This window comes from Aporhodopirellula sallentina SM41 (genome assembly GCF_000346505.1).
Taxonomy (GTDB): domain Bacteria; phylum Planctomycetota; class Planctomycetia; order Pirellulales; family Pirellulaceae; genus Rhodopirellula; species Rhodopirellula sallentina.
In genome coordinates this window covers 1-57671 of the sequence record NZ_ANOH01000050.1, presented here as the reverse complement: position 1 = coordinate 57671, position 57671 = coordinate 1, and the positions used below count along the sequence as shown (strand labels likewise).

Sequence of the window (57671 nt, the reverse complement as noted above, 5' to 3'; positions counted from 1 at the left end):
AAGCGTGAAGGCCTGAGCGTGAAGGCCAGGTTGGGGGCTCGGGAAAGCCCCGTGCGTTTGCCACGTCGCCGCCCTGTGGCGACGACGTCAACTTGCCGTACTCGCGAAGGCTTACGAGTAGAAGTTGTAAGCCTTGTTATTCGGGTCGAAGTCGTCGTCGGTCAGTCCAACGTTCACCTTCAGGTTGAGGTAGTTGTATTCCTCGATGACCTGGCCGGGTTGCCCTTCGCGTGTTGGCCAGTTGTAGGCGATGTAGCGAATCGGCATGTTGAGTTGGTCGTCCATGAAGACCTGAGCTTGGTAGAACTCGGCGTCGGGACGTTGGGTCGGTTGGGTGACTTCGAGCACGGTGCAGACACGGTCTTTAAGTTTCGCGCCTCGGCGGAACTCGCACGTCACGTCTTCGTAGCGGAGTGCTTTCTCGCCGCGCTCGATGAGTTTGACGATCATCTTTTCGACACCGATCTCGGTCAGCGGGTATCGTTGTCCTCGCATCGCGAGCATGCCGTCGACGGGCAGGCTCACGGTGGGCAGGAACCGGCCTTTGAAGCCTCCCTCGTGTGCCGTGAGTTTTCCGTCGTTTCGGTTTTCAACGTAAATGACTTCACGTCCTTTAACCGACGACGGTTTGAGGAAGTTGATGTAGACGCTGAACGGCTGGACGATCTGTCCGCCGGAGACCTTTCGGTTGCGGACTTTGATCGCCATGTATTCATGCTCACCGATCGTACCGTCGATCTGTTCGCGTTTGACCAAGATCGCTGTGTAATCGCGAACTTGACTGCGCGAGATTTCGAGCGATTGGCGGGCCATCTCGAGGCCGCGTTTGAGCGCCGCTTTGCCGGGGACTTCCCGCGGGACTTCGGCTTTGGGGACCGACATCGCGTTTGCGACGCGGTGGACTGGGTTGGCCCATTGAGGGTTGCCCGGTGATTGTGCAGCGACCCGAGTGTTCATCGCGGTAGACATGAAGCCACCGGTGAGTAATCCCGTGGTCAATCCTAAAAACTGGCGACGTGGCGTTTTCATATTCTTATCCGTTCAGCGAAGTCCGTTTGCTGTTGATCCGGTCCGATGGACCGACGCACTTTCCAGGGAGGTGCGTGTGCTTTGTTAAGACATCGACTGCTGCGAATCGTTGCGCCAGCGAGCGGGATGCCTGCCCGCCCGACCCGTGTAACTGACACAAGCCGCATGTCAGTGAGATTCGCGATGGAGTGATGCTGCCGTGAAACTAGCAGAGTGTTGCTTTCGGCGACCAGCCAGATTGTGAAATTTGACTTGCCACTGACCGAGTCCTTACCCTAATGAGGTACCGCCCGACCTTTCCGGTCAGGCAAGCGGTGAGGACCGTTTGTGTTCCGAGTTCCACTTAAACACGAGAGAAAAGATGAAAAACCGAATGGTGGCTGGACTGGCCGTGTTGTTGATCACCTCCGCGTCGGTATTCGCCGCGAATGCTCATCTCAACAAAGAGGTGGATTTGGAAGGCGTCAAATGTGTGGTGGCTGATCGCGACGCCCAGGCCGGCAAAACGGCTGAATACAAGGACGGAAGCGTCTATTTCTGCTGTGGCGGGTGTGCAGGGAAGTTCGCCAAAACGCCCGAAAAATTCGCTATCGCCGCCAATCGGCAGTTGGTGCAGACCGGGCAGTACACTCAAACGGGGTGCCCGTTCAGTGGCGGTTCCGTTGACGAATCGACCGTGATGAAAGTCGACGGAGCCAAGGTCGGATTCTGCTGTGGCAAGTGCAAGGCTCGGGTTGAGTCCGCCGAGGGCAAAGATGCCGCGAAGATGGTCTTTGGCGAGAAAGCGTTCGCTAAGGGTTTCAAGAAGGTCGAGAAAGAGGGCTAGTTCACCTTCGTTTCACGCTTCGTGCGAGATTAACTGTTCACGCGATCAGCCCGGGATTCGTTCCGGGCTGTTTTCGTTTTCAGGGCTCGTTTCGTTTGGTGCTGGTTTATCCGAAGCAGACGCCGTCTTCGGTTCAAGCGCGCTGTGAACGCTCGGTCATCGAGCGGAGTTTTTTGGTCAGGTCCCGCGTGATTGCGGATTCTCGCATCCGCCACGTCCAGTTCCCTTTTGGTTTGCCGGGGACGTTCATTCGTGCTGCGTTGTCGAGGCCGAGGAGGTCTTGCATTGGAATGATCGCGGTATCGCTCGCGGACTGCAAAACCGCATCGATCAACTGCCAGTGCACCGGTTCGCCGGCGACGTGATCGTGTTCGGCGATCCAAGTCTTTAGAGGGTCCGGTTCGTTCGGTTTGCGTTGCTTCAGCCATCCAACGAGCGTGTCGTTGTCATGCGTCCCGGTGTATCCCACCGAGTCGATTGGATAAGTATCGGGGCGGTGGAAGTTGTCGTCAGGGTTATCAAACCCGAATTGCAGGACGCGCATTCCCGGGAAACCGAGTGCCTCGCGGAGTTGGTGGACTTCTTCGGTAATCAGTCCCAAGTCTTCGGCGATGAAGGGCAGTTCCCCGAGTTCTTCCCGGGCGGCGTCGAATGGTTTGGTGCCCGGTCCCGGTTGCCATCGGCCTCCGACGGCGGTTTTGGCCGTTGCGGCGACCTCCCAGTAGGCTTCGAAACCCCGGAAGTGATCGACGCGGAGGAGATCGAACTGGCGCATCGCGGATCCAAACCGCTGGGTCCACCACCGGTAGTGGGTTTTCTCCAACGCGTCCCAGTTGTATTGCGGGTTGCCCCAGAGTTGGCCGGTTTTGCTGAAGTAGTCAGGCGGGACACCGGCGACGAGCGTCGGTTTGCCATTTTCGTCAACCGCGAAGAGCGATTGGTTGGCCCACACGTCGGCGCTTTCGTGGGCGACAAAAATCGGCATGTCGCCGCAAATTCGTACGCCAGCGTCGTTTGCGTGCTTCTTGAGTGCCTGCCACTGGCGGTCGAACAGGAACTGCTTGAAGTTTGAGTAGTGGATCGCTTCGCACAGCTTTTCATCCCAATCCGCGAGCGCTTTGGGCTGCCGCGTGACCAATTCGAGAGGCCATTTCGACCAATCCGATTCGTCGAGATGTCGCATGATGGCTTCGAAGCGTGAGAAGTCTTCCAGCCATGCCGCGTGTTTCTTGCAGAAGGCGAGCAGCGGTGCACGCAGCGGGTGGGAAGCGGTGTTTTGGAACCGTTCGAACGCTCGGCTGAGGGCTGCTTCCTTGAAAACCGCGACGGTTGCGAAGTCGACGTGGTCGGGTGACGTGGCGGTTTGCTGGGTGGCCGGGGCGGAAACGGCAGCCGCGACGCCACCTCCGTCGCCTTCGCCGGTGATGTCCTGCGGTGTTTGGAATTCAGCCGAGTCTGCGTTGCGGCTCTGTTCTCTCGCCTGTTCGATGTCGGACGGGTTCAGGAGACCGTCTTTGACCAGCCCGTCAACGCTGATCATCAGCGGGTTGCCCGCGAAAGCCGAATAGGCACTGTAGGGCGAGTTGCCGTCCGCCGGGGGGGAGAGCGGCAGGATTTGCCAGATCGATTGGCCGGCCTCGGCCAAGAAATCAGCGAACCGGTACGCCGAATCGCCCAGGTCTCCGATACCGTCGTCGCCCGGGAGACTGGTGATGTGCAGAAGTACGCCGGACGAACGAGGGAATTTCATGGCGTTTTTATTCGATGAGCGGGAAAGGGAGGCGCAAACTCTCGGCGAAAGTCGGCCTGGCGGCGGAATGCGTCAATCTTGGGCGACACAAGCGACGATTGATGAAAACAGTGGCAGTTTGACGGTTTGCCGTCACGCTGTCTGCCCTAGTTCGTCAAAGTCAGCAGGTGGACTGCACAAACGGTGCACAAACGGGACCAAAATCCTCGCGTTGCCCTTTGCGAATTCAAGTTTTAGGGTTACATTTCACCTTCGACTATCGCCCCCCGGTATCCCGCAACGCGTCCCAACTGTCTGCCGCCCACTCTCTGGATCTGAGCTTTTTGTGGAATTGTGCCCTCCACATAGCCTCAATTTTGGTCCCGAGAGATTTTTCGTTTCAAGATTGCCCTATGAAAGAGATGTCCGCTCGGTCTGGACATTTTCGTTTGGCTCGTTTGAAACGGCTTGCTGTGAGTGCAGATCTCGGCACGTCTGTTGTGATTGGGCACGAGGATATCGCCGGTTTCGGTAGTCCAACCTAAATAAGTTTAGTCATCTCACTCGTTTCCGGCGTTGGACGGATCTGGCCGCACCGAAATGGTGGCAGATCTCGGCTCCGGGGCGTGTGAATTTGTTCTTCCCCGCGAAGGAGCTTTCCTCTCGATGGCAACCACGACTCAGCGTCGACTTGAGCCCACCAGTGTCCGTAAGTTTGGAACCGGCTTGGGCCAGTTCGAATTGCCGGACCTGACCGCACTACAAACCGCATCGTATTCCGCATTCCTGCAAGCCGATTCAGCGAGCACGGAACGGAAGGACCAAGGTTTGGAGTCCGTGCTGAAGGAAATTTTTCCTATCAGCAGTTACGACGGCAACACGACGCTGGAATACCTGCGTTACGAACTCGGTAAGCCTCGCTATACCGTGCAGGAATGTCGCCAATTGCGTCTGACCTATGGTCGCCCGATGCGAGTGTGGTTGCGTTTGAACCGCGAGGAACCGATCGAGGAAGAGGTCTATCTGGGCGACCTGCCGATCATGCTCGGCGGTGGTGAGTTCGTAATCAACGGTGCCGAGCGCGTCGTAGTGAGCCAGTTGCACCGTAGCCCCGGTGTCGACTTCGTGCTCGAGCAAGACACGACCACCGACCGGAAGTTGCCTTCGTGCCGCGTGATCCCTGAACGTGGTTCGTGGATCGAGGTCAACGTGACCAAGAAAGATTCGCTCACCGTGCGGATTGACCAAAGCGGTAAGTTCCCAGCAACGATGCTGCTTCGGGCAATGGACCCGATGTACAGCACCGACGCGGAGTTGCTGTCGGCGTTTTACGAAACCAAGACGATCAAGGTCTCAGGCGGGCCGGACGCGCCGAAGCTCGAAAACAAAATCTGCGTCGACGACGTGGTCTACCCGAGCGGTCATGAGCGGGCTGGCGAAATCATCGTCGAGCCTGGGCACAAGATCAGCACCGAATTGGCCGAAACCATCTGCGCCGCTGGTGTGACTAGCGTCGAGGCGATGGATTTGCCGAAAGTGCCGCTGATTTTCCACACGCTCGCGGAAGATACGACGGCGAGTCACGAAGAGGCGTTGCTGCGGATCTATCAGCGTCTGCGTCCGGGGAACCCGCCGCAGCTTGAGAAGGCTCGCACGCTCTTCCAAGAGAAGTTCTACGACGAAAATCGATATCGCCTCGGCAAAGTCGGGCGTTTCCGCCTGAACCGCAAGCTCGGTTTGGAAGTCGGCGAAGACGTCATGACGCTCCGTCCGGACGACATGATCTCGGCGATCCGTTACCTGATCGATCTTTTCGACGCGGATAGCGATGCGGAAATCGATGACATTGACCACCTCGGCAACCGTCGTTTGCGAACGATTGATGAGTTGGCCAGCGAAGAACTGCGAAAGGGTTTCTTGAAACTCCGTCGTACGGTTCAGGAACGCATGAGCGTGAAGGACGCTCAGGACATGACTCCGCGTTCGCTGATCAACCCGAAGAGTGTGTCGGCAGCGATCGATTACTTCTTTGGCCGCGGTGAACTCTCGCAGGTCGTTGACCAGACGAACCCACTCAGCCAGCTCGCTCACGAACGTCGTCTGTCGGCTCTCGGGCCGGGCGGTTTGAACCGGAAGCGTGCCGGTTTTGAGGTTCGCGACGTGCACATTTCTCACTACGGACGGATTTGTCCGATTGAGACGCCTGAAGGTACGAACATTGGTCTGATCAGCTCGTTGGCGATCTACGCCGGCGTTGACGACTACGGGTTCTTGATCACTCCGTTCCGCAAAGTGGTCGACGGTAAGATCAGCGATCAAACGGTTTGGCTGCGTGCAGACGAAGAAGGTGAGTCGTATGTGGCTCCCGCCGATACCGAGGTTAAAGACGGTGCATTGGTCCCAGGGCCGAACTTGATCGCTCGTTTCCGTAGTGACTTCGAAATCGTGTTGCCTGAACAGGTCAGCTACATGGACGTCGCTCCGGCACAGATGGTCGGTGTGTCGGCAGGTTTGATTCCGTTCCTCGAGCACGATGATGCGAACCGGGCACTCATGGGTTCGAACATGCAGCGGCAAGCGGTGCCGTTGCTCGTCGCCGAACCGCCAATTGTCGGTACCGGGATGGAACGCGAAGTCGCCAAGAACAGCGCGATGGTCGTTCGTGCTCGTCGCGCCGGAAAGGTGACCTACGCCGACGCCACTCGTATCGAAGTCGGCAGCGATCACTATCCGCTGAAGAAATACCAAGGTCTCAACGAACGTACCTGCCAAAACCAAAAGCCATTGGTGACGGTCGGCGACAAGGTTGAGAAAGGCCAAATCATCGCTGACGGTGCGGCAACTCGATTGGGTGAACTCGCCCTCGGACGCAACGTATTGGTTGGGTTTATGTCGTTCGACGGATTCAACTACGAGGATGCGATCATCATCAGCGAGGAGTTGGTTCGTAACGACACCTACACCTCGATTCACATCGAAGACTTTGACGTCGAGATCCGCGAAACGAAATTGGGGCGTGAGGAATTCACTCGCGACATTCCAAACGTTTCGGAGAAGGCACTACGGAACCTCGACGAAAGCGGGATTGTTCAAGTCGGGACGTATGTGAAGCCTGGTGATATCTTGGTCGGAAAGGTCAGCCCGAAGAGCAAGACCGAACTGACACCGGAAGAGAAATTGTTGCACGCAATCTTCGGTCGTGCCGGTGAAGACGTGAAGAATGATTCGCTCGAGGTGCCTTCGGGTATCGAAGGGATCGTCATCGACACTCACAAATTCTCTCGCCGCATGAGTCTTGGCGAAGAGGAGCGCAAGCAGTTCGAGAAAGAGCTCAAGCAGCACGAAACCGAAGGCAACGATGAGATTGCTAGCACGTTCGAGTCGCTGATCCGTGATCTCGAGGCGGTTGCGGGAACCAAACTGAAGGATGCTACCGGAACGCCTTTGGCCGACGGTCAAGATCCGAAGTTCGTTGCCGAGCGTGCGACGAGTTTCCGATTCGATTTGGTGCTCGATCAGATCGACGAGTCGAAGAAGGAAGACGTCGAGAAGGTTTACGCGTCGCAGTGGCAGAACGTCGAAAACGCAATCGACGAACGTGATCGCAAGCTGAACTCGATGAAACGCGGCGATGAACTTCGCAGCGGTGTTCTTCAGATGGTCAAGGTTTACATCGCGACCAAACGAACGATCAGTGTCGGTGACAAGATGGCCGGTCGTCACGGAAACAAAGGGGTCATCGCGAAGATCCTTCCGATCGAAGACATGCCGTTCCTGCCTGACGGAACGCCGATTCAAATCATGCTTAACCCGCTGGGCGTTCCCTCGCGGATGAACGTGGGGCAGATTTTGGAAACTCACCTCGGGTGGGCCGGTGCCAAACTCGGGTTCCAAGCGATCACGCCGATCTTCGATGGTGCGTCGGAGTCCGAGATCAACGATTGTCTCGCCGAAGCCGGGTTGCCCGCTCACGGGAAGATTCGTTTGACCGACGGTCGAACCGGTGAGCCGATGGAGCAAGAGACAACGGTGGGTTACATCTACATGTTGAAACTGCACCACCTCGTTGATGACAAGGTTCACGCCCGTAGCACTGGGCCGTACTCGCTCATCACGCAGCAGCCACTCGGCGGGAAAGCTCGCTTCGGTGGTCAACGCTTCGGAGAGATGGAAGTTTGGGCTCTCGAGGCGTACGGTGCGGCATACATCCTGCAGGAATTGCTCACCGTTAAGAGTGATGATGTTGAGGGACGAACCAAGATCTACGAATCGATGGTCAAGGGTGAAAACACCTTGGAAGCGGGCACGCCAGCCAGTTTCGACGTGTTGACCAACGAGATTCGTGGTCTGGCACTCAACATGCAGCTTGAAAAACGCCCAATCTAGACGGGAGTTTTCTCTCGAGTGCGGCATCGGGCGAGTCCATTGAGTGATCTCGCCATTGCCGCACCGCCAGAAAAAGTTTCCGTCACCGGAATAAATGACGTTGGGCGAATGCCTGACTGTATCGCGACAAAATCGCTTGAAACCTTCCACTTCAAAATGCTCGACTCCCCCGCCGAGTTTCTCAGGCCCGGGTAATGAGCAAAGAGCTAATAGCTAAAGGCTTCTTCCATGTCAGTTGGCGAAACCAGCAACTACGATCGCATCAACGATTACGCTTCGGTACGCATCTCCTTGGCGCGTCCCCAAGACATCAAGAGTTGGTCGTTCGGTGAGGTCAAGAAACCCGAGACGATCAACTACCGTACCTACCGTCCCGAGAAAGACGGCCTGTTCTGCGAACGTATCTTTGGACCTGAAAAGGACTGGGAATGCGCCTGCGGTAAATACCGTGGGATGAAATACAAAGGGATGATCTGCGACCGTTGCGGCGTGAAGGTCACCCACTCGCGCGTCCGTCGCAAACGCATGGGCCACATCGAGTTGGCCGCTCCCGTCGTTCACATCTGGTTCTTCAAGGCGATGCCATCGCGTTTGGGCAACCTGCTCGCGATGAAAACCAGTTCGCTCGAGAAGGTGATCTACTTCCAAGACTACGTGGTCATCGATCCCGGCGAGACTGAACTCGAGTCGCTGCAGTTGTTGACCGAAGAAGAGTATCGCGCCGCACGCCAGCAATACGGTCCCGGTTCGTTCGAAGCCGACATGGGTGCCGAAGCGGTTCGTAAACTGCTCAACAAACTCGATCTCGTTCCGTTGTCGGAGCAGTTGCGTGTCGACCTGGAAGAAACCGGCAGCAAGCAAAAGAAGAAGGACCTGATCAACCGGTTGAAGATCGTTGAGTCGATCCGTGACAGCGACAACCGTCCTGAGTGGATGGTTCTCGACGTGATCCCTGTGATTCCGCCGGATTTGCGTCCACTCGTTTTGCTCGACAGCGGTAACTTCGCGACGAGCGATTTGAATGACCTGTATCGCCGGATCATCAACCGCAACAACCGTCTGCGTAAGCTCGTCGATTTGAACGCGCCGGAAGTCATCATTCGCAACGAGAAGCGGATGTTGCAGCAGTCGGTCGACGCGCTGTTTGATAACAACCGTTGCAAGCGACCTGTGCTCGGTTCGTCGAACCGTCCGCTGAAGTCGCTGACCGACATGATCAAAGGGAAACAAGGTCGTTTCCGTGAGAACCTGCTCGGCAAACGTGTTGATTACTCCGCACGTTCGGTCATCGTGGTCGGGCCTCGTCTGAAACTGCACCAATGCGGTTTGCCGAAGAAGATCGCGCTCGAACTGTATCAACCGTTCATCATTCGCCGGCTGAAAGAACTCGGCCACGCCGACACCATCAAATCGGCGAAGAAGATGCTCGAGCGGAAGGACGAGGAAGTTTGGGATATTCTCGAACAAGTGATCACGAATCACCCCGTGATGCTCAACCGTGCTCCGACGTTGCACCGGATGGGTATCCAGGCGTTTGAGCCAACCCTCGTGGAAGGCAACGCGATTCACCTGCACCCACTCGTCTGCAAAGGCTTCAACGCTGACTTCGATGGAGACCAGATGGCGGTGCACTTGCCGCTTTCGATCGAAGCTCAAGTCGAAGCTCACACGTTGATGCTCAGTACCAACAACGTGTTTGCACCGTCCAACGGTAAACCGATTATGAGTCCTTCGCAGGACATCGTCATGGGTTGCTACTACATGACGGTGGAGCTGCCGGATCGTAAGGGCGAAGGCATGGTCTTCAGCGGTTACGAAGAGGTCGACTACGCTCTCGCTCAAGGGATCGTCGAACTGCACACCAAGATCAAGATGCGGTTGCCGAAGTTCCAGAAGCTCAAAACAGATGACGACACCGGCGTTTACGGTGAAGTCATCAACACCACGCCCGGACGTGTTCGGTTCAACGAAATGTTGCCCGACGGAATGGACTACTACAACCGCGCGATGCGCAGTGGTGACTTGGCCAAGACGATTAGCGACTGCTATCAACGTCTCGGGCGGAAACCAACGATTCACCTGCTCGACGATATGATGCAAATGGGCTTCCGTGAGTCGACCTGCAGTGGTCTGTCGTTCGCGACGGATGACTTGGTCACGCCGGACACCAAGCAGAAGTTCATCAAAGACGCCGAGAAGACGGTCATGAAGCACAAGAAGGCTTATGACCGCGGTCTGATGACGGGCAAGGAACGTTACAACCAGGTTCTCGACGCGTGGACTCATGCCCGTGAGGCGATCACGGCTGACATGATGAGCGCAATGGAGAACGATATCCGCGAAGGCGGCTGGTACATCAACCCGGTGTTCTTGATGTCGCACTCTGGTGCACGGGGTGGTATTGAACAAATTCGTCAGCTCGCCGGTATGCGTGGACTGATGGCGAAGCCAACCGGGGAGATTATCGAAACTCCGATTAAGGCAAACTTCCGCGAAGGCCTGTCGGTGCTCGAGTACTTCTCGTCGACTCACGGTGCACGGAAAGGTTTGGCGGATACGGCGTTGAAGACAGCCGACAGTGGTTACCTCACTCGTAAGCTCGCCGACGTGGCTCAGAACGTTGTGGTCACCATGCACGACTGCGGTACCACGCAGGGGATCACCAAGGGTGTCGTCTATCGTGGCGAAAAGGTCGAGGTTTCCCTCGCCGATTCGATCAACGGTCGGGTCAGTTTGAAGGCGATCGTGAACCCGGTTACCGACGAAGTGATCGTCGAAGCGGGTCAAATGATCACGCCGGAAATCGCTCGGAAGATCGAACAAATGGGACTGGAGAAAATCCAAGTCCGCACGCCGATGGCCTGCGACGCGCCGCTCGGTGTTTGCCGTTGCTGCTACGGAATGGACATGGCGACCGGATCGCTGGTGGAAGAAGGGATGGCCGTCGGGATCATCGCTGCTCAATCGATCGGTGAGCCTGGAACGCAGCTTACGATGCGGACGTTCCACATCGGTGGTAGTGTGAGCAAGCAGGTCGAAGAGTCGGACATCAAGTCCGCTCGCGATGGTGAAGTTCGCTACACCCGCATGAAGGCCGTTACGAACACCGAAGGACGTGACGTCGTGTTGACGCGAAACGGCCAGGTTATGTTGGTTGACGAACGCGGACGTGAGGTCGAGTCCTACGACATCCCGACCGGTGCGACACTGATGGTCAAAGAAGGTGACAAGGTCACCGCCGGCCAAGTCCTCTGCGAATGGAACCCGTACTCGATTCCGATTCTCTCGGAAGTTACCGGTAAGATCCGCTTTGAAGACGTCGTCGAAGGCGAAACGATGCGTCAAGAACGCGAAGCCTCCGGTAACACGCGTATCACGATCATCGACCACAAGGGTGACTTGCACCCGCAGCTCGTAATCGAAGACTCCGAAGGGCGTCCACTTCACGCACAGTACCTGCCCGAGCGGGCTACGATTTCGGTTCGCGAAGGCGACGAAGTCTTGCCAGGTACCGTGTTGGCTGAAATGCCTCGTGAGACCGGTGGGGTTTCGGACATCACCGGTGGTCTGCCACGGGTTACCGAGATTTTCGAAGCTCGGAAGCCGAAGGATCCTGCGGTTATCGCCGAAGTCGATGGGGAAGTTGAAATCCTCAGCGAGCGGAAGCGTGGTAAGCGAACGATTATCGTCCGCAGCGAATCGGGCATTGAACGCGAGCACCTCGTGCCTCACGGGAAGCACTTCCTGGTTCACACCGGCGACATCGTCAAAGCGGGACAGGCTCTCGTCGACGGTGCACTCGTGCCTCACGACATCCTGCGTGTCACCGGGGAAGAAGCCGTTCAGCAGTACCTGCTGCACGAAATCCAACAGGTGTATCGAAGCCAGCGTGTTGAAATCAACGACAAGCACGGCGAGATCATCATCGCTCGGATGTTGCGTAAGGTGAAGGTCGAGTCCGCTGGTGACACGAACCTGCTCCCCGGCAGCGTGATGGACCGGTTCCACTTCCGCAAAGCCAACCAAGAACTGCGTGGCTGCCTGAAGATTGCGAACCCTGGCGACACCGATTACGCCGAGGGAACGATCGTGCCGAAGGATGCGTTCGAGCAGACTAACGCGGAAGTCGAAGCGATGGGCGGAACACCTGCTAAGGGCAAACGTTGCAAGAGTGCGACGGCGAGTACTCAGTTGCTCGGGATCACCAAGGCGGCGGTTCAGTCGAACAGTTTCATCAGTGCTGCGTCGTTCCAAGAAACCACGAAGGTGCTGACCGAAGCCGCACTCGCAGGCAAGGTCGACAAGCTCGTCGGTCTGAAGGAAAACGTGATTCTCGGTCACTTGATTCCTGCAGGAACCGGTTTCCGGATCTTCCAAGAGTCGGAAGTCAACTACCGTCGCGAGGCCCTCGAAGAGCTCGCAGCGGCACCGGTTACCGCTCTCGAAGAATCGTTCCCACTTCTCGGTGGAGACGGCGAGACCGCAGAAGCATCGGCATCGAGCGGCGAATAGTCCGCCCGAGAGAATCAGCTCAATTCAGCAAAGCCAGTGGAAGAGATTTCACTGGCTTTGTTTTTTTCAATATTAATTGCAGAGCGCGGCGCGTTTGCGTGCGTGTCCGCCTCGCCGAAATGAATTAGGCGGTGAACCGGTTCTGAACGACCGAGGTTGGGCGAAAGAACTCGCGCAGCATTGCGTGTAGGTTCATTTGTTCTGAGAACGTCCTCCGCGCTTCGGCGGACTGCAGCAGCATTTGCTCGAATTCTTCCATGGATTCGTTCGAAAGACCTTCGTCCAAGTAAAGGCCGAGGAGGTCTTCGAATTTTGCGATGTTCATCGTCGTTTGTTCTGTATGCGGATCGAATACCAATGAACGACTACTCGAGTCGTGCATGCGGATGCGTTATCGGAAACAATTGCCTCAGCGTTTGGATGCAGAGATGCGGTGGATCCTGTGGATCGCTTACGCGGGTTCTGCACGGCCTTGGCGACAAACACCATCGTGGGGGAGGTGAGCACGTTACTCCCGCTGTTCGCTTGCGACTTTGCTGGAGTCTCGTATTTGCTCAATCGGACGGTGTGGCGACCTTCTTGAGGATCGCCACGCTTAGAAATGACTCATCGGGTTCGAATCTGAACTACCTGGAATCACTCAAAATTTGAATTCGTTCTTAGTGTTGAGATGAGCCGCGAAGCGAATGGATTGCGGCAGCGATCTCGCACTTGTTCGAGCCGTTTTTATTGTGAATTTTCTGCGATCCGGCCCCAATAAAATCACATTGAATCCAGCGTGCCCGCCCTGTGGAGGTGTGCGTTTCACTCCACCGGGGATCGTGTTGCAGGGATTCGGAAAGACGTAACGGCGGCATCGTCTGGTTTCGAATGGTGGCGTTATCACGGCAGCAAAGCCAGGTGATGAGAAGGTCGAGCGAGGTTCGATCAAGAGCGTTTCTAAGAATGATCCAGCCGATATCGTCAGGCTTTGGGGGCCGCATTCCGGCGATCGGTTTGTTGGTTCAATGGAGATCCTGGGGCTGACAATAGGTTATTAGCCCGAGGTGCAACGGTTTGTTGATTTATTCGTTTAACGGCAATACCGTTCAATTTTCGTTTAACCCGTGCCCGAAGGGTAGGTTGTGTTCCGTCAAGCATCGCCTACGGCTACCGGTTAAACGAAAACAGGTTGACTCTTGATTAAATCAACAAACCGGCAAGCGAGTGGTTGTGTGTGATCCCTTGTGATCGCAGCGGGCTAGTAAGCCGGCAGGCCGCTGCGGGGATCGGACCCGTTGAACCTCAACGATGTTCTAGCCGTGCCGGAAGAGCAGGAGGTCGGCGGCGAGCGTCACGTCCATCGTGTCGATCGAGCTGAGTCTCGCTTGCTGCGAGTGGCGGACAGCCCGGTAGGTCATCGCGAGGGCGTCGTGAATCGCGTCGGAATCGAGCGTCACTTGGTGTTTCCAGGTGCGTTGTTCGACGCATCGGAGGCCAGTACCTTCCATTTCCTCAATGATCATGTCCCCGCGGCGGCGGCGATGTCCGGCCTGTTGAACATGTTCACGAAGTTCAATGAGATCCTCTTCTCCCGGTACGGCGATGACGCAAATGCCCTCGGGTGACAGGCACCTTTGGATTTCTGTGATCGGGCGTCGTCCGAACAGTGAAACGATACGATCCACGCTCGCGTCGGCAACCGGCAGTTCCCGATCGGCATTTGCCAGCACCCAGGTCGCCGCCGGCCAACGACGTGCTGCGAGTTTGATGGCGGTTTTCGAAAGGTCGATTCCGCAGTAGCCATCCGGTTCATCGGAGAAGAGTGCCGGGCCAAAGTATCCTTCGCCGCAGCCCAAATCGAGAGTGCGAAAGGTCTTGTCTGCCCCCTTTTTTTCAATCCACGGCGAGAGTTCTGCGACGAGTCCCTCCGCGTGGCCGCGAGCTAGCCAACGGTGTCGGGCCATAACGGCATCGTCACAGTCGCCAGGAGTCTTCGATTTGCGATCTTGAGGTTGGGTCAGGTTCCAATGCCCCTGCTTCGCTCGGTCGAAATGGTGACGAGCGTCGCAGGTTAACCCTGCGTCTGATGGGACGAGGGTATTCTGGCAATTTCGGACGGTGCAGCGAAGTTCAAACATCACGGCATTCTATCGGAACGTTCGCGATCTCGTTGAGGGGCCTGTCTGACTCGGCGACGGGGAATCAAGATGCCAAGACCGAGATGCACCGTAGGTTCATGCTTTGAAGGAGCGGCTTCGTTATTGAACGAGTGTCGGTTCCAGAGCGTCGCCGTAGTTGAGGACCATCTCTTTGATTGTTGAGCGAATCATGCCGGGCGGGATGATCGCGTCGAATGCGTCGTCCACAATCATCTTGTTCGCTTCCCGCTCGAACGAAAGAAGGTGCGGAAAAACGTTCCCTTCCACCGGTGCGTTGATGTCGATGCAGACGACATCCGAGCCCGCGGTGAATGTCAGGTCCTCAAAGTCGATCCAGCGACGTTTCGGTGTGCGACGAGTCTGGAAAGTGATTCGTAGGTTTTGCGGTTCGTAGACGAGGTTCCACTGCGTGTGTGCCTGGGCGACGTCATCGAGAGCCTGCATGGCGTCCTCAATTGGCGTGTCTGATAGTGGCTCATTGGCGAACGAGCAGGCTTGGAGGAAACGCCGCTCGCTGTTGTTATTGGGCCGGCCGTGTTGACGTGCACGGGACGATGCCGTCCAGGTGGAGTTTGCTAGCGCACACGCGTTCGTGGAGTCGTGCTGAACGATGGGTTTGCCGTTGATGTATTCGATGATCGCTACGTCACCGCTCGCGTCGGTTATGAAGTAGTGGACCTTCTCGAGCCTCGCGATGAACGGCATCGGGGTGACTTCATCAAGGCTTTGGATTACTTCGTCAACGGTGGCCGAGTTGTCGAGTTGATACTGAACCCACTGCACGACGTTGACCGATGGCTTTCCGTTGGCATTCGTCGGGAAAGACGCGTCGTTGAGTTGCAGTAGGTCGACCGTGAGTCCTTTTTCGTTCATCCCTGCGAATGGAATTTCGCGTCCGAATTGAGCGAATGAGACGCTGCCGTAGCGTGAGGTCCACTGCGCCGGCGCGATTGGGGTGATGGCGGTCTTTTCGATGCCGCGCGGATTGACGATGAGCAACCCGCCTCCGGTGTTCCAATCATGATTCCGGGCCACGATGAGGTGGCCGGAATGATGAATCCGTATCACGGTGCACGCGGGTGCCGATTCAGCAAGCACGGTCAAGAAGAAAATCAATCCGATGCAAAGAAGGCTCTTCATCGAAGGTGCTCCGGTGTGAAGGTGCTCCGGTACGATTGGGGCTTGCTTTAGCATACACCTAATTGTGGATGGGCGTCGAAGCACCCATCCACAATAGAAGATGTCTCAGCCAGATTAGGAGTCGATTTCGACTCGTTCGCCGTGGTTGTCGCGGCAGTCAACTTCGAGGTGTTCGGGGAACAAGCCTTCGCTGCCGAGGATTTGCACGGTCATCTTGCCGGCGTCTTCCATTTCGGTGACGGCGCGGCGTTTCTTGTTATTCAGGAACGCAGCGACGGCGTCGTTGACGCGAACGGTGACACGTACGATGTGTTTGTTCTTGACCGCGAGTGCGAGCATCCGAACGACTTCGATGGACATGCTCTCGGGAGTTTTCACCAGACCGCGACCTTTGCAGCATGGGCAGTCTTGATAGATGCTGCGTTTGAGGCTCGGTCGGATTCGCTGCCGCGTCATTTCGATCAGACCGAACGGGCTGGTACGGAGGATTTTGGTACGAGCGCGATCTTTGGCCATCGCGTCACGGAGGACACGCTCGACTTTGCGGCGGTAGCTTTCTTTCCGCATGTCGATAAAGTCGTTGACGATGACTCCACCGAGGTCGCGCAGTCGAAGTTGCCGGGCAATTTCCTTTGCGGCCGAGACGTTCAGGCGGAACGCGTTTTCGTCTGCCGATGCGTTGCCACGGAAGTTTCCGCTGTTAACGTCGATCGCGACGAGGGCTTCTGTCGGGTCGATCACAATCGATCCGCCGTCCTTGAGTTGGACTTGGCGTTGATTGATTTTGACGATCTCTTCTTCGAGGTTGTACTTATGGAACAGCGGGACCGGTCCGTCGTAGAGTTTCAGTCGGTCGACGACTCGCGGCATGACGCTCTTTAGGAAGTCACGTGCTTTGTTGTAGGAGGCTTCTTCGTCGATCAGGATCTGGTCAATGTCATCGCTGTAGATGTCACGGATCGTGCGAATGATGAGATCGCTCTCTTCGTAGATCTCACCCGGTTCGGTTGTGTTTTCGATTCGTTTGGCGATGGCTTTCCACAGACGCAGGAGGTAATCCATGTCGCGGTGCAGTTCGTCTTCGCTGCGTCCGGCTCCGGCGGTGCGGACGATGAAGCCGAGGCCCTTGGGTGGGTTGCATGCGTGCAGGGCTTTTTTGAGACGTTTGCGGTCGTCTTCGTCTTCAATTTTTCGGCTGACGCCAACGCGGGAGAGCGCCGGCATGAGGACGAGGTAGCGGCCCGGGATGGAGATGTATGTTGAGAGTGTTGGGCCTTTGGTGCCGATGCCTTCCTTGATGACTTGGACGAGGACTTCGTCGCCACGTTTGAAGATTTCTTGAATGGGTGGTTTGATGCGTGGTCGGCCGCCTTTGAAGACTCGCGCGTTGCCGCGTCCGCTCTCGCGATTGCGGGCTGCGGAGGCGGCTGCCATCTCGTCCGACTCCCGCATTATTTCTTCCGGGTCGTAGCCGCCTTGGCGGAAGTACTGAGGCTCGACATCACTGATGTGCAGGAAGCCGTTGCGGCCGACGCCGAAATCAACGAACGCGGCTTGGATGCTCGGTTCGAGATTGACGATCTTGCCGCGATAGATGTTTCCGGCGAATGCCTCAACGCTTTTTCGTTCTACATAAAGTTCCTCGAGGACTTTGTCTTCGACCACCGCGATGCGGCTTTCTTCTGGTTGAAGCACATTGATCAGCATTTCACGTTTCATAGAGATTGTCCCCTCGTTAGGGTGTTGAGATCAGCTGGATGCCACCATCCCTCCAAGGGTGGTCGCATGGACGCCGATGTTACGAATGTTCTGTTTCGCCTTTCAGGTTCATGCCGGTACGAACGATCGTCGCACCCCTGTCAGGCCAATTGCTCGCACCGAGTAGGTCGAGAATGTCTTGGATTTTTAATGACGCTCCGTCACCGATGACGATGCGAGCGACGAGTTTGTCGGCTTGTAGATCGAGGATGGGCAATTGGGACTGCACGTGTGCGGTCACGGTTTTGCCTTTTCGGTCGATCGACACGGTTCGTTGATGTTTGATTTCGTCGATAGCGGCTGCGGTCCGCGTAGCGTCTTCATCGCTGAAGTCATCGGGAAGAGACACCGCGTAGTTCATCGCCGCGAGTTGCGATTTGCCTTCGGCGAGATCGACTTTTTTGACCGAGTTGATGGTCAGGCCGGGTTGGTCATCGGTCTGCAGTCGTTCGAGAAGCTTTTCCGCAGGCCAGTCCTCGCGTAGTTCGAGATCGAGCACCTCGTCGAGACTCTCGACACCGAGCGAGAGTGCGGAAGGGAACTGCATTCTCGGTTTCGGGTTGAAACCTTCCGTCATGCTAAAAGGCAGTTCCGCACGTCGCCCGATCCGTTCCCAAAGGTTGGCAAGGTCTCGGTGACTGATCCAACGAAGCAGCCCGGTTTTTGCAAAGCGGACGCGATATCGATGGCGGGGCGTGCCAGCGGGTTGCAGGTTGGGAGACGGTTTGCTGTTGGAGCGGGGGTGGCGTTTCGTGCGGCTCATTGCATCACCAACTCCGGAGCGAGGTCGGAGAGTCGATCGAGCAAGTAAAGATCGACGTCGCGCGCGGATTCGAGTTTGCAGACTCGTTCCGCGATCGCTTCGCATTCTTCGATCGATACGTTCCGGATGACTTTTTTGACGCGTGGCAAAGCGGACGGCGGAACACTGAGGCTGCGGACGCCCATGCCGAGAAGGAGCAGCGCGCGGGCGGGGTTGCTGCTCATCTCGCCGCAGACACTGATCGGTGTTTGCGTTTGGGCGGCGACGTCGATGCTCGCCTGGATCAGTCGCAGGACAGCCGGGTCGCTGGATTGGTACAGGTCCGCAACCGATTCGTTCGAACGGTCGACGGCGAGTGTGTACTGGGCCAAGTCGTTCGTGCCGATGCTGAAGAAGTCGACTTCGCACGCGAAGTGATCGAGCATGATCACGGCGGCGGGGACTTCGACCATCATTCCGATCGGGAGGTCGCTGCGATAAGGGACACCAGCTTCTTTCAGGTCTTCGGCGACGAGGTTGAGCAGCATTCTCGCCTGGCGCAGTTCGGCGATCGTGGTGATCAGTGGGAACATCACGCGGACGTCACCGAGCGCGGCGGCCCGCAGGACGGCGCGGAGCTGCGGGCGGAAGAGATCAAGGTTGCGAAGGGAGAGGCGGATGCTGCGAAGCCCAAGAAACGGATTGTTTTCCTGTTGGCTGCGTTTGCCATGCCCCATCTTATCGGCGCCGAGATCGAGCGTTCGGATGACCACGGGGCGGCCGTTCATCTGCTTGATGACTTCCGCGTAGGCTTCGTAGTGATCTTCTTCGCTCGGTTCCTCGTCCGACGATAGGTAGAGGAATTCGGTTCGGTACAGACCGATGCCGTCGGCCCCACGTTGCAGGCACGACGCCGTTTCGTGTGGAAACTCGATATTCGCGTTAAGTGAAATGCGGGTTCCGTCGGTTGTCGTGGCCGGCAGTTGGCTCTGTTGTGCCAATCGCTGCGCCAGAGTCCGGCGGTACTCAGCCCGTTTGCGATAGTTTTCCAGCACCTCGTCGGTTGGGTCGATGATCAATCGTCCGCGGTCGCCGTCGACGATGACGCAATCGGCGCCTGCAATGACGGGCAGGAATTCGCCGATTCCGACAACGGCTGGGATTTCGAGGCCCTTGGCGACGATCGCGGTGTGTCCACCGGGCCCACCGACTTCGGTGCAGAAACCTTTGACGAATTCTCTGTTGAGCCCTGCGGTCTCGCTCGGTGTGAGCATCCGGGAGAGGACGATGACCGGTTCGTTGAGGTCATGCAGTGGTTGCCGCGTCACCGCGCCGAGTTGGGTGAGCAGTTGCCGTTCGATATCCAGGACATCCTGGGCGCGATCGGCCAGGAACGGATTCTCGAGTTTTTGTAGTGCGGCGGCGTAGTTGTGCAGTACGCCGCTGACGGCGAACGCGGCGGACTGGCGGTCTTCGCCGATCCGTTTTTCTAGCTCGCTGTGCAGACGCGGGTCGTGCAGCATCTGGAGTTGGGCGGCGAAGATGTCGCCGGTTTGCCGACCCGCCGTGGCGGTCGTTTCCAAGCGGCTCTGTTCGAGCTGTTGGGAGACGGTGGTGACGGCGGTGCGCAGCCGCGCGAATTCGTCGTCGACGTCGGACGCCGGGACGATGCACCGTGGGATTCGGTAGCCGTCCGCGTCGAGCACTAGGGCTGACGCGATAGCCACGCCCGGTGAAACAGGAATGCCTTGTAGTTCCAGCATCGCGATCGATGCCGTTTGAATCCAATTACTCGCCTTCGCATCACACCATCGATGGAGGCCCAACGATGGGGACGTGGTAATGGCTGCTCAGGAAAATTGCCTGCTCGGGAAACCCGACTTCGCTTCGTCAAGCAACGCGTGTTTGGCAACGAAACGCGTTCACGTTTGGTTGGACCACCTGTTTCGGGCCGAGTGAGGCTCGATCGATCCCTTCGGGCAACCCGGGTTGGCACGCAGGTTTGGGCGTGCGTTTGGGGAGGGCGAGTGGCATCGGTGATCCGAACGACGTCGTTGTTTGTTTGCTGTCGTTGGCTAAACGTTGCGAAAGTTGCGAGTTAGATCTGGCTGGACGTCCTGTGACAATTGGAGGCAAACTGCATCGTGTGATCTCTTGTAAAAAGTATAGGTTGTCAGGGAGCGTTCGCGGGATCGCGTAGTGCGTTGATCGGGGTTCTGCGAGCGGTCGATTGAGCAGCGCTGCGGGAATCGAAACAACGAGGTTTGCGTTTTATTGCGACGCGTTCTTTGGTTATTGAGACGGCTGGCCTAATTCGTGGAACCCCAATTCGAACAGTTCTCCGATCGCCGCGAGGGCTGCTTCGGCGTCGTGTCCTTGGGCGGTTAAGGTCAGTTCGGTTCCCTCGGTTGCGCCCAGCGTCAACAAAGACAAAATGCTGCGGCAGTCAACTGTTTCGGAACCTTTTTGGATGGTGATTGTCGAGTCGAAACCGTCCGCGCACCGGACCAACATATCGGCCGGACGGGCATGCAACCCTTGGGGGTTGATGATGACGACCTGTTTTTGGAGTGGTATCGGGGTGTCTTGCGGGTTCTGGTTCATGTGTTCACCAGGGGCCGGGTGATGGCGGGATTTTGAACGATATCTCGCCGGAAGGGAATCCCAGTGGCGATATCGATCTTCGGTTCGGATGAAGGCGGTGTCGGTTGGCTCGCCTTCTCGGTGGTCGTGGGGAATCCGCAGTCGCTGGGGTCCGACTGCGGCACGAGACGGCGGATGAGCCTAGCCGGCGGCAAATTGGTTGTCGTCGGCTTCTTGAAGCAGTTGTTGGATGTCGTCTGCCGTTTTGCTCTGTTTGAGGAAGCGGCAGAACGATTCGTCGCGGAGTTGGCGGGAGATGTTTTCGAGTGCTCGGAGGTGATCGCCGGGGCGTTCCGGGGGGCTGATGAGCAGGAAGAACAGTTGGACGCGTTCGCCGTCGAGCGAGTCGAAGTCGACGCCTGCTTCACTGACACCGACGGTTCCGACGAGTTCAGGGACGCTCGGGTGTTTGGTGTGAGGGACGGCGACACCGCGGCCGATGCCGGTGCTGCCGAGTTCTTCCCGCTTCATGATGGCGGCGATGATGTCGTCGCGTTGGTCAGCCGCGATTTCTCCGGCGTCGAGCAGCGATTGAACGAGCTCGTCGATGACGGCTTCTTTCGAGGTGGACTGCAGGTTGGCGCGGATGGCGTCTTTCTTGACAAAGTCAGAGAACTTCATAGCAAAGTGATTGTCTTGGGATTTGGGATGGGTGTGTTTGGCAATTTTCTTGGCAAGGGCCGACGAAGACAGAAGTTCTGTTTTACTCTTCTTCGCCGGTGTCTGCTGTTTCGACGTGTTTATGTGCCGCGGTGCGGTTGCCGGTCTTTCTCGCTTTGAGCTTGCGTAATTGCTGCTCAACCTTGGGAATCGCGTTATCCAGCGCCGCGAGGACGTTGCTGGCTTCGGCTCGAGCGATGGAATCTTCAGCGTGCTCGGCGGAGACTTTGATTTCGACGACTGGTTTGTCCAGTTCTTTGAGGTCAATGGTGACCTCGATCGCATTGATCCGGTCATACAATCGCCGAAGCTTGATTGCCTTTTCCTCAATCAGTTCCTGATCTCCGGGCTGGAGAGTGCCGTGGCGGGCTGAAACATTCACCTGCATGTTCAAACTCGTTTGATTAGAGAATCCGCTCGTCAATATTCCCGCGCGCATGGTCGGAACCGGCTTACGGTCGGTGGTCTCTAGCGGTCAGAGAACATCAATGTTCCTCTGGGGTTGATCATGATTCAATCAGGGATCAACAGTTTGGCGACCGCGGGAGGGTAAACTACAGCGTAGCTGAATCGAGCGGTTCCGAATAGCGATCCTCTGGGTCATTTTTGCCCATGGAGTGAAATTCTGTCCCACACTGATGGGCGGATCGCTGAGATCGAGTCCCATCGTGACGATTATTTCTCCCCAGTTTTCTGCGTCGCGTCCCCATGACAAAACGCGTCGCAGAGGATAACCTTCGTGATCTGTTTCGCCCAAACGGCGTGACTGAATCCTTTTGGCTGACGCCGGTGTTCGTGGTTGTAACGAAGGACCGGGAGGCTAAGGGGACTGTCTCGTCCCGCAATGGGTCGATTTTCGCTGATCCAACCCCACTAACCCCCACAGCTGAGATTTATGGCTCGGAAGGTCGTCAATCGGCAGGCAAAAGCAGCCGAAGCAGATGCTGCTGAAAAGCTGGCAGCCGAGGCTAAACGCAAGAAAGCCTCCAAACGCAAAACCAAGAAGGCCGCCGCAGATGTCCGGTTGCGGCTGTACTGGGGCGTCTTCAGCCAGAACCTCAAACGGGTTGCTGTTTTCGATTTCGATAAACAGTCCGAGGCGGTCAAACGCGCTGAGGAACTGAGCAAGGGAGGGAAATCACCTCACTTTGTTCAGAAAGTTAAAGAAGAGATCAAGCCGGAGTGAGTCTGGGCGTTACCCATCCTTCGACGGGCGGGGACGAACAATCTTGCCCGCCGCGGCGGTTTCCTGCTCAGTGGGAACCGTGCGATGCGGTTTGGCTGGCATGGCCCCATAATCTGGAAACCTGGCCCGGGCATTTCGATGGGGTTCCCGAAGCGTTCACGCGGTTTGCGCTCGCAATCGCCGAATCGACTCCGGTGCGAATTCTCGCCAGTGGTGGGCTCGCCGATCAGTGCCAGCGACTGCTGCATTCCGCCACCGGTGTTTCCGCCACGACGGCTCGCGAGATCGAGATCGTCGATATTCCCACCAATGACTGTTGGATTCGCGATTACGGACCCACTTTTGTTCATGAGCGGGATTCCTTGCTCGCGGTGAATTGGCGGTTCAACGCGTGGGGCGGGAAATATCACCCGCACGACCTGGATCGCGACGCGGGGGCCCAAATCGCCAGACACGCGGGATTGCGGTGTTTGAAGGCGGAGTTGACGCTCGAGGGTGGGGCGCTGGAGACGGATGGTGCGGGGCGACTGCTCGTGCACACCGCCTGCGTGCTCGACCCGAATCGGAATCCCGGGTTAACGGCCCAGACGTTTGCCGAGCGGATGTATCAATATCTCGGCATTGAAGAGATCGCGTGGGTCGACGGCGGCATGATTCCGGGTGATGACACCGACGGTCATATCGACCAAATTGCTCGTTTCATCGACCGCGAGAATGTCGTCGTTGCCGTGGCGGACAGCCCGGATGTTCCCTTCGCCGATGAGCTCGAAGCGAACTATCGCCAAATCGATCTGTGGGCGAGCCAGACGAGCCCAGAGGTGGCGGTGCACCGGTTGCCGGTTCCGTCACCGCGAACGATCGATGGGCAGAATGTTCCACAGAGTTATTGCAACTTTTTGCGTCTCGGGCCGAATCGTCTTTTGGTGCCGACGTTTGCTGATTCGAAAAGCGATGACCGAGCGATCGGTATATTGCGTGAGCTTTGTCCGGAGGTGGAGGTGCAGGGCGTCGCGTGTGAAAAGATTGCGTGGGGGTTGGGGCGCTGCACTGCGCCAGTTGTCATCAGCCCGCGCCCCAGGCGGCCGAGTAGCGATCTTCTCGGCACCGTTTTCTAGACTCCATTCACCTGCACGACGGGGCCTCCGGTTTGGTCAACACTCTATTTCTGCCTGAACTTCGCGAGATGCTCGCGTTCGAACAAGAGTCCGAACTGCGCGAGTTCTGCGTGGCGTTGAACCCGGGCCGAACGGCCGAGTTCATGGAAGGGCTCGATGACGATGAGATGTGGCGTGTGCTGCAGTTCGCCGAGCCGGATCGGCGGGCCGAGATTTTCAGTTACTTCGATGAGGCTCGGCAGTTGTCGATGCTCGCGTCGGAACCGGCGGCCGAAACTGCGGTGTTGATTGAGGAGATTCCCGAGGATGACCGCGTCGACCTGATTCAAGGCCTGCCTAGCGAAGCGGTCGATGAGATTCTGAAATTGTTGCCGGCGAGCGAGCGTCGCAACATCGAGCGACTGCGATCGTATGCGGAGGGCACCGCGGGCGCTCTGATGACGACCGAGGTTGCCAAGTTGGGCGAACGGCTCACGGCGGTGGAAGCACTCGATGAACTCGGCCGCCAGGCGAGTGATCTCGAAACGATTTATTACCTCTACGTGGTCGACGATAACAACCTGCTCCGCGGGATCGTTTCGACGCGGCAGTTGGTTTCGTCGATCAAAAACAAAAGCCGCACGCTCGGCGAAATGATGGAGACCGACGTGGTTGTTGCGTTGGCGGGCGAGGATCAAGAGTCGGTTGCGGAGAAGGTCGAACGTTTCAACCTGTTGGCGATCCCGGTGATCGATTCGGGGCGTCAGTTGCTCGGCATCATCACGCACGATGATGTGATTGATGTCGTGCGTGAGGAGTTGACTGAGGACGCACAGCGGATCGCAGCGGTCGCGCCATTGGAAGGCGACTTCCTGCAGATCGGGTTGATGGTGCTGTCTTACAAACGCGGGTTGTGGTTGACGATCCTGTTCTTTGCGGCGTTGCTGACCGCGTTCGCGCTGCGTCACTACGAAGACGAGCTCGCGGTGCATGGTTGGCTGGTTTGGTTTATCCCGTTGATCATCAGTTCCGGTGGCAACTCAGGCAGTCAATCCGCCACGTTGGTCATTACGGCCATGACGGGCGGGGAGGTGAAGTTGACTGACTTGCCGAAAGTACTCTCGCGAGAGGTTTGCGTGTCGCTGTTGCTCGGCGGGTTTCTCTCGCTGATCGGTTTTGCGGTGGCAATTTTTGTCGCCCCGTCGATCTTGGCGGCAACGGTCATCCCGGCCACGCTGTTAGCGGTCGTTTTTTGCGGTTGTCTCTGTGGCGTGACGCTGCCGATCATGTTCAAAAGATTGGGGCTGGATCCGGCGTTGATGAGCAATCCGTTCGTTGCCGGGATCGTCGATATCTTGGGGATTGTGATCTATATCAACGTTGCCCGATTGGTCTTGGGGTGAGTGTGTGGCGATGCGTGAGGTCGGTCGTACGTAACCAGTGCGTGCGCCGGAAATTGTCTGCGGGGTATGGTGCCTGGCGCGATCCGGTGTCTTTCGGGTCGATGAGGGAACTGCAGTGCGGGTAGGTCGGGGCCGCGTTTGATGCGGGCGTGCCGGCGGATTGTGCTCGGAAGCGGGGCATCGGGATTGAGGTCTCGGGGGCGGGTGTTTTTCCATCACGATGAGCCTATTCCTCCGGAAAGATGAACCTGTTCGGGCTAGATTGGCTCTCTACGGGTTCGTCGGAAAAGAAAAAAATCACGGGCGACAGCATGTCAGATTTGAGCGTAACGAAGCGATTTACCATTCCGGAAGCAGAGCTTTCTTGGTCGGCGACGCGCAGTAGTGGGCCGGGTGGGCAAAACGTCAACAAGGTGAACTCCAAAGTGACGCTGCGTTGGGTGCCGAAAACACAGCCGGGTTTTGACGACGATTGGCGTCGTCGTTTTGAGTCGCGTTTCTCGACCCGTATCAACCGCGAAGGCGAGTTGGTCCTGCATAGCGAGAAAACTCGTGATCAAATTCGCAACTTGGCGGATGCTCGAGCACGGTTGGTGGCGATGCTGCTCGAGTGCAGGTTACCTCCGAAAAAACGCAGGCAGACCCGTCCGACGCTGGGCAGCAAAAAACGTCGGCTTGAGGGAAAACGGCGGCAATCGCAAAAGAAGCGAATGCGAGGAACGCCCGGGCGGGACGATTGACAGTGCGTGCGATCGGTGGAGGCATCGTTGAGAGTGACGATTGAAGGTTCACCTCAGGCAATCGGGTGATATACTAGAGCGTTGGGTCGGAGCGGTCCGAGAGTGTCGTTGAAAGGTGATGGCTTTTGGGGGGTGACGACCATTGACTCTGCTCTCCTTCTTTGAATTCAGTACGCAATCGTAGATAATTCATTCATGAAACGCCCCCGGCACCTGGACGATCTGTTGAAGCGATGGGCATTTGACCCTTCTACACTCAATGTTCGCATGATCAAAGGCAAAGACGATCGAGACGTCTTGCAGATGCGGGTCGATATGGGGATTTTGCAACTTGAGACGACCGGACGTCCCGACGGTGAGCTGATCAATGGTTCGGATAGCTATCTCGAGCATCTGAATCTGTGTCGTTTGAACGAGCCGGAATACGAGCTCACCGAACAAGACTGCAACGAGATTGACCGGGAGTTCATGCAGTTTTACCACCGGCGGATTTGTTGGTTGCGGTTGCAGTTTTATCACCGCGCGGTGATGGATGCCGACCACACGTTGCGATTGATGGATCTGTGTGAGGATCTGTCCGATGATCCGGAGTGGTCATCCACTCACGAACAATATCGTCCTTTTGTTCTGTTTCACCGCACGCAAGCCGAAGCGTTGGGGGAGCTCGAAGAGAACACGGCCGAGGAAGCGATCCAGGCGATCAATCGCGGGTTGGAAACGTTGCGGGCTTTCTTCGTTAAGCACGACGCGGAAGAACACTTTGACGAAGATGAGTTGATCGTGCGTTTGGTGGAGTTGCGTGAGTCGTTGCGAACGGAATATTCCGTTGGCCAAACGCTCCGAGAGCGACTCGAACATGCCGTCGAGCATGAACACTATGAGTTGGCCGCACAGCTTCGCGATGAACTGACAAGGCGAGAAACCCACTGAGATGGTGTTAATCTCGCACGCACCTTTGGGCTCGTCGACTTGGTTGTTGCGACTGAGGTCGATTGCGAGCATCGGTCAGCTCGTTGCGATCGTGTTGGCCAATCCGGTCACGTCGACATCGTTGCCGTTGGTGCCTTTGCTCGTGTTTGTCGCTTTGACCGCGTGCACCAATTTTGTTTACGGATGGTGGCTCTCTCGATATGAGCACGGCGTTGTTGCGGACGCAAACAGTGTCATTCCGCTGCGTGTTGCGTTCGCTCTTATGGCGTTGGATTTGGTCACGTTGACGGCGATGCTGTACTTCAGTGGAGGCGCCGATAACCCCTTTTGCTTTTTCTACTTTGTGAACTTGGCTGTGGGTGGGGTGATGTTGCAGCCGTTGGCGGCGTGGGCGCTGACGGGGCTCGCCGTGCTCGGCTACGCAGTTTTACTGTTGGTGTCGTGGCCGGTGAGTGGATTGAGTGTGCAGACGATCGATCCGTCTCCGGTGCATCTCGGTGTTCTCGGGATGCGCGATATCGCTTCATTAATCGCGTTTGTGGCCTGTGGAACGGTAATCACGTACTTTGTCGCGCGGACCTCTCGGCAGTTGCGCGACCGCGAGGAAGACCTCCGACGCAGTCAATCCGAGCGAGCCGATGCGATGCGTTTGGAAGGTCTGACGACGCTCGCGGCGGGGGCGGCTCATGAATTGGCGACACCGCTGTCGACCATCGACATTGCCTGCCGAGAGCTAACGAGGCATTTGGATTCGGTCGAGAAACCCGTGTCGATCGATGAAGACCTGCGGTTGATCGACGGCCAGTTGCACATGTGCCGCCAAATTTTGGCTCGCATGCGATCGGCTGCGGGCGATGCGGTCGCGGATCAGTGGAATCGTACGACTCTCGGTGATCTGATCGACACGACTCTCGATGGCATCCGGGATCCTCACCGGGTCGAAATCCTCGACCCGGACGAACCGTGGACGATTGATGAGGAGTTTGCCGAGGAAGGTGCAGATCGAGCGTTTGAGTCCGCTGGCGACGATTCCGAAACACCGGCGTGGGAGCGCCAGCCGATGTGGTTGCCGGAGGAAGCGGTCGCCCAAGCGATTCGGAATTTGATTCACAATGCGTTGGATGCGAGCAGCGCCGAGGATTCGGTGACGGTGCAGGCTCAGCGTAACGATGACAAAGTCACCTTGCGGGTGGTCGATCGCGGGCATGGGATGTCGAGCGACGTTGTTGATCGGGCGGGTGATCCGTTTTTTACAACCAAGGAACCGGGCCGTGGGATCGGGTTAGGTTTGTTCCTTACGCGAAATGTGATCACTCGACTTGGTGGTCGACTGACGTTTGACAGCGTGCCTGATGAGGGAACGACCGCGACGGTGGTGTTGCCGCTAACCAAGGCGGTACGGCCTCAGTCGCGATAATCTCGGCGGATTGGACCGTTCTCGGTTTGGGGGTGTTGAAAAAGTGTTCCGTGATGACGATGCTTTAAACACATGCGTTTGCTTCTCCTTTCTTTTTCATGCGGCGTGACTTGTGAGCTTTTCATCTGAATATCCAGACCCCTCCGAAGCATGTACCGCTGAAACAGTGGGGGCAAAATCGATTCTTCTCGTCGACGACACTGAGGTGTTACGAGAAAGATTGGCCATGGCGATGCGGAGCCGCGGTTTAGAAGTTCGAACGGCAGGGAATTTCGACGAGGCTGTGAGCGTCTTCACGCACGCGCCGACTGACTTGGCGGTGTTGGACCTGCGGATGCCGGGGCGCAGCGGGTTGGACTTGTTGCGGAAACTGCTGCAGATCAAACCCGATTGCCGAATCATTATGTTGTCGGGATTCGGCAGCATTCCGGCCTCGATCGATGCGGTTCGCGCCGGCGCGGTGAACTTTTTGAGCAAGCCAGCTGACGCGGACGATATTCTCTCGGCGTTTGTTCGTGGCGAAGAGCCTCTCGTGCCCGAAGGCGGATTGGCTTTCCCCGCACCCTCGCTCGCTCGAAACGAGTGGGAGCACATTCATCGCGTGCTCGCGGATTGCAACAACAACATCTCCGAAGCGGCACGCCGGTTGGGAATCCACCGTCGTTCCTTGCAACGAAAACTTCGCAAGCGGGCGCCGTTGGACCCGAAAATGCCCGGCGCCGACGAGATGTTTGAAGGTGAAGAGGGCTACGATCCTCCTGCCGATTCAGCAGATGCCGCGGACGCGGGAGATGCAGGCGACGTCACGGCGGATGACTCAGACGACTGAGTCCGAGTCGGAGGTTCGTTGCGAAAGACGGCTATTTCTTTCGAGCCCGTCGTTTGGCTTCGAGTAGCCGTTCGGTGTAGTTCGACGCATCGGTGTTCTGCTCCGGTGCGCCTGGTTTCGTGCCGGTATTCGTTTGCGAAGTCTTCGTCGGTATCTCGTCGCGAGGATCCGTGATCTTGCTCGTTGAATCCGACGGGACATCCGTCGGTTCGAAACGGGTAGATGATCGGCGGTTCGCACCCGCGGCACTGATCGCATCTTTCTGCTTTTTCAGTTGATCGAGACGGGCGACGGTCGCGAGTTCAGGCTGTCCTGTGCCGGTCCATTGATCCCACCAGGTTTTCAAGAAGCCGAAGTGGATTGCGACTCGCCGCACGAGAACGTCGGTGAAGAAAAGTCCGGCGGCAATGAGGACAAACCATGGCCATGCGTCTCGGATGCGACGAGCCAGCGGCAAGCCGCCCCGGAACGCATCGCTGGCGAGCAGTTCGTCGGTGATTTCTTCGCCGAGCGGTGAGGTGACCTCGCCGGGTTGGCCGTCTTGTGGTCGGAGTGACGCGAGCTGTGCCATCAGAGCTTGGTTGGATTGCCGGTAGCGGAACTCATCGCTGTACGGAACCGTCACCCCGGTGCTCAGTGGTGCGTTGCCCGATCCGGGCAACACGTTGACGAAGTAGGTTCCTGCTCGGTCGATCGGGAAGCTGCCTGAATAGCGACCCGGTGCGACCTGCTCCATTCGCAACGGGAGCGGTTCGAGTGACGGGTCGAGCACCGATCCGGCGACTTCGAGAAAATTGAGGAACTGATCGTCGTCGGTCAGGGCGGTCACGATGACGTCGACGCGGTCGTCTTTCACATTGGTCGCGAGCGAGAATTGGCCGGTGTCGCCGGTAGGCCGCATCAACCAACGGACGAGTTGGGAATGCAGTTTCTCGTAGCCCGGCCACTGTGCCCACTGAGAGGCCCATCGATTTCCGGCGTCCGTCGTCAATACTGCGGAGCGTCCGAGACCGTAATTCCACGTTGCCAAAACGGTTGCGTTTTCCGGAGTGTCGGGTTTGGGGGAACGCAGTACGACCTGCGCCAGCGGGCTGGATTTCGTCTGTGTCATGACGAATCCGCTGATCGGTGGGATTGCCGTGTCGATGCCGTCGAGGGCGACGTGGGGGAAGACAATTTCGGGGATCGCTCCCCCATTAGGTTCGAAAACCAACGGACGCGAAACGCGCCGAGCCTCACGCTGAAAGATCGCCGGCAGCGCACGTCCTGATTTCACCTCGTAGTATTTCCCTCCGGTTGATTGTGCGATTCTTCGCAGTTGCGTGCTGCCGGTGGTGCCGTGTGACTCGACCGCCACGGTGCTGACGGTGATGTTGTTGTCTTTGAATGCTTTGATAACGGTGCCCGAAGGAGGGCTCGGGTCGCCATCGCTAATGATGATGCAGTGTTTCATCGCCGCGCTCGTTCGTGCCAAACCGGCAACGGCCATCCGCATTGCGGGATCAAATTCCGGCATGTCTCCGGGCGTCATGCGACCGAGAGACGCCAGCATGGCTTTTCGGTTCGGGCCGACTTCGAGTAGGCCTTTTGAGCCACCCCACAACCATCGATCGCCGCTCGGGGACCAGTGCAACACGCCGGCGAGGTCCGACCCGCCGAGTTGTCTGATGGCGGCCTCGGCGATCTTCTTTTGCCAGTAGTTTCCTTGGGCCATTTCGCTGGCGTGCATGATCAGAGCGAGTGCGCCGACTGCGTTTACTTTCGCGTTGCGGATCTTAAAATCCACCGGCATCGCTTTCTCGATTTCGGTACCGGTCCATCCGCCGGCACCGAGTGCGTCGGGACCGCCGATCATCAACAGGCCCGCACCGAGTTGTTGTGTGTTGCGGACCAGCATCTCGATTTGATCGTCACTGAACGATGTGATCTTGTTGGTGCTATCGCTATCGACACGAGGGACGCCGCCGAGAATCACCGCGTCGTATGGTTGCAGTTCGGCGATCGAACCAAATAGTCGATCGGTCGACATGGGGGCGACCTCGATGTTCGCATCACGCAAAGCCGAGATCAGTAAATCAAAGTCGTCGAGTTTGCCGGGCGAGTGAATCAGCAGTATCCGCCCTTTGCCACGGACGTAGGTGTATCCGGTCGCGGAGTTGTTCTGCGTGAGGACGTCGTCGTCTTCGGATTCGGGAATGAACTCGGCTTGGTACGTGTAGGCTGCCGGTTGGTCGATGGTGTGACGCATCGGGAAAACGTTTTTGCCGGGAGCCAGCTCGATTGTTTGTTCGAGCAGCAGCGACTCTTCCCCCGCGACTTGCTGCTTGACTCTCAGGCGACCGCGGACCGTTCCGCTCGAGTCATCGTCGTCTGGAGCATCCGAAGCGCCTTCGGTGAGACTCTCGCCTTGTCGGTCGATAACGATTCTGGCTTCGAACGGTTGCCCTTTTCGGATGTTCGAGGGTAGGTCGATCTTCTCGACGAGAATCTCATCGCTGGCCTCGGTGACAACTGGCACGACGTCGATTCCGATCCCTGCATCGGTGACTCGGCTCGCCATCGCGCGAGCTTGGCCGATGTTCTCATTACCGTCGGTGATGATGACGATGCGTCGGGAGGTGTCCTCCGGCATCGAGGCTTGGGCGAGATTCAGTGCCGCTTCGAGGTTGGTCGCGTCGGTGCGTTCCAGGAGGCTCTCGAGTCGCCGCATCGGTGGGACATCATCGTCATACGGCGGGATTTCGATTGACGCATCGCGTCCGAAAACGATGAGACCGGCGCGGTCACCACGGGAATCGTTTCGGTGCTGTGAGACCGCCGCGATGACATAGTCCAACATGGCGGTGCGTTTCGCGACCGGAATGCTCTCGCTCTGGTCGAGCACGTACATCACCGTGATCCGGTCGTTGGTCCATACCAACTGAATCCCGGCGAGTGCCGCGACAATCCCTGCCCAAACGAGTGTTCTCGCAGTCAACGCGACCCACCGGCGTACTGGCCCGAGAACGCCTAGGTGTTGCCACCCCCAATACCAAATCAGAGGCAGCACGACGAGGCAGAGCAGATATTCGGGGGCCTCAAACCCAATACGCAGTGGCAATGACAAGGTGGTGCAGGAGGTAGGAGGGCGGAGTGGATGACGTTTAGTGTACCCGCTCGCCCGGCGGTGAGTTAGTTCACGTTATCGGACTCAGTTCCCGATCGATCCCAGAACGTAACCGCGAATAGCAAGAAGATCGCGGCCGCCATGATTGCCGGAGAGAGCCAAAAATCTTTCCACTGAGCCATCGTTTCCGCCAGGATGGCTGTGTCGAGCGATTCAGGGAGTTCGCGAGAGAACATCTTCGTGAACGTCTGCAGGAAAGATGACGAGGTCGTCTCCCCTCGGGCTTCCGACAATGCTTCGACGTACTGCGGTGCTGAGGTGACTTGGTTGCCGTAGGTGCCGAAGGTCAGATTCAGCGGAATGAATCCGAACAAGTTGCCGCCCGCCATGATGCGATAGCCAAAAAACATTCCTACCCCTTGGGTCAGGAAGACGAGCAACGCCTGAGCTTGACCGCGGATGGCTTTGGGGGCCTTCGCGTCGGTGTACATGAACCCCGTCACGAAGAAGAAGTCATAACAGATTCCGTGCAAAGCCACCGCGAGGAGCAGCATCCAGGTCGTTTGTTCGGCAGCACCAAATGCGAACAGAAGGTAGCGAACGAACCAACACGCCATTCCGACCAAGATCATGATCTTCACGCCGAGTCGGCGGAAGAAAAAAGGGATCAACAACATGAAGACAATTTCGGACATTTGTCCGATCGTCATCGTGGCCCCCGGTTCGGCGAACCCGGTTTGATTGAGATACGTTGCCGTCATTCCGTAGTAGTAAGCCAGTGGAATGCAAATCAATGTGGAGCAGATCGCAAAGACAAAGAAGTTCCAATTGGCCAGCAGTTTTAACGCATCAACCATCAACAACGATCGAACGTCCATCGGTTGACCACGAAGTGGCGGTGGTGTGTTGGGCAAGAAGAAACACAACACGCCCAGGCCCAGCGAGCTCGCCGCGCCGAGCCAGAAAATGTTGTACGACGCCGACCATCCCAAGATTCCGAGCGTCAAACCAGCAACGATCCAACCGATCGTTCCCCAAACGCGGATCTTCGGGAATTGATCTTGGCTGGGAATGTGCGTGAAGGCGATCGTGTTGCCGAGGCCGAGTGTTGGCATGTAGCACAACAGGTAGGCGAGGATCATCCATACAAGTGTTTTGCCCGCTGTGTTCTCCTCGGATTGGTACGCCAGGAACGCGGCGGCGTCGTAGGTTCCATTCGCTTTCATCTCATTTGCGGATTCGACCGCAAACAGGTACGCGGTGTCCGCGGTACCAGGAATCAAAAGCATGATTGCTCCGCCGATCAGCATCAGCGTCCCCATCACCTTCTCCGATGAGAAGAATCGGTCCGCAACGAGGCCGAGAAACAACGGAGCAAAGATCGCTGCGATCGGAGCGGACTCGTAGGCTCCTCCGATGAAAGCGCCGAGAAGGTGTGTGTCCATCGCCGCCGAGAGGGTCGCAAACCAGGATCCCCACGCAAAGAACTGCAGGAACATCATCGCCGAAAGCAAAACCACGATGGTCTTTGGTTGCAACGAAGTAAGGGGGGCGGTCGCCGCGTTGGAAGGCGTTTGTGGCGATTCGGTGGTTGGGCTAGAACCATCGTTGGAGGAGGGTGTGTCTGACATCAGTAAGGCTGGTTGGTAGGACGTGAAATCGACCGGCGGGGCTGCGAGTATAGCACCCTTTGACGCCGTCTGGCATTCGATCGGGAGGTGTTCATTCGGCGCAACTGTTACAACCGGATTCCCGCCCCAATTCATATCGGAACAGGGCGCAGGTCCGAGCAACAAAATATTTACTGTCACTGATTTCGGCTTACGGTTGCTCAGGGCGTACTCCGTTCGCCACCGTATCTGTCCGCCGATTCGTGATCACAGCCGGCTTCTATGATTCAAGTTCAGCACCTTTCGAAAACATATGAGGACCTTCGTCGAGGAAGGTTCCGAGCCGTCGATCGAGTCAGTTTTACGGTTCAACCGGGAGAGATTTTTGGCTTGTTAGGGCCTAACGGTGCGGGAAAGACCACTGTGCTGCGAATCCTCTCAACGGTGCTCCGGCCCACGTCGGGGATCGCGACAATTGACGGTTACGACGTCGCTCACGAACCAGCCGAGGTTCGCCGAAGAATCGGTTTTGTGAGCAATAACACCGCGATCTACGACCGTATGACGGCGTGGGAGATGGTGGAATATTTCGGGCGGTTGCACGGCATGAGCAAGACGATACTCGAATCGCGGCTCGAAAAATTGTTCGAACAGTTGCGAATGAACGAGTTCCGTGACGTCCCCGGCGGAAAAATGTCGACGGGCATGCGTCAGAAAGTTTCGATCGCCCGCGCGTTGGTGCATGACCCGCCCGTGTTGATTTTTGACGAAGCGACGCTCGGTTTGGATGTTCTCGTCGCACGCAACCTGTTGGGTGTGATTCGCGAACTGAGAGAGGCGGGCAAATGCCTGATCTTTTCCACTCACATCATGAGCGAAGTCGAAAGACTCTGCGACCGAATCGCCATCATGCACCAGGGAAGAATTCTCGACTCAGGGACACTCGACGAATTGACCCAGCGGCATCAAGAAACCGATTTCGAAGAACTCTTTTTCTCCCTGCTCAGTTCGCATGAAAATGCGGTGCAAACAACTGAAGATTACGCGTTGGAGATGGGGGTAGTACAATGAGTCTTTCGTCCAAACAAAAACGACGAGCGGCGATGCGGGCCGGGCGCCCACGTTTGGGAGCCATTACCCTGATCTACGCTCGCGAAATGCGAGACCAACTTCGCGACCGACGGACATTGTTCACGATCGCCGTGTTGCCGATGTTGTTGTATCCGTTGGTTGGGATGTTGTTGCTGCAGATCGCGCAGTTCACCCGTCAACATACTATTTCGGTATGTGTGATCGGTGTCGAGCACGTGACCGAAGATGCACAGGTGCCGGGCGCCGACGGATTGGTTTCTCCTCTATTGGTCGTGACCGATGAAGAGGATCCCGATTTGGATGGATCGCGGGTACACCCACTCGGTGTCAGTGAGACGACGCCATACCGGTTTCCCGAGACTCTCTGGGATTCCGAGTCGACGATTGATGTTTTTGCATACCGTGCCTCGGAACTGGCGCGTTCCGGTGACCTCGCCGAACGAGCTCAGCAATGGGTGCGAGATCAGGTGTTCGACTGTGTTGTCTGTGTGAATCAACCACTGGGTGTGAACGCCGGTGACCTCTCGGTGGAGGAACTCGAGGCTCAGGCTGCGTCGGTTGGTGTTTACTACAACGTCGCGTCGGATCAGTCGATGGTCGCGAAAGATCGCACCGTTTCGATCTTGAATCGTTGGCGTGGGACTTGGGTGCGTAGCCGACTCGCCGATGCGGGCGTCGAATTGTCGGTGCTCGACCCGTTCAAAATTGAAGATTGTGACATCGCACCCGAACGCACGCGAGAAGCCGCGTTTTGGTCGAAACTGCTGCCCTTCATCATGCTCGTTTGGGCGATGACAGGGGCATTTTATCCTGCGATCGATTTGGTCGCCGGTGAGAAAGAACGCGGTACGTTGGAGACGTTGCTGTGCAGCCCCGCACTGCGAGAAGAAATCGTGTGGGGCAAGTTAGGAGCCGTCATGACGTTCAGCATGATGACGGCGATCTTGAACGCAGCGTCGATGTTGGTGACCAGTTCGTTCGTGTTCAATCAGATCGGCGTTGGCCCTGGTGGGACATCAATGGGCGCTCCGCCGCTGATTCCAATGTTGTGGTTGTTGGTCGCGTTGGTGCCGCTGTCGGCCCTGTTTAGTGCCCTGGCACTCGCCGTGGCCGCGATGGCTCGCAGCAGCAAAGAGGGGCAGTATTACTTGATGCCGTTGATGATGGTGACTCTGCCGTTGGTGTTGTTGCCGATGCTGCCCGGGACAACATTGAACCTGGGAACGAGCTTGATTCCGGTCACGGGTATGTTCCTGTTGGTACGTAGTTTGGTCGAGGGTCAGCATTTCGAAGCAATCGCGTTTTTACCAATGGTTGCCGTCGTGACTTCGATTTGCTTGTACATGGCGACTCGTTGGGCGAAACGCCAATTTGAATCCGAGTCCGTACTCTTTGGCGATGGCGACCAGTGGGAACTCGGTGCGTGGATGCGTCACCTGTGGCGTGATCGACAACGGGCCGCTACGCCGACGATTGCGTTCGGTTGTGGTGCCGTGATCTTGGTTGCGTTGTTTTTCGGAAAACTCGCCGTCACGGAAATGCCGGACACGTTCGGTGGTATCGCGAAATTGGTATTCCTGCCGCAGTTCGGTTTGATCCTGGCACCGACGCTCTTGATGGCGACGATGATGACGACGTCGTTGAAAACGAGTTTGCGTCTCAACGCCGTTAACTGGCGAGTGTGGTCATTGGTTTGCGTGCTCGCGTTTATGTTGCACCCCATCTACATGCAACTCGCAGGTTTCATCGGTGAAATGTACCCGCTGAGTCCTCAGGCTCTCGAGGCGATGCGACCGTTCGGCGAGCACATTGCGTCGGCACCGTGGTTATCGGTGATCTTGCTGATGGCGGTTGTGCCTGCGATCTGTGAAGAACTCGCGTTCCGCGGATTCATCTTTGGCGGGTTGGTGCGAAACAATAGCCCAGTGCGTGCGATTCTCGTGACCGCGTTCATGTTCGGAATTTCACACGGCGTTTTGCAACAATCGATCTCGGCAACCTTCATGGGTGTGCTGCTCGGTTGGGTCGCGCTTCGCACCGGCAGCGTGCTGCCTGGGATCCTGATTCACTTTGGCAACAATGCGTTGTCGGTGTCACTCAATCGGATCGCGGACCTGAAGATTCCAGGGCTGCAGAATTTGATTACGGTCGATGCCGTCAGTCAGGCTCCGCAGTACCATCCGATTTGGACCGGATGTGCGTTGTTTGTTTCGGTCGCCTGTCTGATCGCGTTGTATCGGATCACAGCCGATCTCGATGCGATGGAGAACAACGACGTCCTCGCCGACCGACTCATTTCGGATCAACCGGTTCGGGATCCGTCGTTGAAACAGTACGCGTCGTAGCGAACTCGGATTCGAGGCGTTGGAGTTCCGCCAAAGCCTCTTTCAAGGTAGCGTCGGAGATCCTGTCGTTGTGATACATGTCAGGAACTTCGATCCATGATTTGTGTGGTGTCCGGAGCGAATCGAATAGCTGTTTGCCGTTTTTCATGGGAACGATTCGGTCAGGCGTCCCGTGGATCTGGACGACGCAACCTTCAAAGTCAGCAAGACGCGATGCGGTGTCAAATCGGTTTCGCATCAGCAATTGCACCGGTAGCCATACGAATCGATCGGCACCGACACTGACTGTGCTGTCAAAGGTGCGATCAAGGATCAGCGAATCGGGCGGTGTGCCCTCTTTCTGAAGCAACTCCACGAGTCCTCCGGCGATTCCGCCACCGAGAGAACGCGAGTAGATGGTGACTTGTTTTTGAGGTGTGTTTGTGATCGTCGATAGTTTTTTAAGTGCGGAGTACGCGTCGGCGATGCAGGTCGTTTCGGTCGGTGTGAAGTCTTCCCCTTGAAAGCCGCGGTACTCGGCGGTCAGCACGGTCGCATTCATGAGTTCCGAAAGTCGCAAGGTCCAGTGGTCCATTTCAGCGGCACGAATTTCGTTGCCGTGCAGAAATAGGATGACTCGCTCGGCGTCGTCGCGAACGATCAGCCTGCCTTCGAGGTTCATTTCGTCTTCGGCGAGGTAGTCGAGCGTCACGATCCGGTTGGTGATCGGATCCGATGTGCTGAAATGAGGGCCATCGAATTCAGGTGTCGCGGCGAGATACGCACCCGGGAAGACGAGACGCGTTTCCATCATCACCATGCCGACACAGATCAGCACGTAGGCGATTGCGACGGAGAGGCCGATCCGGCGAAAGCTCTGCCATAGTTTTATGGCCGCTCCCGGGGCCGTTTGGACCGATGGTGCGGTTTCTGCAGGCGTGGCGTCGGGCATCGCGGTTACTTTGCTCGGTTGAGAATGCCGCCGCATCCATGTCGACGGAAAGTGAGTGGTAAGTTTGAACGATTCAATGTATCCGAAACGTTCTGTGTTTTAACCTGTCTGTTGGCAAAGCACGCCGCCGCAAAAGTTAACTATGTTTGTACGCCGCCGTTTTGACTCGCTGCATTCCCAGGCCGAATCGATTTCTGCGATCACTCGTGGACGCATTATCATGCGGGCCGGCAAGCTCGCGGCGATCGAGCAGCATTGGGTGCGGAGTCCGGTGTCGGTGGCTCAGATTTGGTGGGAGTCCAACCATGGGCGTCTCCGCGGAGATGAGTGCTTGTTGGACTATCACGTCCCTCGAGGCCTGTCGGCTTTTATCACGCTCGATTACATCCGCAGCGGTTCGGAGACGAGGTACAAAACATTCATCGGTGCGTGTCATGTTCTCAACGAGATCGCCAGGCTGCGTCACTGCAGCGCGATCGTCGCTCACGTGACAAACGTTCGGATCAGCGACCGGTTGTTGGAGCGTCTGGGGTGGCAGCGGCACCTCGAGCACTGGAGAGGACGCCACTACATCCGTCGTTTCTACGACGGCTATCCGACGTTCCCGAGTCGTTACTGCGAAGCGTAGCGTTTCAGGAAATTGGCGGTTAGTTCCGCGACGTAGTCTGCATCGCGGACGTCGTCAGTTAACAAATGATCTGCACCGGAGAGTGTGATCAGGCTACACCCAGGCAATCCTTGTTCGTCTTCGATCAAGCCCGCAATTCGTAGGGCGTGATCGTACCCGAGCGTTTGGTCGACCGGGGAGTGAAACGCGAGCACACGCGCTCGGACGCGATTGAGGTGGTCGGGTAATTGGTGAGAGCGGAAGTCGTCTAGCATCTGACGGGTGATGGTCCATGTCCGACCACCAATGACAACATCACCTTGATCGCTCTCACTGAGTTTCGGGTTGAGACGAGTCAGCAGCGCGGCGAGATGTTGCGTGTCGCTCGGTGCGGCGATGCTGACGACGGCGGAGATCTGGTCTCGGAGTGTTGCCGAGAGAGTGTGCTGCACGCGGCCGGGCATTCCGGCGGCAACGGCGAGTGATGCGGCACCGCCGAAGCTGTGTCCGATGAGTGCCGTGACCGGGCCGATCGATTCGTTGGCGAACTCGATCGCGGAAGTCAGGTCGGATAGGTTTGTTGAGAAGTTGGTTTGGGAGAATTCTCCGTCGCTGCCGCCGAGTCCCGTCATGTCGAACCGCAGAACGGCGATTCCTGTTTCGGCCAAAAACCGGGAGATTCGCGTGATCGCTTTGAGATCTTTGCTGCAAGTGAAGCAGTGACTGAAGACGGCAACCGGGACCGCCGTCGATTCCAGGCTCGGCGCGTTGTCGGCCGGTCGAACGGGCCGGTCGATAATTCCGGCTAGCGCGATGCCTTGCGAGTTTTCAAATCGGACTCGGTAGGAACGACGTTCGAACCGATTGGTGTGTGACGATTGGGCGTCGCTCACGTCGATTGATCCATGGGCAGTGTCGATCCGGTTGATCCGATGCGTCCAGCTTGGAACGCTTCCGCCATGGCTTTGGGAACCTCGGCTTCGGCCAAGACAAGTCGCGAACGGTTTTCAGATACTCGGGCTTTCATCTGTTGTTCTTGGGCGATGGCCTCCGCTCGGCGACGTTCGGCTTGGGCTCTCGCCACGCGAGTATCGGCTTCGGCTTGATCGCTCTGCAGACGTGCACCGATGTTTTCGCCAACGTCGATGTCTGCGATGTCGATGGAAACGATTTCAAACGCGGTCTGCGCGTCGAGGGCACGCGACAGGACGACTCGCGTGATCATGTCTGGGTTTTCCAGCACGTGGAAATGCGTTTCGGCTGAACCGATCGAACTGATGATGGCTTCGCCGACGCGTGCGATGACGGTGTCTTCGGTTGCCCCGCCAATCAACTGTTCGATGTTGGTACGGACGGTCACACGTGCTCGTACACGCAGTTCGATCCCGTTTTTCGTGATGGCACTGAGTGTTGTCTTGCCACTGCGTTTGGGATCGGGGCAATCGATCACTTTGGGGTACACACTCGTTTGTACGGCGTCGAGCACGTCACGTCCGGCGAGGTCGATCGCGGCGGCCTGATCAAAGTCCAACGGAATCTGAGCACGGTGTGCGGCGATGATCGCGTGGATCACGTTCATCACGTTCCCGCCGGCGAGATAGTGGGCTTCCAGGCGATGCGTGCTGATCCCATCCTTGCGGCTGATGTTCAGTTTGGCTTGGGCGGCCATGACTTTCGCCTGCACGATCACGTTCGGATTGACTTTCGTGAAGTGCATCCGGATCAGGTTGGCGAGCTTCACGTCGGCTTCCGACATGAACGCTTGGAACCACAGTTTGCCGTACTGAATCAGGAAGAATCCCAGTACCGCGACGAACACCAACGCGACGAGGATCCCGACGATCACAGCGATGCCATACATCCCCATCGGTTCTTCGCCCGCAGCCAGGATGGCCCACGATGAAGGTGTGAGGGATTGGGAGGGGACGACGGCGAAGATACCGGTGGGCTGGAAGATACCGGTGGACTGGTCGAGAGCGGATAACATGAAGGTAGATCTGCCGGAAGGAGATTTGTGGTGCGGGATGCACGTCATCGTATCGCGATGTGAATCCCTATCGTATCCGATCGCCCACCGCGTTTGCACTTGGCGGACGATGAATTCCGGCTGACGTTTCGTGTCAGAATCGAACGGGAGTCTCGGCGTTCCCCCTGTCGCGCGTCAAATCTCTATTTCACGTTACTGTGTCACGCGTCAGGTTCGACGCCGCGACACCGAGTCGCGTGCCTTATTTGCCCCACCCGGCAACGTCGATCAGCATGTCCGTGAGCGAACTGACCGGGGCGGCCGGTTCGGTGTAGCTCCACATGTTGCGAATCAGGTCGGTCATCAGCATGCCGCCGAGGCTCATCACCATCAGGATCAGCATCAAGCCAACTGTTTGAAGCAGCGTGAAGGGGATCTCGTACGCGACCGAGGCTCCGACGGGAGCAGCGGCAGATTGCTCGTAAGATGATTCGTCCGGCGTGAACGGTTCTTCGACCGGTTGGGCACCTTCTTCGATCGCGTCGACGCCACCGAAAACATCTGCTTGACCCTCTTCGAAAACCGGTGCCTCTTCGGCGATCGGTTCTTCAACAAACGCGGGTTCGTCGAAACCGCCGCTGCCGAAGGAATCCGAATTCTCGACATCGATTTCCTGTGATTCGCTTTCGTCGGAACCTTCGAGTTGGATTCCTGATGGCGACAGTTGGAATTCCTCGTCGGACGGGAAGTCCATGTTGGCACCGCTGCCGTCGTCGGGGATTAGCCCCGAGCCATAATCGCTGCCACTCGAACCCGAGCCACTGCCCTCGGCCAGTTCGGCGCCGAGGTCGAGAGCCGAGATGCTGCTGCCGGCGAGGTCGAGCGGTTCGCTCTCGAGCGACAGACCGCTGTCCGATGGGCTCATCAGGTTGATGCCGCTGTCACCCGCGATCGAAATGTCGCTGCCGGCACTGCTGACGATCAAGTCATCGTCGTCGTCCGAAATCACGAGGTCATCATCGTCGGCCAACGCATCATCGACTCCCGATGATCCGCCTTCCTCGGAACTCAACAGCGAACTACCGAGAAGGTTTTCGCTGTCGCCGCTGAGCAGACCGCTGCCGACGGAATCACCCGCGAGCAAGTCGAGTTCGCTGAGGACGTCACCGCTGACTTTGTTGCCACCGGTGATCCCGCTCGCACTATCCTTCAGATCGAGGTCTTCCATCATTTCGAGACTGCTCGCGTTCTCGTCATTGCTGACAAGGTCGAGGTCCATCTTTGCGTCGCTTCCCGCGAGGGCATCGCCGGAGCCGGGTGCCAGGTCCAGACCGCTGATCTCGTCGGAACCTTCGGCAACGTCTTTGAGTGACAGTTCGTCGGACTCTTCGGAGATGTCCAACAGAGGTGAATCGTCATCGGCCTCGAGGTCGAGCACACTGCCGAGGTTGAACTCGTCGCTGTCTTGCGAAGAAGCGGCCGGTTTCGAGGCTGCTTTCTCTTTGCCCGCATCTTCTGGGGAAAGGCTCAGTTCGCCGCTATCGTGGGATAGGGCCGAGCCGGCGATATCGAGTTCGTCCAGATCGAGCGGTAGGCTACTGCCGCTGCCACTGCCGATCGACGAACCGCCGGTGCCGCCCGGGATGATGAGAACATCGCTGCCGCCCGAACCGTCGCCGGCGACCAAATTGACGTCGCTGTCGCTGCCCGAGCCAGAGGCTTCCATTCCGAGATCAATGCTGCTGCCGCCGCTGCCATCCGCGTCGAGGCTAACGTCACTCGGATCGACGTTGCTGCCGTCGCCACCGATGACTTTGCCGACCTTCGAGCCGGGACCGTCTGCACCCAGGATACCGGATCCGAATCCCGAAAGGTTGGGAAGTTCATCGGCCAGCCGTGCGATCTCTGTTTCAGGAAACTTCCAACTCGAACCATCGCGAAAACCGCGGACCTGTCCCTGTGACCGCAAATCGATCAGAGACTGCGTGGGGATGCCGAGTTTTTTTGCGGCTTCTTCGAGTGAAAGATAAGTGGCCATGGCAACGCGGGGTTTGGAAAAGAGGCGTCAGAATGTTTGGCGATGAACCTCACCCCGATTCCTACGTGCCTGCCTTCCGAAACGATCGCGAATGCCTCGGACGTTTCTTAGCGTGCGATCAATGGGATCGCGGCGGAAGTCCTTGCATCCGACGGATTTGATCGGGCAGCGGTGGGGTGACGTTCAGTTCTAATGTGAAGTCGGCGGCAATTTCACGGCTGCTCGCCAGCCGGATTTTGCCTTCAGAACCCACATGATACACGGCCATCCATCGTTTTTCCGCATCTACGATCGTAATTACTTGAGTTCCCGAGTCGTCAACGTGGGAAAATCCGATCAAATCCCCCGAACCGGCAACGTCACGCCCATCGCGAGCCTCGATTACCGAAACTCGGTCGCCGACGACCTGCCCAAACCGGGGGCCATCTTCGCCTAACTTTCGCGGAGTCGCATCGTCCGTCGACGCGTCGGTGTATCCATCGGTGCCGGTGGGACCAAAATTCGGTGTCTGAGCCGTCACGGAGAGCGATTTCTCCGATACCCAGACGCCCCCGATCACTATCCCGACAAACAAAGGCAGCAGGCTGGGGGCGAACTTGCGAAGCGATGTGAGGAGAAAGTTAGTGAACATAAGTCAGTCGGCCTGATCGGTAAGGATCGATTCACTCAGGTGATAATCTGGGCAATCGCGTTTAGAAATCCTCTTTACCCTGCGGACTCATCGCACCGCAAACCCGAATTCGCAGCGTTTTGGTCAAGTTTGACGGTTATGCGGGTCGATCTGGTTGTTCGTACGCACCTCATGATATGGTCGCTTTCGTTCGCGTCAGGATCTCCACGCGGACTCAACACCAGCCGACCTTCGGCCCAGCAGTCACCATCTCGATCGGAAAAGGAGTCCCATGACTCAAACTCCCGAAGACGTCTCGCAAGACCAATCGACGCACGAATCGCCTGGCCCGATTCGGCCGCCGCAATCCGCGACGATGTTAGGCAAGTTGACGCCTCTGGTTATCGGTTTGGCGGGCGGTTGCGCCTTCTATGCCTTTGTCATGACGGTGAACTGGGCTCCGCTGAATCGATATTTCATGGGCCACCCTGTCGCCGTCGCGGCAACGATGCTGTTCACGGTGGCGGTGTCCATTTTGGCGTTCATGACGCTCGATACCGCGTCGCAGCAACGGTCGCTGCGGTTGCTACGCGATGCCGATCTGATGCCGCCTCCTCAGTCGGACAAAGAAAACACTTCGCCGGCGGAACGTTGGCAGAACGACAACGATGCCGGATACGTCGCGCGATCGTGGCGTGCGGCGCTGGCCGGATTGCCGGGATCGACGCGGCAAAGTTCGCTCGTACGGCGGCTCGACGAAGTCCTCACGCGACAGTCACACCGAGCCACCACGACCGAATTGCCCGAAGACCTTCGCGAGTTGTCCGTTCGTGATGCCGACGCCGCGCACGACGCGCTCGGTTTGATTCGCATCATCGTCTGGGCAATTCCGATGTTAGGCTTCTTGGGTACCGTGATCGGGATTACCCAAACGCTCGGCGGGCTCGACTTTACCGACGGGACCGCCGCGGTCGACCGGCTCAAGAGCGGGTTGTACGTGGCGTTCGATACAACCGCGTTGGGATTGGTGCTGTCGGTCGTTGCGATCTTTTTGCAATTCCCGGTCGAACGCGGCATGCAGAGTCTGCTCGTTGATATCGATGAGCGGGTCCGGAACCTGGTGTCGCTCGGATTGCCCGCGGACAACCCTGCCGACAATCAAACTGCGATGATCACGCATCTGTGCAGTGGGATCGAAACCGCGGTTGCGGAGTCTTTGGCGACCCAAGCCAAATTGTGGCGAGAGACAATCGAGGAGGCACAGGAAGCGTGGCGGAGCCAGCACACCGAAGGTGCCGAGCAGTTCCGTCATCTATTGCAGTCCGCAATGAAGCCGGCTCTGACCCATCACGCCGACCGGATCGATGCGTCGATCGGACGTCTCGACGGTGCCGCCAACGCGGTCGAAAACGCACTGCGAGAGCAAACTTCGTTGTGGCGTGGTGCGATGGAGGAGACCGCGACCGAGGTGCAAACTCATCGTCGGACGTTGCTGACTCACACCGAGGCGATGACCACACTGGCGTCGCGTCAGAGCGATCAGGACGCGTCGCTGCGGAACACGTTGTTGCAGGCGATCGAGACTCAAAATCGCACCGAAACAAACGGGCCGGCTCTCGATCCCGCCGTCACGCAGGCCATGACGACGCTCGCACGAGCCGTTGAAATGCTCTCGACGCGTTTGCCTCAGGCCGCCGAACGCCCCACCCGGGCGAATGCCTCGCCGGGACGTCCCGGACGATCGAATGTTGAACCGGCCGCGAAAGCAAACGCTTCGGCCAACCGTGGCTCGCTAGGACGTGCGGCATGAGTCGGCGCCGCGCCGGAATATCACCGTCGCTCTTCCCGTTCCTCGCGGTGCTGATTTGCACCTTGGGGACGTTGATCTTGTTGCTCGCGTTGGTTGCCCAGCAGGCCAACGACGCTGCGGTTGCGCAGGTGGAGCAAGAGAAGCAGGAAAAACTCGCCGTAAACGCGAAGGATAAGCAGCCGGTCGCGGTCGCCTCGGCAAAGTTATCACCGCCGCCGGCCGAGACCGATGAAGATGTGCCGCCGACGAAGATGAGCGCCACGGCAGCCGAGCGATTGATCGAGCAGGAACAGTTCCGTGTCGCTCAGTTGGTCTCCTTTCGCGACGAGCAAACCGCCGAGTTAGAACGCAAACGCGATGAGATCGCCCACCTCGAGTCGCACATGCGAAAGATCAAGGAAAAGCTCGCCGAGTTGAACGCTGAGGTCGATGCGGCCATGGCCGAAGGCGAACGGCCAATCGAAGACATTCAGACGGACGAGAAGACCCTCGTCCTGATGCGAGAAGAGGCGGCGAAGTTGCGAGCGGAGATCGAAGAACTCGAATCGAGTGAACGAGGTGACAAGCCCCGCGTGGTCATCGTGCCTCATCGTGGCCCCAACGGAACCCAGCGTCGTCCGATCTATGTTCTGTGCACCGCCGAAGGTCTGCAGATCCTTCCCGAGGGGGCTCGAATTACCAAGGCGCAGGCTCTCGCCGCGACCGAATCACGAAACCCTCGCAGCAACCCGTTGGGGGCCGCGTTGGGCATCGCTCGCATGCATGCGATGCAGGAATACGGAGATCAACTGCCACCGTATCCGTTGCTAATTGTGCGACCTGACGGAATCTACATGTATCGCATCGCCAGTGCGTTGATGAAGGATTGGGACGATCAATACGGGTACGAACTCGTACCGGGCGAAGTCGATTTGGCGTTTCCCGGTGGTGACAATGTATTGCGTAAAAACATGGAATTGGCGATCCACGAAGCCGCCGCACGCAACTACCACTTCGCATCAGGAGCAGGCGGTGTTGGTGGTCGGGGCAGCGGTGGTGCGGGCGGTTATGGATCAACCTCCGTCGCGTCCCGCTACGCAACTTCGCAACCGAACACGGGGGGATCCTACGCATCGGGGGCGTCCTCGTCAGGCCAACCGTTGCCGAGTGAGTATGCGTCCGAGTCGGGAGGAGGCCAGCAACCCTACACCGGGCAGTCGCAAAGCGGACGTTCGGCGGCCCCCGTTGGTGCTGCGGGCACGTCAGGCCGGGCGCGATCGGCGAGCCGACCTTTGCCAACCCTGTCGGCACGCGACCTTGATCGCCAAGCTCAATCCAATGGGTTTTCGCTGGCCCGCGACCAACGGTTTGACTCAATGGGCAACGTGTTTGCCGAGCCACCCGGGTCACGGGGTGGTTCGTACGGCGCGGCCGGAACGACGACTCAATCGGAAGCTCTCAATGACTTCCTACAAGGGAAAAAGCCGCCGGGAATTGACGGCCCGGCAAACGCCACAGGGGCGGGAACCGATGGCAGTCTCGCGGCATCCTCCGGAGAAAATTCAAGCGGAGAAAGCAGACCCGGGGCGACTGGAAACGATGGCGAGTCGTCTTCGGCCGGAGCATCTCCGCCGGGAGCTTCCATGGCGGGAACCTCCGCGGCTGGAACATCAGCTCAATCGGCCGCCGCGTCGGCAATGGCTTCGGGAACACCGTCGGGGCAATCCGCTCAAATGGCGATGTCTTCGTCGGCATCCGGTTCTCCTCCGATGACCGACGTGGCGATGAAGCTGAACGAGCCGGATCCGTCGTTCCTGCCCGAGCCAATGTCGCCCGAACAAGGTTCGGCTGGAATGCAATCACCTCAGGTCACCCAAAAGATGGTCCGCCGAGAGGGGAAAGATTGGGCGCTGCCTGAGTCGCTCCGCGGAATGGGGGGGACCGAATTTGTTCGACCGATCTCCATGCGTTGCCACCACGACCGATTTGAACTGGTCGATCAAGGTCAGGTTGTTCAGACGTTTGCGTTTGAGCAACAGGACGTCCATGGTGCAACGTTGCAACTCGCCACCGCGATCCGCGATCGCGTCATGGGATGGGGGGCCACCATGCAGGGCGGCTATTGGAAGCCACAACTCGAAGTGAGCGTCGGTCCGCATGCGGAACAACGGTTCCATGAACTGCAAATTCTTATGCAGGGAAGCGGTGTTGATGTGGTAAGGAGATCCCCATGAGCGGACGTCGTCGCAGCACGGTTGAACTCGGTCACGATGCATTCTTGGATATCGTTGCTAACCTCGTGGGCATCCTGATCATTCTCGTGGTCGTCCTGGGAACCCAAACACAACGAATCACCGAGATGTTGCGGGATTCGGTCGAGTCCGAATTGCAAATCGTTGAGAACGATGAGCCTGTTGAGAAGTTAATCGAACCGGCTCCGGAGTCTCCGGTCGAAGCAGTCGCCTCGCGGGCTCAATTGGACAAACTCGGTGAAATGGCGATGCGCGCCGCATCGGCTCAGCGAGACTCGATGCGGATTGAGGCGAATCTGAGACGATACAACGATCAAATCAGCCGACTTTCCGACGCACGCGGACGGTTGCTCGACCTGTTGAGTATCGCCGAAGCAGCCTGGGAAGAGAAAAAAAGCGAGCTAGACGAGACCAAGGTTCTCGCCGCCAAAAATCAGCGTCAGATCCGAGAAATCGAATCGGAAATTGCCGAGTTGGCTGGCACCAAAGAACGATTGGAAAACGAAGAAGCTCCATTGGTTGCGGTCGAGCACCTTCCCACGCCGATGGCCAAAACGGTCTTCGGAGACGAGATCGACTTCCGTCTGAAGGCCGGGAAATTGTCTCTCGTGCCAGTCGAACCTCTGATGAAGCAAATCAAGGAAGATGCTAGGCGAATGACGCAGCGACCGGGCAAGGATGCGTCCACCGTCGGCCCGATCCGAGACTACATCGCGAACTATGTTGTCGAACGAGAAGTCGGTCGCGTGACGCAAAACGGCCGAACCTCAATGGCCATGGCAACGCGGCTCGGGGCGGTCGCGTTTGAACCTCTCAACGATTCGGTCGGGCAGCCGGTCGCGCAGGTTCTCCGCGATCGCAGCTTCCTCGACATCGAATTAGCCGGGCGTGATCCGCATTCGACGACGATCACGGTTTGGGTTTATCCCGACAGCTTTGGCGAACTGCGGCAGCTCAAAGAGCACTTGTATCAGCGAGGTTTTGCGACCGCCGCACGTCCGTTGCTCGACGGGCAAGCGATCATCTTCAGCAGTCGCGGAACCCGGTCGAAGGCGCAGTAGTTTCGATCGCACCAGAGACGGATCGAATGCACCTGACCCAAGACACATTTGACTGCGAACCGTCACGTCGCAATGTATCGAATGCCGGAAGTTCGAATCTTCGGGAGGGGACCCGTGCAAACGAAAACAGCCCCGGTTCTGACACGGGGCTGTATGTACTCGGCTGGATTGCAGGTGAGGGGACGCCTGTTGCCTGCAACGAGCGATTGAAGGCGAGAAGAATTAGCCTTCGACCACGATACCCATGCTGCGGGCGGTTCCTTCGATCATCATCGCGGCTTGGTCGATGCTGCGGGCGTTGAGGTCTTCCATCTTCTTCTGAGCGATTTCTTCGCACTGAGCACGGGTAACCTTGCCGACTTTGTCTTTGTTAGGCACGCCGCTGCCTTTGGCGATCCCGGCTGCTGCCTTGAGCATCGATGCGGCCGGTGGGCTCTTGGTGATGAAGTCGAAGCTGCGATCGTTATACACGGTCACGATCACGGGGATCGGGGTACCGTTGTACTCTTTGGTGCGATCGTTGAACTGCTGAACGAATTGTCCCAGGTTCACACCGAACTTACCGAGCGATGTACCTACAGGAGGGGCGGGAGTCGCTTGACCACCGGGGACTTGGAATTTGGCTTGGCCGGTAACTTGTTTTGCCATGGGAAAACGCTTTTAGCTGTTCTCGAAGAGCCGAGGCTCCGTCGGGACTTGTGAGTGATGTGGAATGTTAAATTACGAGTGGGCAAACGAACGATCAGTGGGCGAGGGACGGCCTGGATGGCGCGTCGTGCCGTTTAGAGCGGTTCGACTTGCCAATGGTCGAGTTCCATCGGGACGCTGCGACCGAAGATATTGATGATCACCGTTACGCGACCGTTGGCTTCGTCGACCACGTCGACTTCCCCTTCTTGATTCTCGAAATTGCCTTCCTTGACGCGAACGCGATCGCCGACTTTGAACGGGATCGCGGTTTTGATCGGTGCTTCGTCTTCGTCGTCGACGAGTGGGCGGTTGATAAAGCGATCGACGTCTTCGGGGTCCATTGGCATCGGATTGCCGCCGGCGCCGGTGAAGTCACTGATACCGTTCGTTTCTCGAACCAGGAACCAGGTGTCGTCGTTGATCGACATGTAGGCCATGATGTACCCGGGCAGCAATTTGCGTTTGGTAACGCGGCGTTTGCCGTCACGGGTGAAGGTGGCAACGTCTTCGGATGGAACGACGATGTCGCCGAAGTACTCCTGCATGCCTTCCATTTTGATTCGTTTGCGGAGGGCCTCGGCAATGGAATCTTCGCGGTTGAATGCGACCTTCAGGATGTACCAATCCATCGGTGATTCATCGTTCACCTCAGGTTTGGGAGGTGCATTCGGGTCCACGGGAGCGGCTGGCGGCAGAGAGGGAGCGTTGCTTTCAGCGGTCGCGTCATCGGCGACCTCGTCCATCGCGGCCGAATCTTCTTCGTTGACAGTCTCGTTCTCGTTAATCTCGTTTTCGCTCACGAAGTGACTCTGAGGGTGCTAAAGATGAACTGCCAAATAACGTCAAACGCGAAGAGCGTGATGGCGAGGAAAAAGATGGTAAAGATCACAACCACGGCAGCCCGTTTGAGTTCATCCTTGCTCGGCCAGGTGACCTTGTTCATTTCGGCTTCGACCGCGATCAGAAAATCGGCGAATCGCGGCCAGTTGACGACGCGGAATCCGAACCACAGTCCCGCGGCGAGCAGCACTCCTGCGATGGAACGAGCGAGAATCGCATTTTCCATCAGCGTTGGCAGGAATCCATACAGGCGCCAGCAGCCCAAGCCAACGATGACGAAGATGGCCAGGGCAGTCAGTTGCCGAACGATGCGGCCTTGGTTCGGCTTGTAAACGTTGGCGTGGAACAGTTCGCTCGCTAAGGGAGCGTCTGCTGCACCAGATTGAGTTATATCTTTTGACATCCCTTAGGTCCTTCCCGGCCGATCGTTCGGCAGGATTTTAAAAACTCTTTTCCGCTGGCTTCCTGCGAACGGAACTGCAATGACCGGCTCCGTCATGAAGGCCCGATCTGGTATTTGATCTGAAAGCAGGGGCGGCGAGAGTCGAACTCACAACCGCTGGTTTTGGAAACCAGTGCTCTGCCAATTGAGCTACGCCCCTGTGACATCGTTGCAACGGGACATCGTGACTACGGAAAATACACCGTGAGCCGTTCCGTGCGGATGTCGATGAACGTTTTGTCAACACCTTGGTGAAAGGATGTTAACGAATCGCCGAAGCCCTGGATGGCAAAAAATCGCTATCCAAGGCTTTCTCGGCTGATTCTAGCGAATGGAGGCTGAAAGCTAAATGCTAAAAGCCGTTCCACGCAATTCTATTCGAGGATCTTGGTGACAACGCCCGAACCAACGGTACGTCCACCTTCGCGGATAGCGAAGCGAACACCGTCGTCCATCGCGATTGGCTTGTGCAATTCGACTTCAACTTTGACGTTGTCGCCAGGCATGCACATGTCAGCGCCGACCAAGTTAGCTGTTCCGGTCACGTCAGTGGTACGGAAGTAGAACTGTGGGCGATATCCGCTGAAGAACGGGGTGTGACGGCCACCTTCGTCTTTGCTGAGGCAATAAACCTCGGCTTCGAACTTGGTGTGCGGGGTGATGCTGCCTGGTTTCGCGAGGACTTGGCCGCGTTGGATGTCTTCACGTTTGACACCACGCAGGAGGCAACCGACGTTATCGCCGGCACGGCCTTCTTCCATTTCCTTACGGAACATTTCAACACCGGTGCAGGTGGTCTTCACCGAGTCTTGCGACAACCCGACGATTGCGACTTCTTCACCGACCTTGACGACACCACGCTCGATACGACCGGTAGCCACGGTACCGCGACCTTCGATCGAGAAGACGTCTTCGATTGCCATGAGGAATGGCTTGTCGTCTTCACGAGCTGGTTCAGGGATGTACTTGTCGAGTGCATCCATGAGTTCCGAGATGCCCTTGCTGGCTTCTGGATCGGATGGGTTGTTGTATGCCGGCAGCGAGCTTCCTTGGATGACAGGAACGTCATCGCCTGGGAAGTCGTACTTGCTGAGCAGTTCGCGAACTTCGAGTTCCACCAACTCAAGCAACTCTTCGTCGTCGACGAGGTCACACTTGTTGAGGTAAACGACGATGTAAGGAACGCCAACCTGACGAGCCAAGAGAACGTGCTCTTTGGTCTGTGGCATCGGGCCGTCTGCGGCCGACACAACGAGGATTGCACCGTCCATTTGGGCGGCACCCGTGATCATGTTCTTGACGAAGTCAGCGTGACCTGGGCAGTCAATGTGTGCGTAGTGACGTGTTGGCGTTTCGTACTCAACGTGAGCCACGGCGATGGTCACAGTCTTCGTTGCGTCACGAACCGTACCGCCCTTCGCGATATCGGAATAACCTTTTGCCTCGGCAAGACCCTTGGCTGCTTGAACAGCGAGGATCGCACCGGTCGTGGTGGTTTTACCGTGGTCAATGTGGCCAATCGTCCCAACGTTCACGTGGGGCTTGGTCCGTTCAAATTTGTCCTTAGCCATGCTGATTCACCTACAATCGCGACCTGCACCACTACCCCCGCTGAGATACGCCCTGCGGAAGCCCTCCTCGCCTGCGACCGTGTTCACACCCACGGTGGACCGCTGACGAATCGGCCGTGCCGATCGCATTCGATCTACAAAAATCGAAACGAAACGGAAATGTTTGGACGTCCCGTATCTGAAAGGACCAACACCTTTCTTCCCACGTGGGAGATGTTGGCCTGCCGGACGACCGGAGAGCTGCTGATGGGATTTGAACCCATGACCTCATCCTTACCAAGGAGGCGCTCTACCCCTGAGCTACAGCAGCAAAAAAAAACTGCTAGTGAACGGCAGTGATGATGCCAGTCAGAATGTCGATCGTGGTCGACGCGTCTGACTCGATCAAAAACCGTAAGTCACTAGTAGCTTTCGTTTTAAGCGGGTGAAGGGAATCGAACCCTCGTATTCAGCTTGGAAGGCTGCTGCTCTACCATTGAGCTACACCCGCGATTGAAAAGGCCAACTCTCGTTTGGGGCAAACGACCTTGGGGTAAGGCCACCTGCCGGGGTGAATCGTTGGTCATTTTCGAAATGGGGGCTATTGGATTCGAACCAATGTAGGCATAGCCAGCGGATTTACAGTCCGCCCCCTTTAACCACTCGGGCAAACCCCCAAAAAATCTTTCAACTCTTTGTGGCGAAGGGAATTCCTATGCCACGGTGTTCGTCATGAAAAACTCGTTCTCTCTGTTTCGATGTGTTTGTACGCTATTCGGCGATTGAGCGAGGTTTCGCCATTCAAGTCGCCGTTTTTTTGCTGGCATCTCAGGTGCTGGTCGACGCCGATGTCTTTCGGCACCTACAAATGTCTTGGTGGTGCACCCGTTTCGCCTAAGAGCCAACGGAGGGATTCGAACCCACGACCGGCTGATTACAAATCAGCTGCTCTGCCAACTGAGCTACGTTGGCCGCTGTTGCCGACCAGGGAAGGCAGAGTGTACCGATCCGCCGTTTGGGAACAAGACGGAATTGAACCAAAATAGGGACTGAAAAACAAAAAAAACGGTTGTAGTGGCCTTCAACGTTGCTACAGACCCTGGATTTATCGCGGCGGTTCGCATTGACGGTCCTGCAGAGCTCGAATCTGCAGCACCTGATCAAAGTGCCACGGGGCGTCGCTACACAATATCCCTGCTGTATCTCCTGCGGTGAGCCAGTTCAGCCTCTCTCTGGGCCTCAGTTGACGCGCCCGTTTTCGCTGTGGTGCGTGGGGATCTCGCGTGAGTTATCGCGAGCGGCCTGCTACAGTGCTGCCTGCTACAGTATTGTGTACTTGTTGCAAAAAATCCTCTGCCGGTGATCGTCTGCCAGTGATCGCCAGTCCGGAACGCTTGCGTTTATTCGTGCAGGATAAATGCGAGTGCGACGCCTGGCCGCGAGAGCGACACGCCGCTGTTTCCCACAGGTTTTAGGTGCGTTTCCGGTTTGTGTTTGCCGCAGGGCACCTTTCCGATCAACCCATGCCTTGCTATCAACTTCGAGAATGACCCAACCAACTGAAAACAACGAACTCGAAGAAACCTTTGAATCCGCCCTTTTGCGATATGGCATGCAGCTCGATGAGCCGCTCGCGGGAGAATTGCGGCGGTACGCGGAGGTGATGTGGAAGTTCAACGAGCAGTTGAACCTGACACGGCATACCACGTGGGACTTATACGTCGGCCGTGACCTCCGGGATTGCTTGCAATTGGCCCACCTGGTCCAGCCCGGTGAAGTGGTGTTGGATTTGGGCAGCGGAAACGGTGTTCCCGGGATTCCGCTCGCGATTCTCCGTCCCGATGTCGAGGTTTCTCTGGCGGAATCGGTTGGAAAACGTGCCAAAGTGCTCGATGAGCTGGTCACGGAGCTTAATCTGAGCGTTCCCGTCTACGCTTCTCGCGGCGAACACCTGTTGGAGGATTTCCGGTTCTCGACGATCGTGAGTCGAGCGGTCGGGAGTCTGATGAAATTCTGCAAGTGGGTGGAGCCGCATTCGGAAAGTTTCGACCGGCTGCTGCTGATCAAAGGGCCGAAGTGGGTCGAGGAGCGGGCGGAGGCTCGGCATCACGGCATTCTGAAAAACTTCGACCTGCGGGTGCTCGCGAGCTATCCGCTCGGGATTCCCGGCGCCGATGAAGCCGGCTCCGGTGAAGTCGAACAGGTGGCCCGCGAACGCGGCGATGAAGTGCTCGCCGATGACGACGACCTGTCTGACCTGCAGGGTCAGGGAGTGATATTGCAGTTGTCACGCAAAGGCCGTTTCGCCTAGCAGTGTTTCCCGCCTGTCGGATTTCTCTCGAACAACTATACTTTCAGCCCAATTGTGCGAAAGTTTGTCGGTTGCGCGGTTCTTGTATGTTACGGCTGCTCGAACCACGCGACGGGTGCTTTTGGGCCGATGCCACTGTTTCGACGCCGTGTTGTCGACCGCCGGGCTTGTCATCTGCTCCCGAAAGGTGTTTCGTGCGCCTTTCCTCTTTTTAGTCCCATTCCTCTGCCACTGGCTGAACGCTTCCCATGTCAGATTATAGCCTCACTCACTTGAGACAGCTCGAGGCCGAGAGCATTCACATCTTCCGCGAAGTCGTCGCCGAATTCGACAAGCCGGTCATGCTGTACTCGATCGGCAAAGACTCCGCCGTGCTGCTGCGATTGGCGTTGAAGGCGTTTGCTCCTGCGAAGCTGCCGTTTCCACTGCTGCATGTCGACACGACGTACAAATTCAAAGACATGTATGAGCACCGCGAAAAATACGTTCGCGGTGAACTCGGTTTGGACGTTCTGGTTCATACCAATGAGGAAGGGCTGAAGCTGAACATTCCCCCGTGGGAAGACAGCGAGCGTCACACCGAGTTGATGAAAACCGATGCTTTGAAGGCGGCGTTGGACAAGTACCAATTCGACGCCGCGTTCGGGGGAGCCCGCCGCGACGAAGAGAAGAGCCGCGCGAAAGAACGCGTGTTTAGCTTCCGTGACAAATCGCACCGCTGGGATCCGAAGAACCAACGTCCCGAACTGTGGAACGTTTACAACGGCCGCGTGAATAAAGGCGAGTCGATTCGGGTCTTCCCAATGAGTAACTGGACCGAACTCGATGTTTGGCAATACATCCACTTGGAACAGATCCCGATCGTTCCGTTGTATTTGTCGGCGCCGCGAAAGGTGATTCGTCGCGACGGTATCTTGTTGATGCGGGATGACGACCGGATGCCTCTGCTGCCCGGCGAAGTCGAGGAGACGAAGATGGTCCGCTTCCGAACGTTGGGGTGCTACCCGCTCTCGGGAGCAGTCGAAAGTGAAGCGACGACGCTGCCTGAAGTGATTCAGGAAATGTTGTTGACTCGAACGAGTGAGCGACAAGGCCGCATCATCGATCAAGACGAAGGTGGTGTTGGGATGCAAAAGAAAAAGGAACGCGGCTACTTCTAGTTCACGCCGCCATGGACCAGCCACGCGCTGTTCGCGTCTCGCCGTTACTCGCGCGGCGAGACCATCTCTGCGACACCGTCTCTCTTCCTACACAGCCAACACCTGATCGTTAAAAGATCCTTCCCATGTCTCATCAATCTGACCTGATCGCTACCGACATTGACGCCTACCTGAAACAGCATGAGCAGAAGCAGCTCTTGCGTTTCATTACCTGCGGCAGTGTCGATGATGGTAAGAGCACGCTCATCGGACGTTTGCTCTACGATTCCAAACTCGTCTATGAGGATGAACTCGCGAAGGTTCAGGACGACTCGGTGCGGCAAGGTTCGGTTGCCGGCGGTTTTGACCCATCCCTATTCATGGATGGATTGAAAGAAGAACGCGAGCAAGGGATCACGATCGACGTTGCGTACCGGTATTTCAGCACTGCCAAACGCAAGTTCATCATCGCGGACACGCCGGGGCACGAGCAGTACACGCGAAACATGGCTACCGGTGCGAGCACCGCGGACCTGGCGATCATCTTGATCGATGCACGACACGGCGTTTTGACTCAGACACGGCGGCACTCGTTCATCGTTTCGCTGTTGGGGATTCGTCACGTCGTCGTGGCGATCAACAAGATGGACTTGGTTGATTTCAGCGAAGAACGGTTCAATGAAATCTGCTCCGACTACCGTGCCTTTGCGGCGCGGTTGGATCTGCCTGATTTGAACTTCATTCCGATTAGTGCACTCAACGGTGACAACGTTGTCGACCGCAGTGAATCATCGCCGTGGTACACCGGTTCGACGCTGATGAACTTCCTCGAAACGGTTTACATCGGATCGGATCGTAACCTGCAGGATTTCCGGATGCCGGTTCAGTATGTGAACCGTCCGAACCTGAACTTCCGGGGCTTCTGCGGAACGATCGCTTCGGGGATCGTGCGTCCTGGCGACGAGATCATGGTTCTGCCGAGTCGCCGGAAATCGAAGGTGAAGCAGATCGTTACCTACGAAGGTGATTTGGAAGAAGCGTACGCACCGCTGTCGATCACGCTGACCCTCGAAGATGAAATCGACGCCAGTCGCGGTGATATGATCGTTCGCAGCGGCAACCTGCCTCGCAGCGAAACCAATGTCGAGGCGATGTTGGTGTGGATGGGCGAAGAGGCGATGGTCCCGGGCAAGACTTATCTGATCAAACACACCACGCAAACCTTGCCCGGCAATGTGCAAACGTTGAAATACCGCGTTGACGTTAACTCGTTACACCGAACGCCGGCACCGACGTTGGAGTTGAACGAAATCGGTCGGGTCGCGATCGAGTTGTCCGCCCCCATTCACATGGACCCGTATCGACGAAACCGATCAACCGGTGCGTTTATCGTGGTCGACCGGATTACCAACTCGACCGTCGCCGCGGGGATGATTCTCGACCGCGGGGCGACCGGCAAGGAACGTAGCGTTTGGGACGACGACATCGAAGCGGCCTCGGGCGATAGCGATGCGGAAGTCTCGGCGGTCTCGGCCGACGAACGTGCGGCGCGGTTCGGGCAGAAACCGGCAACGGTCCTGTTGACGGGACTAACCGGCAGCGGCAAGTCTTCGATCGCCAAAGCGGTCGAGCGTAAGTTGTTCGACGTCGGCCGCGCTGTCGCGGTCATCGATGGCGAACAGTTGCGTCGGGGACTCAGTCTTGATCTCGGGTTCACCGCTGAAGATCGCAGTGAGAACCTGCGTCGCGGCGGCCACCTCGCTCAAACGCTCAACGAGGCCGGTTTGATTTGTTTGGCTGCAATGGTGGCTCCTGCCGAGGACGTTCGCCAGAAGGTTGGCAAACTCATTGGGGACACACGTTATCTTGTGGTGCACGTTGCGACCCCGTTGGAAGTGTGCCGCGAACGCGACACGAAGGGGCAGTACGCAAAGGCCGATGCCGGTGAACTGTTGAATTTCCCTGGGGTGACTGCTGATTACGAAACGCCTGTTTCGCCTGATTTGGTGGTCGATGCGTCCAAGTCATCGATCGGCGAGTGCTCCGACGCGATCATTGATTTATGAAAGAACGAGAGTTTATTAAATGAAACGACGCCTCCTCGCGGTCCTTCTGATGCTCTCGGCT

40 protein-coding genes, 5 tRNA genes and 1 pseudogene are annotated in these 57671 nt (G+C 57.2%); 19 read left to right on the top strand and 27 right to left on the bottom strand.

Features of this window, described 5'->3' with window-relative positions:
- Positions 1 to 111: 111 nt before the first annotated feature.
- Positions 112 to 1029, bottom strand: a complete 918-nt coding sequence (locus RSSM_RS02785; RefSeq protein WP_008674237.1) for a DUF1571 domain-containing protein — start codon at positions 1027 to 1029, stop codon at positions 112 to 114.
- Positions 1030 to 1390: 361 nt separating this feature from the next.
- Here RSSM_RS02785 and RSSM_RS02780 point away from each other — a divergent pair, with 361 nt between their 5' ends.
- Complete coding sequence (locus RSSM_RS02780; protein WP_008674236.1) at positions 1391 to 1855, top strand: hypothetical protein; 465 nt, start codon at positions 1391 to 1393, stop codon at positions 1853 to 1855.
- A gap of 133 nt (positions 1856 to 1988) precedes the next feature.
- Here the strand turns inward: RSSM_RS02780 and malQ are convergent, their stop codons facing one another.
- Positions 1989 to 3605, bottom strand: a complete 1617-nt coding sequence (gene malQ / locus RSSM_RS02775; RefSeq protein WP_008674235.1) for a 4-alpha-glucanotransferase — start codon at positions 3603 to 3605, stop codon at positions 1989 to 1991.
- A gap of 645 nt (positions 3606 to 4250) precedes the next feature.
- Here malQ and rpoB point away from each other — a divergent pair.
- Together rpoB and rpoC are read left to right on the top strand one after the other, a co-directional pair.
- A complete protein-coding gene (gene rpoB, locus RSSM_RS02770; RefSeq protein WP_044300759.1) occupies positions 4251 to 7970 on the top strand; it encodes a DNA-directed RNA polymerase subunit beta in 3720 nt (1239 codons plus the stop codon).
- 228 nt (positions 7971 to 8198) lie between these two features.
- Positions 8199 to 12482, top strand: coding sequence for a DNA-directed RNA polymerase subunit beta' (gene rpoC, locus RSSM_RS02765; protein WP_008674230.1), 4284 nt, complete (start codon positions 8199 to 8201; stop codon positions 12480 to 12482).
- 124 nt (positions 12483 to 12606) lie between these two features.
- On the opposite strand, the gene RSSM_RS02760 is transcribed toward rpoC, so the two are convergent.
- The 9 genes from RSSM_RS02760 to hpf form a co-directional block, all read right to left on the bottom strand.
- Positions 12607 to 12807, bottom strand: coding sequence for an anti-sigma factor family protein (locus tag RSSM_RS02760; RefSeq protein WP_144059521.1), 201 nt, complete (start codon positions 12805 to 12807; stop codon positions 12607 to 12609).
- A 970-nt stretch (positions 12808 to 13777) separates the two neighbouring features.
- Positions 13778 to 14602 carry a methyltransferase domain-containing protein gene (locus tag RSSM_RS02750; protein WP_008674225.1) on the bottom strand — a complete coding sequence of 275 codons (825 nt, stop codon included), beginning with the start codon at positions 14600 to 14602 and terminating at the stop codon, positions 13778 to 13780.
- Between the two features lie 120 nt (positions 14603 to 14722).
- Positions 14723 to 15763: a linear amide C-N hydrolase gene (locus RSSM_RS02745; RefSeq protein ID WP_044300750.1), complete on the bottom strand. Its 1041-nt coding sequence runs from the start codon at positions 15761 to 15763 to the stop codon at positions 14723 to 14725.
- A 114-nt stretch (positions 15764 to 15877) separates the two neighbouring features.
- A complete protein-coding gene (locus RSSM_RS02740) occupies positions 15878 to 17482 on the bottom strand; it encodes an Rne/Rng family ribonuclease (RefSeq protein ID WP_008674223.1) in 1605 nt (534 codons plus the stop codon).
- A gap of 79 nt (positions 17483 to 17561) precedes the next feature.
- On the bottom strand, positions 17562 to 18284 hold the full coding sequence (locus tag RSSM_RS02735; RefSeq protein WP_008674222.1) for a TIGR03936 family radical SAM-associated protein: 723 nt from the start codon (positions 18282 to 18284) through the stop codon (positions 17562 to 17564).
- Positions 18281 to 20026, bottom strand: a complete 1746-nt coding sequence (gene ptsP / locus RSSM_RS02730) for a phosphoenolpyruvate--protein phosphotransferase (RefSeq protein WP_081613668.1) — start codon at positions 20024 to 20026, stop codon at positions 18281 to 18283. Before ptsP ends, RSSM_RS02735 begins: the two co-directional genes overlap by 4 nt.
- A 529-nt stretch (positions 20027 to 20555) precedes the next feature.
- On the bottom strand, positions 20556 to 20867 hold the full coding sequence (locus tag RSSM_RS02720; RefSeq protein ID WP_008674219.1) for an HPr family phosphocarrier protein: 312 nt from the start codon (positions 20865 to 20867) through the stop codon (positions 20556 to 20558).
- 180 nt (positions 20868 to 21047) lie between these two features.
- Positions 21048 to 21527, bottom strand: a complete 480-nt coding sequence (locus tag RSSM_RS02715; RefSeq protein WP_008674217.1) for a PTS sugar transporter subunit IIA — start codon at positions 21525 to 21527, stop codon at positions 21048 to 21050.
- 82 nt (positions 21528 to 21609) lie between these two features.
- The gene (gene hpf / locus RSSM_RS02710) at positions 21610 to 21954 is read right to left on the bottom strand and encodes a ribosome hibernation-promoting factor, HPF/YfiA family (RefSeq protein WP_044300747.1); all 345 of its coding nucleotides are present in this window, start codon (positions 21952 to 21954) and stop codon (positions 21610 to 21612) included.
- A gap of 507 nt (positions 21955 to 22461) precedes the next feature.
- Here hpf and RSSM_RS02705 point away from each other — a divergent pair.
- The 7 genes from RSSM_RS02705 to RSSM_RS02675 all read left to right on the top strand — a co-directional run bounded on the left by RSSM_RS02705 (position 22462) and on the right by RSSM_RS02675 (position 29165).
- Entirely contained in the window at positions 22462 to 22752 is a 291-nt protein-coding gene (locus RSSM_RS02705) for a hypothetical protein (protein WP_008674215.1), read from the top strand.
- Entirely contained in the window at positions 22749 to 23867 is a 1119-nt protein-coding gene (locus tag RSSM_RS02700) for an agmatine deiminase family protein (RefSeq protein WP_008674214.1), read from the top strand. The genes RSSM_RS02705 and RSSM_RS02700 overlap by 4 nt, the downstream gene beginning before the upstream one ends.
- A 32-nt stretch (positions 23868 to 23899) precedes the next feature.
- Positions 23900 to 25249, top strand: coding sequence for a magnesium transporter (gene mgtE, locus RSSM_RS02695; protein ID WP_008674212.1), 1350 nt, complete (start codon positions 23900 to 23902; stop codon positions 25247 to 25249).
- A gap of 311 nt (positions 25250 to 25560) precedes the next feature.
- The gene (arfB, locus tag RSSM_RS02690; RefSeq protein ID WP_044300757.1) at positions 25561 to 25989 is read left to right on the top strand and encodes an alternative ribosome rescue aminoacyl-tRNA hydrolase ArfB; all 429 of its coding nucleotides are present in this window, start codon (positions 25561 to 25563) and stop codon (positions 25987 to 25989) included.
- Between the two features lie 195 nt (positions 25990 to 26184).
- Positions 26185 to 26919, top strand: coding sequence for a UvrB/UvrC motif-containing protein (locus RSSM_RS02685; RefSeq protein WP_008674208.1), 735 nt, complete (start codon positions 26185 to 26187; stop codon positions 26917 to 26919).
- A gap of 1 nt (position 26920) precedes the next feature.
- Positions 26921 to 28336, top strand: coding sequence for an ATP-binding protein (locus RSSM_RS02680; protein ID WP_008674207.1), 1416 nt, complete (start codon positions 26921 to 26923; stop codon positions 28334 to 28336).
- Between the two features lie 112 nt (positions 28337 to 28448).
- Positions 28449 to 29165, top strand: a complete 717-nt coding sequence (locus RSSM_RS02675; protein WP_044300745.1) for a response regulator transcription factor — start codon at positions 28449 to 28451, stop codon at positions 29163 to 29165.
- A 31-nt stretch (positions 29166 to 29196) separates the two neighbouring features.
- Here the strand turns inward: RSSM_RS02675 and RSSM_RS02670 are convergent, their stop codons facing one another.
- Both RSSM_RS02670 and RSSM_RS02665 read right to left on the bottom strand, forming a co-directional pair.
- Entirely contained in the window at positions 29197 to 32271 is a 3075-nt protein-coding gene (locus RSSM_RS02670) for a VWA domain-containing protein (RefSeq protein ID WP_008674202.1), read from the bottom strand.
- Positions 32272 to 32336: 65 nt separating this feature from the next.
- Positions 32337 to 33902: a nucleoside permease gene (locus RSSM_RS02665; protein ID WP_008674201.1), complete on the bottom strand. Its 1566-nt coding sequence runs from the start codon at positions 33900 to 33902 to the stop codon at positions 32337 to 32339.
- A 261-nt stretch (positions 33903 to 34163) separates the two neighbouring features.
- On the opposite strand from RSSM_RS02665, the gene RSSM_RS02660 reads away from it, so the two are divergent.
- Both RSSM_RS02660 and RSSM_RS02655 read left to right on the top strand, forming a co-directional pair.
- Positions 34164 to 34952, top strand: coding sequence for an ATP-binding cassette domain-containing protein (locus RSSM_RS02660; protein WP_008674200.1), 789 nt, complete (start codon positions 34164 to 34166; stop codon positions 34950 to 34952).
- Complete coding sequence (locus RSSM_RS02655; protein WP_008674198.1) at positions 34949 to 37318, top strand: ABC transporter permease subunit/CPBP intramembrane protease; 2370 nt, start codon at positions 34949 to 34951, stop codon at positions 37316 to 37318. The genes RSSM_RS02660 and RSSM_RS02655 overlap by 4 nt, the downstream gene beginning before the upstream one ends.
- Here the strand turns inward: RSSM_RS02655 and RSSM_RS02650 are convergent.
- A complete protein-coding gene (locus RSSM_RS02650; RefSeq protein WP_052335971.1) occupies positions 37266 to 38285 on the bottom strand; it encodes an alpha/beta hydrolase in 1020 nt (339 codons plus the stop codon). The two genes, RSSM_RS02655 and RSSM_RS02650, sit on opposite strands and share 53 nt — an antisense overlap.
- Before the next feature lie 106 nt (positions 38286 to 38391).
- Between RSSM_RS02650 and RSSM_RS02645 the strand changes: the two genes are divergently transcribed.
- Positions 38392 to 38877 carry a hypothetical protein gene (locus RSSM_RS02645; RefSeq protein ID WP_008674197.1) on the top strand — a complete coding sequence of 162 codons (486 nt, stop codon included), beginning with the start codon at positions 38392 to 38394 and terminating at the stop codon, positions 38875 to 38877.
- On the opposite strand, the gene RSSM_RS02640 is transcribed toward RSSM_RS02645, so the two are convergent.
- From RSSM_RS02640 to RSSM_RS02625, 4 genes are all read right to left on the bottom strand, one after another.
- Positions 38862 to 39749 carry an alpha/beta hydrolase family protein gene (locus RSSM_RS02640; RefSeq protein ID WP_008674196.1) on the bottom strand — a complete coding sequence of 296 codons (888 nt, stop codon included), beginning with the start codon at positions 39747 to 39749 and terminating at the stop codon, positions 38862 to 38864. The genes RSSM_RS02645 and RSSM_RS02640 overlap by 16 nt on opposite strands.
- A complete protein-coding gene (gene floA, locus RSSM_RS02635; protein ID WP_044300754.1) occupies positions 39746 to 40723 on the bottom strand; it encodes a flotillin-like protein FloA in 978 nt (325 codons plus the stop codon). Before floA ends, RSSM_RS02640 begins: the two co-directional genes overlap by 4 nt.
- A gap of 361 nt (positions 40724 to 41084) precedes the next feature.
- Positions 41085 to 42860, bottom strand: coding sequence for a helix-turn-helix domain-containing protein (locus RSSM_RS02630; protein WP_008674193.1), 1776 nt, complete (start codon positions 42858 to 42860; stop codon positions 41085 to 41087).
- 118 nt (positions 42861 to 42978) lie between these two features.
- Positions 42979 to 43491, bottom strand: coding sequence for a hypothetical protein (locus tag RSSM_RS02625; protein ID WP_008674191.1), 513 nt, complete (start codon positions 43489 to 43491; stop codon positions 42979 to 42981).
- 271 nt (positions 43492 to 43762) lie between these two features.
- Here RSSM_RS02625 and RSSM_RS02620 point away from each other — a divergent pair, with 271 nt between their 5' ends.
- Genes RSSM_RS02620 through RSSM_RS02610 form a run of 3 tightly spaced genes read left to right on the top strand, consistent with a single transcriptional unit; the run spans position 43763 to position 48572 of the window.
- Positions 43763 to 45280, top strand: coding sequence for a MotA/TolQ/ExbB proton channel family protein (locus tag RSSM_RS02620; RefSeq protein ID WP_008674190.1), 1518 nt, complete (start codon positions 43763 to 43765; stop codon positions 45278 to 45280).
- Positions 45277 to 47493 carry a hypothetical protein gene (locus RSSM_RS02615; RefSeq protein WP_008674189.1) on the top strand — a complete coding sequence of 739 codons (2217 nt, stop codon included), beginning with the start codon at positions 45277 to 45279 and terminating at the stop codon, positions 47491 to 47493. Before RSSM_RS02620 ends, RSSM_RS02615 begins: the two co-directional genes overlap by 4 nt.
- Complete coding sequence (locus RSSM_RS02610; RefSeq protein WP_008674187.1) at positions 47490 to 48572, top strand: hypothetical protein; 1083 nt, start codon at positions 47490 to 47492, stop codon at positions 48570 to 48572. The genes RSSM_RS02615 and RSSM_RS02610 overlap by 4 nt, the downstream gene beginning before the upstream one ends.
- 222 nt (positions 48573 to 48794) lie before the next feature.
- Here RSSM_RS02610 and rplK read toward each other — a convergent pair whose 3' ends face one another.
- From rplK to RSSM_RS02565, 9 genes are all read right to left on the bottom strand, one after another.
- Positions 48795 to 49220: a 50S ribosomal protein L11 gene (rplK, locus tag RSSM_RS02605; RefSeq protein WP_008674185.1), complete on the bottom strand. Its 426-nt coding sequence runs from the start codon at positions 49218 to 49220 to the stop codon at positions 48795 to 48797.
- Positions 49221 to 49354: 134 nt separating this feature from the next.
- A complete protein-coding gene (nusG, locus tag RSSM_RS02600; protein ID WP_044300753.1) occupies positions 49355 to 50005 on the bottom strand; it encodes a transcription termination/antitermination protein NusG in 651 nt (216 codons plus the stop codon).
- 53 nt (positions 50006 to 50058) lie between these two features.
- Positions 50059 to 50505, bottom strand: coding sequence for a preprotein translocase subunit SecE (gene secE / locus RSSM_RS02595; protein ID WP_008674181.1), 447 nt, complete (start codon positions 50503 to 50505; stop codon positions 50059 to 50061).
- Between the two features lie 126 nt (positions 50506 to 50631).
- Positions 50632 to 50704: transfer RNA gene (locus tag RSSM_RS02590), tRNA-Trp, on the bottom strand.
- 214 nt (positions 50705 to 50918) lie between these two features.
- A complete protein-coding gene (gene tuf / locus RSSM_RS02585; protein ID WP_044300743.1) occupies positions 50919 to 52115 on the bottom strand; it encodes an elongation factor Tu in 1197 nt (398 codons plus the stop codon).
- 238 nt (positions 52116 to 52353) lie between these two features.
- Positions 52354 to 52425, bottom strand: a tRNA-Thr gene (locus RSSM_RS02580).
- 109 nt (positions 52426 to 52534) lie between these two features.
- Positions 52535 to 52605 (bottom strand) — tRNA-Gly (locus tag RSSM_RS02575).
- 84 nt (positions 52606 to 52689) lie between these two features.
- Positions 52690 to 52771, bottom strand: a tRNA-Tyr gene (locus RSSM_RS02570).
- 222 nt (positions 52772 to 52993) lie between these two features.
- Positions 52994 to 53066, bottom strand: a tRNA-Thr gene (locus tag RSSM_RS02565).
- A 574-nt stretch (positions 53067 to 53640) separates the two neighbouring features.
- On the opposite strand from RSSM_RS02565, the gene rsmG reads away from it, so the two are divergent.
- From rsmG to cysN, 3 genes and pseudogenes are all read left to right on the top strand, one after another.
- Complete coding sequence (gene rsmG / locus RSSM_RS02560; RefSeq protein ID WP_008674178.1) at positions 53641 to 54405, top strand: 16S rRNA (guanine(527)-N(7))-methyltransferase RsmG; 765 nt, start codon at positions 53641 to 53643, stop codon at positions 54403 to 54405.
- A 248-nt stretch (positions 54406 to 54653) separates the two neighbouring features.
- Positions 54654 to 55565: a sulfate adenylyltransferase subunit CysD gene (gene cysD, locus RSSM_RS02555; protein WP_044300741.1), complete on the top strand. Its 912-nt coding sequence runs from the start codon at positions 54654 to 54656 to the stop codon at positions 55563 to 55565.
- A gap of 125 nt (positions 55566 to 55690) precedes the next feature.
- Positions 55691 to 57633: pseudogene (gene cysN / locus RSSM_RS02550) on the top strand (sulfate adenylyltransferase subunit CysN).
- Positions 57634 to 57671: the final 38 nt, after the last annotated feature.

Excerpts from the sequence above, each read along its gene's own strand:
- RSSM_RS02785 (WP_008674237.1), bottom strand. The coding sequence starts at position 1,029 with ATGAAAACGCCACGTCGCCAGTTTTTAGGATTGACCACGGGATTACTC.
- RSSM_RS02780 (WP_008674236.1), top strand. The coding sequence starts at position 1,391 with ATGAAAAACCGAATGGTGGCTGGACTGGCCGTGTTGTTGATCACCTCC.
- malQ (WP_008674235.1), bottom strand. The coding sequence starts at position 3,605 with ATGAAATTCCCTCGTTCGTCCGGCGTACTTCTGCACATCACCAGTCTC.
- rpoB (WP_044300759.1), top strand. The coding sequence starts at position 4,251 with ATGGCAACCACGACTCAGCGTCGACTTGAGCCCACCAGTGTCCGTAAG.
- rpoC (WP_008674230.1), top strand. The coding sequence starts at position 8,199 with ATGTCAGTTGGCGAAACCAGCAACTACGATCGCATCAACGATTACGCT.
- RSSM_RS02760 (WP_144059521.1), bottom strand. The coding sequence starts at position 12,807 with ATGAACATCGCAAAATTCGAAGACCTCCTCGGCCTTTACTTGGACGAA.
- RSSM_RS02750 (WP_008674225.1), bottom strand. The coding sequence starts at position 14,602 with ATGTTTGAACTTCGCTGCACCGTCCGAAATTGCCAGAATACCCTCGTC.
- RSSM_RS02745 (WP_044300750.1), bottom strand. The coding sequence starts at position 15,763 with ATGAAGAGCCTTCTTTGCATCGGATTGATTTTCTTCTTGACCGTGCTT.
- RSSM_RS02740 (WP_008674223.1), bottom strand. The coding sequence starts at position 17,482 with ATGAAACGTGAAATGCTGATCAATGTGCTTCAACCAGAAGAAAGCCGC.
- RSSM_RS02735 (WP_008674222.1), bottom strand. The coding sequence starts at position 18,284 with ATGAGCCGCACGAAACGCCACCCCCGCTCCAACAGCAAACCGTCTCCC.
- ptsP (WP_081613668.1), bottom strand. The coding sequence starts at position 20,026 with ATGCTGGAACTACAAGGCATTCCTGTTTCACCGGGCGTGGCTATCGCG.
- RSSM_RS02720 (WP_008674219.1), bottom strand. The coding sequence starts at position 20,867 with ATGAACCAGAACCCGCAAGACACCCCGATACCACTCCAAAAACAGGTC.
- RSSM_RS02715 (WP_008674217.1), bottom strand. The coding sequence starts at position 21,527 with ATGAAGTTCTCTGACTTTGTCAAGAAAGACGCCATCCGCGCCAACCTG.
- hpf (WP_044300747.1), bottom strand. The coding sequence starts at position 21,954 with ATGCAGGTGAATGTTTCAGCCCGCCACGGCACTCTCCAGCCCGGAGAT.
- RSSM_RS02705 (WP_008674215.1), top strand. The coding sequence starts at position 22,462 with ATGGCTCGGAAGGTCGTCAATCGGCAGGCAAAAGCAGCCGAAGCAGAT.
- arfB (WP_044300757.1), top strand. The coding sequence starts at position 25,561 with ATGTCAGATTTGAGCGTAACGAAGCGATTTACCATTCCGGAAGCAGAG.
- RSSM_RS02685 (WP_008674208.1), top strand. The coding sequence starts at position 26,185 with ATGAAACGCCCCCGGCACCTGGACGATCTGTTGAAGCGATGGGCATTT.
- RSSM_RS02680 (WP_008674207.1), top strand. The coding sequence starts at position 26,921 with ATGGTGTTAATCTCGCACGCACCTTTGGGCTCGTCGACTTGGTTGTTG.
- RSSM_RS02665 (WP_008674201.1), bottom strand. The coding sequence starts at position 33,902 with ATGTCAGACACACCCTCCTCCAACGATGGTTCTAGCCCAACCACCGAA.
- RSSM_RS02660 (WP_008674200.1), top strand. The coding sequence starts at position 34,164 with ATGATTCAAGTTCAGCACCTTTCGAAAACATATGAGGACCTTCGTCGA.
- RSSM_RS02655 (WP_008674198.1), top strand. The coding sequence starts at position 34,949 with ATGAGTCTTTCGTCCAAACAAAAACGACGAGCGGCGATGCGGGCCGGG.
- RSSM_RS02650 (WP_052335971.1), bottom strand. The coding sequence starts at position 38,285 with ATGCGGCGGCATTCTCAACCGAGCAAAGTAACCGCGATGCCCGACGCC.
- RSSM_RS02645 (WP_008674197.1), top strand. The coding sequence starts at position 38,392 with ATGTTTGTACGCCGCCGTTTTGACTCGCTGCATTCCCAGGCCGAATCG.
- floA (WP_044300754.1), bottom strand. The coding sequence starts at position 40,723 with ATGGGGATGTATGGCATCGCTGTGATCGTCGGGATCCTCGTCGCGTTG.
- RSSM_RS02630 (WP_008674193.1), bottom strand. The coding sequence starts at position 42,860 with ATGGCCACTTATCTTTCACTCGAAGAAGCCGCAAAAAAACTCGGCATC.
- RSSM_RS02625 (WP_008674191.1), bottom strand. The coding sequence starts at position 43,491 with ATGTTCACTAACTTTCTCCTCACATCGCTTCGCAAGTTCGCCCCCAGC.
- RSSM_RS02620 (WP_008674190.1), top strand. The coding sequence starts at position 43,763 with ATGACTCAAACTCCCGAAGACGTCTCGCAAGACCAATCGACGCACGAA.
- RSSM_RS02615 (WP_008674189.1), top strand. The coding sequence starts at position 45,277 with ATGAGTCGGCGCCGCGCCGGAATATCACCGTCGCTCTTCCCGTTCCTC.
- RSSM_RS02610 (WP_008674187.1), top strand. The coding sequence starts at position 47,490 with ATGAGCGGACGTCGTCGCAGCACGGTTGAACTCGGTCACGATGCATTC.
- rplK (WP_008674185.1), bottom strand. The coding sequence starts at position 49,220 with ATGGCAAAACAAGTTACCGGCCAAGCCAAATTCCAAGTCCCCGGTGGT.
- nusG (WP_044300753.1), bottom strand. The coding sequence starts at position 50,005 with ATGGACGAGGTCGCCGATGACGCGACCGCTGAAAGCAACGCTCCCTCT.
- secE (WP_008674181.1), bottom strand. The coding sequence starts at position 50,505 with ATGTCAAAAGATATAACTCAATCTGGTGCAGCAGACGCTCCCTTAGCG.
- tuf (WP_044300743.1), bottom strand. The coding sequence starts at position 52,115 with ATGGCTAAGGACAAATTTGAACGGACCAAGCCCCACGTGAACGTTGGG.
- rsmG (WP_008674178.1), top strand. The coding sequence starts at position 53,641 with ATGACCCAACCAACTGAAAACAACGAACTCGAAGAAACCTTTGAATCC.
- cysD (WP_044300741.1), top strand. The coding sequence starts at position 54,654 with ATGTCAGATTATAGCCTCACTCACTTGAGACAGCTCGAGGCCGAGAGC.